Raw genomic sequence first — 56,469 nt, forward strand, 5'->3', positions numbered from 1 at the left:
GCAGGACGCCTGGGAGGGACGAACGGCCGACGCCGACGCACCGGACCGGGTCAGCACACGTCCGAGGACTCGGCCGGACCCGCCCCGATGGCGACCGGAGCCACCCGGTCGGCGCAGGTGACCGCGCCGGGCGGCCGAGCCGACGGGGTTCCCTGGAGGAACCGGGAGTCCCCCGTACGTCACCTCCCGCGTCGGCGTCGTTCCCGGCGCGACACGGCACCGGATCACCGCCCGGGGACAGGGGACGCGGCATGAACGTGCCCGGTGAAAAGCCCGCTCGGTCCAGCCGGCCCCCCACGCCTTCGCTTCCCGCACGGCTCGCCCTGCGCCCGCCGGCCTTCCCGCCCGGCCCCGGATACGGCGCCCGCCGGCCGCGCTCCGACGACCTCGCAGTCGAGCTCCCTGCGCTTGCCGAGGTCTTCGATACGAGGCGAGGTCGCGTCAGGCAGGTCACCGTCCCTTCGTCTCACCGCGAGCGCACTCCTGACCGCCGAGGAACGCCTTCCGGCCGAGGACGACGAACCGCGCCGACCCACTCGACAGGACGCCTCATGAACAACGGACTACGGCCCCCGCAACCAGCCCCGCCCCTCCTCCGCCTGTACCTCGCGCCCGAGAGCACCATGCCACGCCGTATCGACGGGGCCTGGTGGCCGCGCACCCTCGAACTCCCGGCGGAACTCCCGCAACTGCTCTCCGGCCTGCCGCGTGCCTGGGGCCAGATCGTCAGTGTCCTGGTGAACGGCGCACTGTGGACCGGGGCACCGGGCCGCATGCTCGTCTGCAACCAGGTCGTACGGCTGCGCAGGACCACCACGGCGCACGCGCCGACCACCATCGTCCTGATGGCCCCCGGCCATGGGCGCCGGGACCTGCTGGTCGTGCCACCGGAGGCGACCGAGCGGGCCACCGAATCACTCATGTCCGCCGCCGGGCTGACACCGGAGCAGGGCCACTTCGCGAGCTGACTGACGGCAGCGCCTTCCTCGGTGGCCGGCGACGACGGACGGCGAATCGCAGGGCTGTGCGCGGAGGGAAATCTGTCACGGCGAGGCCACATGTCCATGCCTGCCGGAGTTAGGGTTGTCGCGCAAGACAACGAGACAAATGGTGCTGCCTCCTGCGGAGCACGGCTGCCACGCGCACCCGGGTCCCTAGCCGCGCCCCCGAAACGAAGGTGCTATGCCCGCTGAGAACGCCCCTGTCCCCGGCAACCTCGACGATGACGACTATCCCGCCTACACCATGGGGCGGGCCGCCGACGTTCTCGGCACCAGCCCCGCCTTCCTCCGGGCCATAGGCGAAGCCGGGCTGATCACTCCCCTGCGTTCGGAAGGCGGCCACCGCCGGTACTCACGCCGCCAGTTGCGTATCGCCGCCCGCGCCCGTGAGCTGGTCGACCAGGGCACCCCCATCGAGGCCGCGTGCCGCATCATCTCTCTTGAGAACCAGCTCGACGACGCCCTCCACCTGAACCGGGAAATACGCCGGAAGCTGGACGAGCACGGCGCGGATACCTAGTCTCGCCGGTACAGAAATACGGACCACAGCGATACGATAATTACGGGACGATCCCGAAAATACGGTGCCGGTTCCGCGTGAGCTGTGTTAACGTGATAGCAGTTGCAGTTTTGGTTGCCAGAGATTTTTCTTTGCAGAGCTTTCCGGATCTTTCCGGAGGGGTGATCATCGCGGCGACTCGACTCCGCAAAGTGCGGAGTCCGGCACTGCCCCCAAAGGGAGATTCAATATGGCATCTGGCACCGTGAAGTGGTTCAACGCGGAAAAGGGCTTCGGCTTCATCGAGCAGGACGGCGGCGGCGCTGACGTGTTCGCCCACTACTCGAACATCGCCACCACCGGCTTCCGCGAGCTTCAGGAAGGCCAGAAGGTTACCTTCGACGTCACGCAGGGCCAGAAGGGCCCGCAGGCCGAGAACATCGTTCCCGCCTGACACTGACGCGAATCGTCGCGAGCCAGTGGTTCGCGCATCATGTGGCTGGGGCCCGCGCTCTTGGGGTGCGGGCCCCAGCTCATTGTTTTTCTCACTTTCCGGATTCCCGGACAGCCGGCCGCCCCGCCTCAGCGCCACGAGACCCGGCTCTTCTTATTTTTTCGGCTCATTCTTGCGAATCCTCTTGCGGTCGTCGCCACTGGACGGAATTCCTCGATACGCCGCATCGAGGAAGGTTCCTCCATGAACCGCACCCGTCGCACCGGCGGCATGCCTGGCAGCCGCCTGCGTACGCAGGGGACGGGCCGCCAGGCTCCCCGTCCGGGCACCGGGCGAAAGAGCGGCCCGGGCGCACGCCCCGCCCCGCGCCGACAGGAGTTCGCCCTGCCGGTCACCCACACCGAGCCTCTGCCGGCGGTCGAAGCGTTCGGCGAACTGGACATGCCCGCACGGCTGCTGGCCGCGCTCGGCGCCGAGGGCTTGACCGTGCCCTTCCCGATCCAGGCGGCCACGCTGCCGAACGCACTGGCCGGCCGGGACGTCCTGGGCCGGGGCCGTACGGGCTCGGGCAAGACGCTCGCCTTCGGTCTGCCGGTGCTGGCCCGCCTGGACGGGCAGCGGGCGCAGCCCCGGCAGCCGCTCGCCCTCGTGCTCGTACCAACCCGGGAACTGGCCCAGCAAGTCACCGACGCGCTCACCCCCTATGCCCGCGCCATGCGACTGCGACTCGCCACCGTGGTGGGCGGCATGTCGATGGGCCGTCAGGTGAGTGCGCTGCGCGGCGGCGCCGAGGTCGTCGTCGCGACGCCCGGGCGTCTCATGGACCTCATCGAGAGGCGGGGCTGCCGGCTGGAACAGGTCGCCGTCACCGTCCTGGACGAGGCCGACCAGATGGCCGACATGGGCTTCATGCCCCAGGTGACCGCGCTGCTCGACCAAGTCCCGTCCCGTGGCCAGCGGTTGCTGTTCTCGGCCACTTTGGACCGCAACATCGACCTCCTGGTGCGCCACTACCTCCACGACCCCGTCGTGCACTCGGTCGACCCGCCTGCGGGAGCGGTCACCACCATGGAGCACCATCTGCTGCACGTGCGCGACGCCGACAAAGACACCGCCGCGACCGAGATCGCCGCTCGCGACGGACGGGTGCTGATGTTCCGGGACACCAAGCACGCGGTGGACCGGCTGGCCGACCACCTGCTGTCCGTCGGGGTGCGTGCCTCGGCCCTGCACGGCGGCAAGTCCCAGACGGAGCGCAACCGGACGCTCACCCAGTTCAAGACCGGTCAGGTCACGGTCCTGGTGGCCACCAACGTCGCCGCCCGCGGAATCCACATCGCGGGCCTCGACCTCGTCGTGAACGTCGACCCTCCCGGCGACCACAAGGACTACCTCCACCGCGGCGGCCGTACGGCACGCGCCGGCGAGTCCGGCACCGTCGTCACCCTTGTCCTGCCGCACCAGCGGCGCGCGGTGGACCGCCTGATGGCCGATGCCGGCATCGCTCCGAGTACCGTCCGGATCCGCCCGGGCGAGGCGGAACTGCATCGCATCACCGGCGCCCGGACCCCGTCCGGCGTGCCTGTCACCCTCGCCGCATCGGTCGACGGACGACGCGAGGGCAAGGGATCTGCCGACCGGAAGCGCGGGGGCCGGGCCGTCGGCCGTGGCGAGAGCGGCCGGGCCGCCGACCGAGCCCGTCGGCCTGCCCCGAGGAACAACCCATAGCCCAAGCACGGGAATGCGCTCCCCGCGGTCGGGACGAGCCGTCGCCCGGGCCTGCCCGCCCCGACGAAGAGGAGAAGCCCTTGACGCCGATTCCGTCCCGAACACGGCAGACCAACAGCGCCGACGGCACCGGTCTGACGGCCCGCGACGCCATGCACGCCCCCGGGCCGCAGGTCGACGACCACATGGCCGTCGATGTGGCCCTGTCCGTGCTCATCGGTGCGCGCGTCCCGCACCTGCTCCTGCAGGACGCGGACGGGCGGTGCACGGGCCTGGTCACCCGGGCCCAGCTCGCCGCGCACCGCGGCGGCTCGTGGTACAGCGACCGGACCCGGCTGCGGGACATCCCGCTCGACCGCGGACCGTTCACCTCGTCCATGGCCGCACTCGGCGAGGCGGAAGCCGCCATGCGGGACCGGACCCTGGACGTGTCCCCCGTGATCGACGAACACGGCTACGCCCTGGGCGTCCTCGCTCTCATGCCCTGACCGCCGTCCGACCATCGTCCGGCCGCCGTCACGCGGTCGCCGCCTTCGGCGTTCTTCCCCACCCCTGTGGAGGCATCCATGCGCTGTGTCATCGCCCGTTACCCCTTCGACCTGACCAAGATCGAGGTCGAGCAGTCGATGAGTGGCACCACGCCCGAGCCCGTCACCGGCGTGTCCGTGACCATCGACCGCCGGGTCTACCCCGTGATGCAGGTCGGGGAAGTGATCACGAGGCAGAACCGCCGGGACTTCACGACGGGTGAGATGCGCCGGGCACTGACCCGCCTCGGCTTCACCTGCCACGACGCGCGCCCGGTCATGCCGGCCCGAGACGCGCGAGCCGACGAGGATGCGCTCGGTTGGTGACGCTATCCGGGGCAACGACAGGTCATGCGTCGTTTCGGTCGGAAGACCGAGGATGTGGCACCCGGCCGGTGAGAGGGCCGGCGCGAACTGGAAGGGATCGGGCCATGGCCTCGTCCTCGCCACGAAGAACGGGACCCCATCGAGCCGCGCGATCCGAACCGGTCCTTCGAGGCACTGTGCGCTCGCACCGGACTCCGAAAGGTCCGCTTCCATGACACAACACTCGCCGCCCCCACAGCCCGGACCCAATCAATCCGAATTGTCGACGATCTCGGCGATGTCCACGAACTCTATGGCCGGCTCCACGCCGTACAGGTCCGTTACTCGCCCGCGCAATTCCTCAGAGAAGAACCGCTCTGCCTCTTCTTTCGATTCCCAGACGTAGAAGTTTACCGCCTGCTGCCGCTTCTCATCGAAGGTGAAGAACTTGAACCGCAGGCCTGGCATTCCTTCGAACATGCCACGCGCATTTTCGGCAACCCTGACAATCCGTGAGCGATCGAAGTCGCCGGGGTAGGAGAAAGTAACCGTGACACCGATCATGAGTGCTCCCTCCGCCGTATGAGTAAGGACAAATTCACCTCAGCCTCAGATGCTGCGCAGCAACCCGCGAACGCCGCTCACGAAGCAGCGGGTGGGATGTTCTGGTTGGCGTGGAAGAAGTTGTCGGGGTCGTAAGTGTGCTTGATCGCGGCGAGCCGGTCGTAGTGGTCGCGGTACGTACCCCGGACCCGGTCGGCGCTCTCCTCCTCGCCGAGGAAGTTGATGTAGGCGCCGCCCATGGAGTAGGGGTGCAGGTCGCTCCAGTAGTCGACGCACCACTGGCGGATCAGGCCGGCGTTGGCGGGCTCGGGGTCGATGCCCGCGATGACGCCTGACCACGTGGCATGCCGGTAGGCCCAGGCCGTGTCGCCGGCGTCGACACGGCGGGTGGCCCCGTCGACCGGGTACAGGTGCATCGTGGACAGGCCGGTGGGGAGGTTCTGGCCGTACTGCTCGTGTACGGCGACGGCGTCGTCGGGGATGGCGTCGAAGAAGTCGCCGCGCCAGTACCACTGCAGTCCCTTCGGCAGCAGCTCGTCGAACATGCGCTGCAGGTCGGGGTAGGGCATGGGGGTGGTGAAGTGGAATGCCGGCGGCCCGGGCGTGTTCACGACGGTCAGCGTCTTCTCCAGGCGGTCCCCGTCCAGGTCGCCTGTGTAGCACCACACCACGCCGCACACCCTCCGGCCGTGGATCGGCTCGGGGAAGGGCGGCCCGGGCGGTACGGTCAGCAGGGCGAAGAAACCGGTGAGCTCCTGGGGCGCGGCGGGCAGGAACTCCCGATACCACTGGAGCACTTCGCGGGTGCGGTCGACAGGCCAGACGGTCACCGCGACGCCGACGGTGTCCACGGGGTGCAACCGGAACGTGAACGACGTGACCACGCCGAAGTTGCCGCCGCCACCCCGCAGAGCCCACAACAGGTCCGGGTGGTCGTTCTCCGACGCGGTGACGAACGTGCCGTCGGCGAGGACCACGTCGGCGGACAGCAGGTTGTCGATGGTCAGGCCGTACCTACGGGTCAGATGCCCGTGCCCGCCGCCGAGGGTGAGACCGCCGACTCCCGTGGTCGACACGATCCCGGCCGGTGTGGCCAGGCCGAAGGTGTGGGTCGCGTGGTCGAGGTCGCCCAACTGGCTTCCGCCGCCCACCCGCGCGGTCCTCGTCTCCCGGTCGACGTCCACCCAGCGCATCGGCGTCAGGTCAAGCGTCAGCGCGTCATCGACCAGGCACAACCCCGGACCGCTGTGTCCGCCGCCGCGCACCGCCAGCTCCGCTCCGGTGTCCTGGGAGAAGGAGAGCACGGTCCTCACGTCCGCCACGTCGACGCATCCGGCAATCGCCGCCGGACGCCGGTCGATCATGGCGTTGTAGATGCCGCGGGCCTCGTCGTAGCCAGGGTCTCCCGGAGCGAGGACGGGCCCCCGCAGCGCCCCACGCAGACTCTCAAGAGCCGGTCCGTTGATACCGCCCATAGTCGAACACCCCTGTTCACGCGCGCGGCGCGTAGACGGACGCGAGCGCGACATCCGGGCGGGCTGCGGGGCGTGAAACGCGGATCCGTGTGCGCCTGTGACGAAGACCGGCAGGGTAAGACCCCACCAATATTGTCCGCCTGCCCGCCACGTCCCGCACATTGACCGCCGGGGCCCGTACGACGCCTCGGTTCAGGCGCGACGGTCAGCGCAAGCCGAGCGGTCGGGGCCTCGGTGGGTCTGCTGTACCTGGTCATGGACGAAGCGGTCCGCTGACTGCTGGAGGAGTTCCCGTGGCCGCGCCTCGAAGGCCCGGGCTACGGGCTCTTGCCCGTGTGGGGCCAACTGCTCGTCGCACTCTCCGAGATGGCTCGGCACTCGCTTCCGAGGCCACCGCCGACGCAGGCTCCAGAGCGCCGCAGAGCATCCGGTGATCAGAGGTTCGGCAGTCGCTGCTTCGCCGAGCCGGCATGAGCGATGCCGCAGCACTCGGCCCGCCGCGTCCCCCCGCCACGTGAGCACGTGACCGCACTCCGTGCTCAGCGTGCCCAGCAGATCGCCGACCGGAAAAGGGCCGGCGCGAACTGGAAGGGGCGGGACAGGGCTCTTCGTCCGGCTCGACTCCCAGCTCCGCCTTCGACCGCGTCGGCGATGCGCTGAGGGGTGACGGCAACGGGCCGGACGATGACGACGGCCCGGACGGTGCCCTCGTAGCCATCCAAGGGCACTGTCCGGCGGATCATGGAAAGCGTGCTGGCGGCGCGTACTGCGAGTGGTTAGGGTCCCGCCATGGGGTCAGCGCCGTCGGATGAGCCTGCGGGCAGGCAGAGCTTGGGGAGCCGATTGGGCGCGGTCTGCGGCGGAGTGGTCAAACGGCCATGGTTGTTGTTCGGCTGGATCGCTCTCGCCGCTTTGGTGGTAGGAGCACAGCACTGGGTGCCTCAGCCGTGGTCGGCGGCCGCCTATCCGATTGCCTTGATCGTTGCACTGTGGCACTTCAACCGGGCAACGCCCAGGCACTGAGCCCACTCCCGAACGCGGTTGCCGTCAAAAACTGCCGTCAAGGCAAAGACCAGAGGCCCTGCGGATCACTCCACAGGGCCTCTGGCATGCTGCGCACTCGGCAGGATTCGAACCTGCAACCTTCTGATCCGTAGTCAGATGCTCTATCCGTTAAGCTACGAGTGCTTGTTTTTTGTTTTCCTGCCCCCGCTCCCGGCCCTTCCGGCCCGCTCGCGGCGACAGGAAGAACATTACATGACTGCCGCCGTCATGTGAAATCCGTTAGCCGCACCCCTTGTGACCTGCGAAAAAGCCAGAATCACCAGGAACGCCGAAGCCCCGGTCCGCAGGGACCGGGGCTTCGGTGATCGAGCGCGGAGGCGGAGGGATTTGAACCCTCGATGGGCTTTAAGGCCCAAACCGCATTAGCAGTGCGGCGCCATAGACCGGACTAGGCGACGCCTCCAGCACAACCTCCCACGCGAGCGCGTGAGTGGTGCGTGCAGATGATGACACAGTCGAGCGTGCTGTCACCAATCGCCCCCCACGGTACTAGGCACTCGGGCCACAGGGCAAAGCCCTTCTCCCCGGCGGGGCGGGTGCGCAACGTCCGGGGACCACGGGCGTTGATCAGGGCATGTTGCCGGTCTTCTCCCGAGCCGTCCTGGCGTCCATGACGTCCGCGGCCTCCGCCACCGCCGTCACCGCCGCCACCGCCGTCACCGCGCTCTGCGCCGCCGGCCCCGCCGCGGCCCTGTCCGCCGCGTCCGTCTCCGCGCCCCCGCCCATTCGGGCCGAGGACCGGACGGCCGGACCCGGCGACCATCTGACCGTCACCGTCCGGCACGCGGGCGCCGGCCGGAACGGGACGTACGTGCTGTCCTGCCATCCCGCCGTCGGCAGCCACCCGGACCTGGGCGGCGCGTGCCGGGCCGTGGACCGGAACACCCGGTGGGGCCGCGAGGCCTTCGCGCCGGTGGCACCGGGCAGCGTCTGCACGATGCTCTACGGCGGCCCGGCCACCGCCCATGTCACCGGGACCTGGGCCGGACGCCCGGTCGACGCGACGTACGACCGCAGCAACGGCTGCGAGATCGCGCGGTGGAACCGGATGGTGCCGCTCCTGCCGGACATTCGTTCGTAGGAGTCCCCCGGCGTTCAAAGTCGTTTCATGACGGAATCCCCGGTCCCGTAAAAGTCCCGCGAAGGTCTTATGCAGCCGAAGCACGTGGTCACACGTTCCCCCTCACTTCCTCGTGCGACCTCCCTCTCATCCGGCGTCGCTAACGCAATCGCTGCCCTTAGACTCCCTCGCGTGACACGTTGCGGGCCGGTTGGCAAGATGGCCCGAGCGGTCGGCTAGATGCGGTAACAGGGAGGAAGCGTCTCGTGAGCAGCAGGCCATCCCGAGGCGCTGCTCGCCTCGCAGCCATACTCGACGCGCTTCCCGACGCGTTGGTACTGGTCAACGCCAATGGGACGGTCGTCAACGCGAACACGATCGCCCTGGAGGCGTTCGAGACTCCGGGTACGGCGCTGGTCGGGCGCGGGCTGCTGGATCTGCTGCCCCAGTTCGACTCCAAGCTGATCCCGGGCTCGATGAGGCGGCCCGACCACATGGACCCGCGCGGGCGGACCAAGCCCACCCGGATGATCGCCCGGCGGACCGACGGCACCGAGTTCCCGGTCGAGGTCACCAGCGCGAACCTGGAGAACGGACAGCAGGCGTACGACGGTTACGGCTACACCGGCGACGAGCTGCTGATGCTCGTCGTACGCGACCTGTCCGGGACCGTCGACACCGAGGCCGAGCTCGCCCGTTCGCAGCGGCAGACCGAGATGATCCTGCGGGCCGCGTCCGAGGGCGTCGTCGGCACGGACACCGACGGGCGGATCGTCCTCGTCAACCCGGCCGCCGCCCAGATACTGGGTTACCGGGCCGGCGAACTCGGCGGCAAGGAACTGCACGCCCTCGTCCTGCACTCCCGCCCCGACGGCTCGCCCTTCCCGTACGAGGAGTCCCCGCTCGCCGACACCCTGCGCTCCGGACGCAAGCACCGGGTGCGCGGGCAGGTGCTGTACGCGAAGAGCGGCGACAAGGTGTCGGTCGACCTCACGACCGCGCCGGTGCGCGACGGCGACCAGCTCGTCGGCGCCGTGATGACCTTCGCCGACCGGCGGCCCTACGACACCCTGGTCACCGAGAAGGCGGCGCAGGAGAAGACGCACGCCGAGGAGCTGGAGCGGCTCTCCGAGGAGCACGCCTCCGACCTCACCGCGCTGCGCCAGAAGCATGTGACCGAGCTCGAGGGGCTGCGCGAGCAGCACGCGGAGGAGCTCGCGGCCGGCGAGGAGCGGTACGCCGCGCTGGCCGAGCGGGAGAAGGACCGCTTCGAGGCCCTGGCCGGGCGGCAGGAGCAGCTGCTGACGCTGCTCGCGCGCTCGCTGCGCGGGCCGCTGGACGAACTGCGCCGTGAGCTGGCCGCCCTGGCCGCGGACGACGCCGGCCAGCTGTGGCCCGAGGCCAACCAGGTGCTCCACCACCTGTCCGCCGGCTACTCGCGCATCACCCAGCTCATCGACAACGTCCTCGGCTACCAGCGGCTGGACGCGGGCACGGAGGACATCACCCGTACGAAGGTGATGCTCGACGCCGTCGTCGCCGCCGGTGTCGAAGGAGCCGTCGACCTGATCGGTCCGGGGCGGGTGCAGTTCGCCGTGCACGCGCCGCCCATCGAGGCGGAGGTCGACCCGCAGCGGCTCGCCACCGCGCTCGCGCATCTCGTCGCGGACGTGGCCGGTGTCGACGCGACCGGCAACGCACCCGTGTCGGCGGGCGGTTACATGGACAACACGGTCGTCGTGGCCGCCGCGCAGCGCGGCGAGGTCGTACGCATCGAAGTGCGCGGGCCGTACGCCGGGGGAGACCCGGTGCACGAGCCGATCGTGCGCGGGATCGTGCGGGCGCACGGGGGTGTGCTGCAGACGCACGAGGTACCGGGCATGAGCGGCAGCGCCTACGTCCTCGAGGTGCCGCTCGGCGGCGGCGCCGGGGCCGTCGCGGCTCCGGCTCCCGCCCTCACGGCTGCCGAGGACGGTGGCTCCGAGGCGGGCGCCCCGAGCGAGCAGACCTCCGGCGGAGGTAGGCGGCGGGCCCGGCGGTCCTCGGTGGACGCCTTCCTGGAGAGCGAGGTTCCCGACGGGTCCGGCGCCCCCACGGCGGATGCGCCCGCACCGACCGGGCGGCGCAGGAGGCGCGCGGCCGACGAGCCGGAGCAGATCGCGGCCGAGGCCGCGGAGGTCTCCGGCGGCACCGGGCGACGGCGCGGCCGGCCGGCCGGCGATGCCGCCGGTGACCAGGGCGAGGACGTGGCCGAGGGTGCCGTCGTGACGGCGGCCGAGCACGCGGCGGGAACGGCCGCCGTGGGCAGCGGACTCGGCGGCACCGTACCGCCGCAGGGCGTGCCCGTGCCCACCGGACGGCGCGCCCGGCGCGACGCCGGGGAGGCGCAGGCCCTGCCGCCCGCGCTGCCCGCGCCCTCCGCTGCCCCGGAGGCCGGAGCGGAACCGGTCCCGGCCGACGGTGCCCAGCCCACCGGGCGCCGCCGTCGTGCCCTGGCCGCCGCGGCGGAGCGTGCCGCCGCGCAGGAGGCGGGTGCCCGTACGGTCTTCGCACTGCCGCCGGCCGCGGCCGACCGTTCGCCCGGGTCCGAGCCCGCGCCCGTGCCCATGGCCGGCGGCGCGGACGGGCAGGCGCCCGTCCCGGTCCCGGTCCCGGCCCAGGGGCAGGCTCCGGTGCCGGGCGAGGGCGCCGCGGTCGCCGTTCCGGGCAGTGCCCCGGGCGACGACGGGCGGCACGACGCCGTACCGCACGACCAGGCCGAGGACCACACGCCGCCCCAGCCGCACCCCACCAGCGCACCGACGGGCCGCCGCCGACGGGCCGTGGCCCAGCCGGCCGACGCTTCCGGGACGCCCGCGCAGGGCGTGCCGGCCCAGGGTGTTCCGGCGCAGGGTGTTCCGGCGCAGGCGGTTCCGGCGCAGAGCACGGCCGGGGGTGCGACCACGGTCCAGGCCGGCCCCGCCGCCCAGGCCGTGCCGGTGGCCCCCGGGCAGCCGATTCCGCCGCAGGCGGCCGCGGTGGCGGACCAGGCGCCCGGGCAGCCCACCGGCGCCCAGCCGCTCCCCGCGGCGGCGGGCGGTACCCCGGCCGCCCCCGGACAGGCGGTTGCGCCCCAGGGCGTCACCGGTCAGACCCCCGCGGCACCCGTGGCCCCCGCCGCCCGGGCGACCCCGGCCCCGGGCACACCGATCAATACCGCCGCCTTGTCTCCGAACGGCACCGACACCCCCGGCGCGGGCACCCCGCTCCCGCCGGAGCACCCCGCCGCGCAGCAGCGTGCCGCCCAGCCGTTGCCCGCCGAGGCGGCCGCCCCCGTCGACCCGAACTCGACGCAGGGACGGGCGATCAGCGTGCGGACCCTGGGGCAGGGCGTGCCGTTCAGCCGGCAGGCGGCGCAGGTGCAGCAGCCGACGGCCACCCCGCCCCCGCAGACGCCGGGCGGCTCCGGCCGCCGCCGCAAACTGGGCACACCGCCCGACCCGGCCGCGCGCCAGGAGCAGCGCCAGGAGCAGCGCCAGGAGCAAGGAGCCCGTCCGCACCCGCCGGCCGAGCAGCCGCCCGTGCAGCCGTCCCTGGCCGGACAGTCCCTCGCCGGACAGTCCCGGCTCGCCCCGGCCACCGAGGGCGCCGGACGGTCGTACGCCATAGGCGCCCCGGACGAGAACGCCGCGGAGGGTCCCGAACCGCTGGACGGGCCGGGTGGCGCGATCGAGGTCGCGGATCCGCCGCGCCCGCAGCCGATGGACGACGAGCTACCGCCGGAGCCGCTGGACAACCCGAGGCGGTTGCTGGTGTGGCCCGCGCCGGACGTCACCACCCAGCAGGCGCTCAGCGACCGCGGCTACCGTCCCGTGATCGTGCACTCCCGCGAGGAGGTCGACGCGCAGATCGCCGCGTTCCCGGCCGCGCTGTTCGTGGACCCGCTGACCGGGCCGATCACGCGTACCGCGCTGCAGTCGCTGCGGCAGGCCGCCGTGGCGGCGCAGGTGCCGGTGCTGGTGACGGCCGGGCTCGGGCAGGCGACGCGCGAGGCGGCGTACGGCGCCGATCCCGCCGTGCTGCTGAAGGCGCTCGCCCCGCGGGACAGTGAGCAGCACCCGCCGCGGGTCCTGCTCATCGAGGAGCACGCGGAGATCGCGCTGGCGCTTACCTCGACGCTGGAGCGGCGCGGGATGCAGGTCGCGCGGGCGGCGAGCGATGCCGACGCGGTGACGCTGGCCGGGCAGCTCAGGCCGAACCTGGTCGTGATGGACCTGATGCAGGTGCACCGGCGCCAGGCCGGGATCGTGGACTGGCTGCGCGCGAACGGGCAGCTCGACCGCACCCCGCTCGTCGTCTACACCGCGGCCGTCGACCAGGCCGACCTGCCGCGGCTGGCCTCCGGTGAGACGGTGCTGTTCCTGGCGGAGCGGTCGACCAGCACCGAGGTGCAGAGCCGCATCGTCGACCTGCTCGCCCGCATCGGCACCAACTAGGACCCGCCCAGGACCCGTACTGAGCGGATCCGGCGAAGTGCGGTCCGGTTCGGCAGCGCCCCGAAGGGGCGCGGGGCTCCATCGACAAGCGGCTCTGCCGCGGGGCGGGACCAGCCACGACGGACCCGTTCGACGGACCCCCGGACGACCGGCGGCACATCGCGGCACTTCCAGCGGAGCGCTCAGCGGGCGACCAGCGGGATCAGCAGGTCGCCCGGCGGAGTCGCGTCGGTGATGACGCCCCGGGCCTGGCCGTCCGTGAGCGCGGCGACCGCGCGGTGGCGGGGGTGTGGCTGACGCTCGAGCGGGTGACGACGTCGGTACGGCGGTGACGCGGACCCGCGCCGGGTGGAGTGCCGTGGGGCATCCCGCCCGGAGCGGACCCGTGTCGCTCAGAGCCTGGTGATGTCCAGCTCCCCGTCCGCGTACCGACGGCGCAGCACCTTCTTGTCGAACTTGCCCACGCTCGTCTTCGGCACCGCCTCGATGACCGTCCAGCGCTCCGGGAGCTGCCACCTGGCGATCTTCGCCTCCTCGGCGAGGAAGGTGCGCAGGGTCGCGAAGTCGGTGCTGGAGCCCTCCCTCAGGACGACCGTGGCCAGCGGGCGCTCGCCCCACTTGTCGTCGGGGACGGCGACCACGGCCGCCTCGGCGACGTCCGGGTGGGACATCAGGGCGTTCTCCAGGTCGACCGAGGAGATCCACTCGCCGCCGGACTTGATGACGTCCTTGGCGCGGTCGGTGAGGGTGAGGAAGCCGTCGGGGCTGATGACGCCGACGTCGCCCGTCTTCAGCCAGCCGTCCTCGCTGAACTTGTCGGCGGGGCGCAGCGGTTCGGCGTCGGGGCCGTTGTAGTAGGCGCCCGCGATCCACGGGCCGCGCACCTCCAGCTCGCCGGCCGACTCGCCGTCCCAGGGCAGGCGCTCGCCGCCGGGGCCGGTGAGGCGGGCCTCGACGCCGGCCGGGAAGCGGCCCTGGGTGAGGCGGTAGGCGAACTCGTCCTCCGTGCCGACCGCGTGGGCCGGCGGGCGGGCCACGGTGCCCAGCGGGGAGGTCTCCGTCATGCCCCACGCGTGGCAGACCCGCATGCCGAGCTCGTCGAAGGCCTTCATCAGGGAGGGCGGACAGGCCGAGCCGCCGATGGTGACCTGGGTGAGCGAGGAGACGTCCCGGGGCTTGGCGTTCAGCTCGGCGAGCAGGCCCTGCCAGATGGTGGGGACGGCGGCCGCGTGGGTCGGCTTCTCGCTCTCGATCATCTCGGCGAGCGGGGCCGGCTGCAGGAAGCGGTCCGGCATCAGCATGTTGACGCCGGTCATGAAGGTGGCGTGCGGCAGGCCCCAGGCGTTGACGTGGAACTGGGGCACCACGACGAGCGAGGTGTCCTGGTCGGTCAGCCCCATGGACTCGGTCATGTTGACCTGCATGGAGTGCAGATAGATCGAACGGTGGCTGTAGACCACGCCCTTGGGGTCGCCGGTGGTGCCGGAGGTGTAGCACATCGCGGCGGCCTGGCGTTCGTCGAGCTCCGGCCAGTCGAACGTCTTCGGCTTGTCCGCGATCAGCTCCTCGTACTCGTGCACCTGAGCAGCGGCGCCGGCGAGCGGGGAGCGGTCGCCGGGGCCGGAGACGACGATGTGCTCGACGCTCGTCAGCCTCGGCAGCAGCGGGGCGAGCAGCGGGATCAGCGAGCCGTTGACGATGATCACGCGGTCGGCGGCGTGGTTGACGATCCAGGCCAGCTGCTCGGCGGGCAGACGGAGGTTGAGCGTGTGCAGCACCGCGCCCATGGAGGGGATCGCGAAGTACGCCTCGACGTGCTCGGCGTTGTTCCACATCAGCGTGGCGACCCGGTCGTCGCCCCGGATGCCGAGGTCGTCGCGCAGGGCGTTCGCGAGCTGCACCGCGCGGGTGCCCGCCTCGGCGAAGCTGCGCCGCTGCGGCTCGCCCTCCCCGGTCCAGGTGGTGATCTGGGACTGTCCGTGCACCAGCACACCGTGCACAAGGATGCGGGTGACGGTCAGCGGTACGTCCTGCATGGTGCTCAGCACGGCGTCCTCCCGGGGCGACATTGCCTACGCGGTGGTAAGGGCTGCGCTGATTCTGCGCACATACCGCGCGGTATGTCACTAGGGACAGGCAAACTCGCGAACTTCGGAGGGCCGCGCGCGCCTATCGCACCAGGTCGAGCTCCGGGTCCTCGCGCAGCTTTCCGAGCGCCCGCGACACCGCCGACTTCACGGTCCCCACCGACACCCCGAGCACCTCGGCCGTCTGGGCCTCGCTCAGGTCCTCGTAGTACCGCAGGACGACCATCGCCCGCTGCCGGGCCGGCAGCTTCCCGATCGCCCGCCACATCGCGTCGTGCAGCGCCTGCCGCTCCGCCGGGTCGTCCCCGCCGTGCACGGGCTCCGGCTCGGGCAGTTCCTCGCACACGAACTCGTCGACCTTGCGCTTGCGCCACTGCGAGGTCCGCGTGTTCAGCAGCGCCCGGCGTACATAGCCGTCGAGCGCCCGGTGGTCCTCGATCCGCTCCCAGGCGACATAGGTCTTGGTGAGCGCGGTCTGCAGCAGGTCCTCCGCGTCGCTCGGGTTCGCGGTCAGCGACCGCGCGGTACGCAGCAGCACCGGCTGGCGGGCCCTCACATACGACGCGAACGACGGGTACGCGGGGGTCCCCACGGTCGAGCGGAGCCGGGACGGGGGGAGGGTCTGCCTCACCGATGTGGCGGCGTCCGAAGCGCTGGTGCAGACGGGTGTGGTCATGGCTCCACGCTATGAGCGACCCCCCGCACGGCGGATCGGTCCCAGGTCCCGAAGCAGAGTCCCCCTCAGGTTGTAGGAGTGGGGTCGGCTACACCTCCTGAAGGTGGACTGCCGGGCGACCGCTACTACGGGATTACCCCTGAGGGCTCAGTCGTCCGCGGCGAGGATCAGCCCCGAGGTGGGCACCCCCGTCCCCGCTGTCACCAGGACCCGGTCCGCCCCCGGTATCCGGTTCACCGCCGTGCCCCGCAATTGGCGTACCCCCTCCGCCACCCCGTTCATACCGTGGAGGTAGGCCTCCCCGAGCTGTCCCCCATGCGTGTTGAGCGGCAGCCGCTCCCCGGCGACGAAGTCCGCCGCCTCGCCCCTGCCGCAGAACCCGAACTCCTCCAGCTGCATCAGCACGAACGGGGTGAAGTGGTCGTAGAGGATCCCCACGTCGATGTCGGCCGGGGCCAGCCCGGAGGTGCGCCACAGCTGCCGGGCCACCACCCCCATCTCCGGCAGACCGGTCAGGTCGTCGCGGTAGAAGCCGGTCATCTGCTCCTGGGCTCGGCCGGCCCCCTGCGCGGCGGCCGCGACGACCGCGGGCGGGCGGGGCAGGTCGCGGGCCCGCTCCACGGAGGTGACGACGAGCGCCTGCCCACCGTCCGTCTCCTGACAGCAGTCCAGCAGTCTGAGCGGCTCCACGATCCAGCGCGAGGCCGCGTGGTCGGCGAGCGTGATCGGACGGCCGTGGAAGTACGCCGCCGGATTGGTCGCCGCGTACTTGCGGTCCACGACGGCCACCTGCCCGAACGCCTCCGGGGTCAGCCCGTGGGTGTGCAGATAGCGCTGTGCCGCCATGGCCACCCAGGACGCCGGGGTGAGCAGTCCGAACGGCAGCGCCCAGCCGAGCGCCACGCCCTCCGCCGACGGCTCCCGCTGCTGCACGCCCGAGCCGAATCTCCGCCCCGACCGCTCGTTGAACGCGCGGTAGCAGACCACCACCTCCGCCACGCCCGTCGCCACCGCGAGAGCCGCCTGCTGGACGGTCGCGCAGGCCGCCCCACCGCCGTAGTGGACCCGGGAGAAGAAGGACAGCTCACCCATCCCGCAGGCCTGGGCCACGGTGATCTCCGGGCTGGTGTCCATCGTGAACGTCACGAGACCGTCCACGTCGCCGGGCGTCAGCCCCGCGTCGTCGAGCGCGGCCCGCACCGCCTCCACCGCCAGCCGCAGCTCGCTGCGCCCCGAGTTCTTGGAGAACTCGGTGGCGCCGATGCCCACGATCGCCGCGCGTCCGCCGAGCGCGTCCCGGTTGCGTACGCTCATCGGGCGCCACCGCCCACCGGTACGGTCACGGTCACCGTGCCCGTCACATGTCTGCCGATGCCATTGGAGCCGGTCACCCGGACGGTGGCGGTGTCGCCGTCCACCTCCTCGATCCGGCCGGTCAACACCATGGTGTCCCCCGGGTAGTTGGGCGCCCCCAGCCGGATGGCGACCTTGCGGAGCACGGCCGTCGGACCGAAGTGGTCCGTGATGTACCTGCCGACCAGGCCGTTCGTCGTCAGGATGTTCATGAAGACGTCCGGGGAGCCCTTCTGCCGGGCCAGCTCGGCGTCGTGGTGGACGTCCTGGTAGTCGCGGGACGCGATCGCGCCGGCCACGATCAGTGTCCGCGTGACCGGGATCTCCAGTGGCGGCAGCTCCGCGCCCGCCGTCAGCACCGTCATGCCCTCACTCCGCACTCGCGATCAACTCCCCCAGCTCCTGGAGCACTTCGCCCCCACATCCCAGATAGGCGTCCAGTTGCCGCCCCCACAGGAAGTGCCGGTGCACCGGATGACCTAGGTCGGCACCCGCACCGCCGTGCAGATGCTGGCCCGTGTGCACGACCCGCTGCCCCGCCTCGGAGGCCCACCAGGCGGCGGTCAGCGCGTGCGTGGCGTAGGGGAGCCCCATGTCGCGCCGCCAGGCGGCCTCGTACGCCGTCACCCGTATCGCCTCGGTGTCCATGTACGCGTCGGCGGCGCGCAGTTGGACCGCCTGTCGGGTGGCGAGCGGACGGCCGAACTGCTCCCGGCCGTTCACATGCGCCACGGCCCGCGCGAGCGAACCCGCGCACACCCCCGCCTGCAGCCCGGCGAAGGCGGTGCGGGCGGTGGCGAGGAGGTCGGCGTAGGCGTCATCGTCGCCGAGTCGTTCCGCGGGCGCGCCGTCGAGTGCGAGACGTCCTGCCGACCAGGGTGCGGTCAGCTCGACCGGAGTCACCGTGGTGCCCTCCGCGAGGGGGGTCAGCCACAGCCGCCGGGCGGCATCGGCGACGAGGACGTGCGTGGCGTCCCGCAGCCAGGGGACGACGGGGACGGTCCCGGTCAACTCGCCCCGAGCCGCGGCCCGTACCCCTCCCTGCGCCGGAAGCGCCCCGCTCACCACCACGGAACCGTCCCCGATGCCCGGCAGCAGCCGCTCCCGTTGCTCGGGGGTGCCGTGGGCGGTGATGGCGAGCAGCCCGTGGACACAGCTCGCCGCATACGGCACCTGGGCCGTCGTACGGCCCTGTTCCTCCAGGAGCAGCACCAGCCCGAGCAGGCCCAGTTCCGCCACCGCGCTCACCAGGCCCGCCCCGCACAGTGCCTTCCACAGCTCCGGGTCGCTGCCGGTGCCGGTGGCTTCGAGCCGTTCGTGCGTCGCGAGGTCGCCGAAGATCCGGGCGGCCAGGTCGCGGGCCTCGGCCTGTTCCTCCGTGGGTGTGAAGTCCATGTCAGGCCTCGCCCTCGGTGACCCGGAACACCGGCAGAACCAGTGCGCCCTCCTCGTCCTCGTAGGTCCGGAACTCCACCCGGACCGGCAGGCCGATGCGGACCTTGTCGTACGGCACCCCCACCACGTTGCTGATCATCCGCACGCCCTCCGCGAGCTCGATCAGCCCGACCGCATAGGGAGGGTCGAAGGCCGGGAACGGCGGGTGGTGCATCACGACGTACGAATGGACCGTGCCCTCGCCGCTCGCCTCGACCGTGTCCCAGTCCAGGCAGCCGCAGGTGTTGCAGCCCGGCAGCCAGGGGTGGCGCAGCGTGCCGCAGCCGGCGCAGCGCTGGATGAGCAGCCGGTGCCGCGCGACGCCCTCCCAGAAGCCGGCGTTGTCCCGGTTGACCACCGGGCGGGGGCGCCGGGCTCGCGGGGTCTGCTGTTTCCGGCGCGACGGGGCGTATTTGAGGACGCGGAAGCGGTGCGTGCCCGCGAGTTCCGCGCCGACCCGCACGTCCATGCGGGTCGTGATGAAGTACCCCGTGCCGAGCTTCGTCGTCTTCCGCTCCGACACCGTCTCGATCACCGTGTCGAACGTGACCTCGTCCCCGGGCCGCAGGGGCCGCAGATACTCCTGTTCGGAGTCGGTGGCGACGATCGAGACGCAGCCCGCGTCGTCGAGGAGGGTCATCAGCTCGTCGAACGCGGGCGTGCGCCCCTCGTGGCCGGAGAGTCCGCCCATCGTCCACGCCTGGAGCATGGTGGGCGGGGCGACGGCGTCCGGCCCCTCGTAGGCCGGGTTGGTGTCGCCCATCGCCTCGCACCAGTGCCGGATCATCGGCACGTTGACCGGGTCCTTGCCCCCGCAGGCGACCGCGGCCGCCCGCCCCTCGTACTCCTTGAGCCGTGCGTACAGCTCGTCCGGCCCGTCGCTCACCGCCGCCCCCTCGTCATCCCGAGCCGCATCGTCGCGACGATCTCCCGCTGCACCTCGCTCACCCCGCCCCCGAACGTGTTGATCTGCGCCGCCCTGTTCAGCCGCTCGATCCCGCCGCCCCCGAACGCGCCCGGCGAGCCCGAACGCACCAGACCCGCCAGCCCGTCCGTCCCGAGGACGTGCTGGCAGCTGCGGTACACCGCGATCGTCGATTCGGTGCCCGCGACCTTCACTCCGCTGGCGTCGCCTGGCGCCGGGCGTCCCGCGCCGACATCGCCCACCAGGCGCCAGTTGAGCAGGCGCGTGGCCGCCAGCCGGGCATGTGCCTCGGCCAGCTGCGCACGCACCCACGGCTCGTCGATCCGGCGCCTTCCGGTCACCGGATCCGGGCTGCGGGCGGCACGGAGCACGGCCGCGTGGAGGTCCTCGGCCTGCATACCGATGGCCGCGAGGGCGACCCGCTCGTGGTTGAGCTGGTTGGTGATGAGCGACCAGCCGTCGTTCTCGGTGCCGACGAGGTTCCCGGCGGGGACCCGGACCCCGTCGTAGTAGGTCGCCGCGGTCGTCTGCCCGCCCACCGTCTCGATCGGCGTCCAGGAGAACCCGGGGGCGTCGGTGGGGACGAGGAGGATCGAGATGCCGCGGTGCTTGGCCGCCTCGGGGTCGGTGCGGCAGGCGAGCCAGATCCAGTCGGCGTGCTGGGCGCCCGACGTGAAGATCTTCTGACCGTCCACCACCCAGCTATCGCCCTCGCGCACGGCCCGCGTCCGCAGCGACGCCAGGTCGGTGCCGGCGGACGGCTCGCTGTAGCCGATCGCGAAGACGAGCTCGCCGCGCAGGATCCCGGGCAGGAAACAGGCCTTCTGCTGCTCGCTCCCGTACTTCATCAGCGTGGGCCCGACCGTGTTCAGGGTGACCATCGAGACGGGGGCGCCCGCACGGTGGGCCTCGTCGAAGAACACGAACTGCTCGTCGGCGCCGCGGCCCTGACCGCCGTGCTCGACCGGCCAGCCGAGCCCGAGCAGGCCGTCGGCGCCGATGCGGCGCCGCAGCGCTCGCTGCTCGTCCACGTCAAGGGGCCCATCGGGCATCAGGTCCCGGAAGTACGCACGGAGTTCGGCGCGCAGCCGCTGCTGGCGCTCGGTGGGGGCGAGGTGCACGGCGGGGGCCTCCCGACCTCGTACGAATGACGGTTCCTGACTGTCCGTCAGATACCTTCGGGTGTCAAGGTCGGTCAGGAGCGCGAAAACGCCTGTGCGGCGGTACCGAAGCACCGCCGCACAGGCGCATGACGACCCCGAAAAGCACACCCCACAAGGGACTTCAGACGCGGCTCACCACAGCTTGGTGAAGTGGATCAGGACGTTCTCGTTGCCCTGGTTGATGGCTGTGAACGCGGAGCGGTTGACCTGCGCGGTATTGCTCTGGTTCGAGGCGCCGGTGCCGGCCGCGTTCTGCTGTGTGGTGGACGAGTTCCCGCTGTTGTTATGGCCGACCCCGCTGCCGACGATGCTCGCCACGCCCGCGTTCGATCCGTCGGCCGCGAAGCCGCCGTTGTCCGCGGCAGCGACGCCGGTGAAGAGGGCGGCTGCGAGCGGAAGCGCGGAGACGGCGGCGAGAACACGGGCGGTACGGATGCTTGCCATGTCTGTTCCTCCAGAACGGAGTACCCTCGACCACTGGCCGCGAGTACGTCAAGTACGGCTTCTACCAGGGAAGTTGGCCGACCGCCCCGGTGGTTGTGCACGACGTCGCGAGTCCAGAGTTGCCCAGCGGATCCCCGGCGAACCACCCTGGATGCCCTGATTCGCCCTCAAGCGTGATGACATGTCGATAAACCCCTTTCACCACCTTTAACGATCTCTTGCCCAGAGCGGCACCGGCACGGACCTCTCCACCCCAAGCGCCGCAGGCGAGGAAACGTTCCAGCACAGTTCCGGCCAACTTTGCCGCCCCGGCGAGTCACCCCGGACCCCCCTTCCCTTTTTCGAACGCACGTACGAACATGGAGCCATGGCCACCACCGACCGGCAGGCCACGACGCTGGCCCTCGCACACGCCCTGTCAGCCGCCGAACGCGGACTGGCCGTCATCCCGCTGACCCGGACGAAGCTCCCGGCCCTGCGCTCCCCCCACCACGACGACCCCGACCCGGCTCCCTGCCACGGCGAATGCGGCCGCTTCGGCCACGGCGTGTACGACGCCTCGTCCGACCCGGTCCGTATCCGCGAGCTGTTCGCCGCCGCGCCCTGGGCCACCGGCTACGGCATCGCCTGCGGGCTGCCCCCGCACCATCTGATCGGCATCGACCTCGACACCAAGTCCGGCACGGACTCCTCGGCCGCACTGCGCGAACTGGCCCTGCGGCATCTGTTCACGATTCCCGAGACCGTCGTCGTACTGACCCCGAGCGGCGGCCGCCATCTCTGGCTGACCGGTCCGCCCGACGTCGTCGTCCCCAACTCGGCGAGCCGGCTGGCCCCCGGCATCGACATCCGGGGCGCCGGCGGCTATCTCGTCGGCCCCGGCTCACGCACCGGCCACGGCGTCTACGGAGCCGCTCCCGGCACCGCGCATCTGGCCCCCGCACCCTGCCCGGCCGCGCTGCTCCGGCTGCTGCTCCCGCCGCCGCGCCCGGCCCACGCCGCGACGCACCCCTCGGTCGGCGACCGCGGCCAGGGCCTGGTCCAGTTCGTCCTCGCCGCCCACGAGGGCCAGCGCAACACCCGCCTGTTCTGGGCGGCCTGCCGCGCCTACGAGAACGGCATCGGCCGCGCCCTGATCGCCCCGCTGGTCGACGCGGCCCTCAACACCGGCCTGACCGAGCACGAGGCACGGGCGACGATCGCGTCGGCGGCCCGGATGACGGGCCACCGCCCGTGAAGCTCCCGCGCCGCCGCCTTGTGTTCAGCGGCGGACGAGCCAGAGGACTGCCGCGACCACGGGAACCATCGCGGCGAGCGCGCCCAGCACCATTGCGGTGTCCATCGTTCCGAACATGCGTGTTCCCCCCTGAATTCGCCGGCCCGGTCTCGGCCTTGCGAGCAATGCGCTGATCGTATTGAGCGGCCCGCCCGGCGGGGAGAGCCCGAGCCGAACGCTGAGCTACATCTGAGCTTCCGCGACCGGGAGGCGGGCAACGAGAAGAGCCGGGGTGCCGGATCGGGTCCGGCACCCCGGCTCTCGGGGTCCTACAGGGTCCTACACGTGCTGCGGAGGCGGTGGGATTTGAACCCACGGTGACATCGCTGCCACGACGGTTTTCAAGACCGTTCCCTTAGGCCGCTCGGGCACGCCTCCCCGCGCCGGCCAGGATCGGCGGCGCGGGGACAAGAGTAACCGGTTGGCCCGGACACGCGCGGGTCAGTTGTCGCCCGCGCGGGAGCCCAGGGTGAGTTGGACGGTGTGCTCCTGGCCGTCCCGCTTGTAGGTGACCGTGACCTTGTCGCCGGGCTTGTGCGTCCAGATCTCGCCGATCAGGGTCGGGCCGGAGTCGATCACCGAGTCGTCGAGCTTGGTGATGACGTCGCCGGGCTTGAGGCCCGCCTTGTCCGCGGGACCGCCCGACTCGACCGGCGCCGCGCCGCTGGTGCCCGTGTCGGTGATCTTCGCGCCCTCCGAGCCCTCCTCCAGGGAGACGGACGCGCCGATCTTCGCGTAGACCGGCTTGCCGGTCTTGATCAGCTGCTGGGCGACGTACTTGGCCTGGTTGATCGGGATGGCGAAGCCGAGGCCGATCGAACCGGACTGGCCGGAGCCGCCCAGACCGCCGCTGCTGCTGGACTGGATCGCTGAGTTGATGCCGATCACCGCGCCGGAGGCGTCCAGCAGCGGGCCGCCGGAGTTGCCCGGGTTGATCGAGGCGTCGGTCTGCAGGGCGCTCATGTAGGACGCCTTGCTGGTGGCGCTGCCGTCGCTGGAGGCGACCGGGCGGTTCTTGGCGCTGATGATGCCGGTCGTCACCGTGTTGGAGAGGCCGAAGGGCGCTCCGATGGCGATCGTCTCGTCGCCGACGGCCACCCTGTCGGAGTCGCCGAGGGCGAGCGGCTTGAGGTCGGACGGGGCGTTCTTGAGCTTGATGACCGCGACGTCGTAGCCCTGGGCGTGGCCGACGATCTCGGCGTCGTACTTCTTGCCGTTGGGGAAGGTCGCGGTCAGCTTGCCGCCGTCCACGGCGTCGGCCACCACGTGGTTGTTGGTGACGATGTGGCCCTGGGTGTCGAAGACGAACCCGGTGCCGGTGCCGCCCTCGCCGTTGGTGGACTCGGCCTCGATGGTGACTGTGCTCGGCAGGGACTTGGCGGCGACCGCCGCGATGGTGCCCGGCGAGCGCTTCACCTGCGCGGCGCTGCTGTCCGAGGCGGAGACGGTGGTCGAACCGGTGTCGTCGTTGTTCTTGGCCAGGGTGTACCCGAGACCGCCGCCCAGACCGCCGGCGACCAGCGCGGCCACCAGGACCGCGGCGACCAGCCCGCCGCGCCCGTTGCGGGGCTTCGGCACGGGCTGCTGGTACGACGAACCCCAGCCGGAGCCCGCTCCGGCGCCGCCGTCCGCGTAGGACGGGGTGGCGGGGGGCGGGGGCGGCCAGGAGCCGTCCGGGGCGGGGCCGGGGCCCTGAGGCCCGTCGGACGGGCCGGCGGAGGCGTGCGCCGCCGGCGCGACGCCCTGCTCCGGGGCGCCCGGAGGCGCCGTCGGAAGTGGAGTGGTGGGTGCGCCCCCGTCGGCTGCGGCTGCCTGCGGGGAAGCAGCGGGAGATGCCACCGGCACGGGAGGTGCGGACGGGGCCGGGGGTACCGCGGTGCCCTCGTTCTCGGTGCTCACAGCTCTTCTCCTAGGTCCACGGCTGTTGTTCTCGGTCGCACTCGGTCACGCTCGTTCACGCTTGTCGACAGTCCGGCGCGATGCAGCTGTGCATGTGCTTTTGTCTGTCGTCAGCTTTTCCCACGGGCCGTCAGAGCACCATAAGCGGTGGCTGTGGGTATGGCGTCAACCCTTATATAGGACTTTTACGACAAAAATTCCATTCCGTAGCGGGGTTCATGCCTCCGTTCGTCGCACGTACGCACCATGGCACCACGCATACCCCGCGGTGGTGGCACCATGACGCGGTGACCCACGCACGACAGCACCGCATTCAGGTCGTCGCCCACCGAGGAGCCTCCGAGGACGCCCCCGAGCACACCCTCGCCGCCTACCGGAAAGCGATCGAGGACGGTGCCGACGCCCTTGAATGCGACGTCCGGCTGACCGCGGACGGCCATCTCGTCTGTGTCCACGACCGCAGGGTCAACCGGACGTCCAACGGCCGCGGGGCGGTGTCCGCCCTGGAGCTGGCCGAACTCGCCGCCCTGGACTTCGGCTCCTGGAAGAAGCGCGAGACCTGGCGCGGCCGGGACGAGGAGCCCGACTGGGAGTACCGCCCGGAGGACCGCGCGGACACCTCCGTACTCACCCTGGAGCGGCTGCTGGAGCTGGTCGCGGACGCCGGACGCCGGGTGGAGCTGGCCATCGAGACCAAGCACCCCACGCGCTGGGCGGGGCAGGTCGAGGAGCGGCTGCTGCTGCTCCTGAAGCGGTTCGGGCTGGACGCCCCGGCCTCCGCGGCCGAGTCGCCGGTACGGGTCATGAGCTTCTCGGCCCGCTCACTGCACCGGGTGCGGGCGGCCTCGCCGACACTGCCGACCGTCTATCTGATGCAGTTCGTCTCGCCCCGGCTGCGCGACGGGCGGCTGCCGGCGGGCGTGCGGATCGCGGGTCCGTCCATCCGGATCGTGCGCAACCACCCGGCGTTCATCGAGCGGCTGAAGCGGGCCGGCCACCAGGTGCACGTGTGGACCGTGAACGAGCCCGAGGACGTCGATCTCTGTGTCGAACTCGGCATCGACGCCATCATCACCAACCGCCCGCGCGCGGTGCTGCGCCAGCTCCGCGGCTGACCCCGGGGCGCGCCCGGGGCGGGTGCGCGGAAGTAAAAGGGCCCGGCACAAGTAAAGAGCCCCGTAAGGACCGTTCCGCGGCTCTTGACCCGGCCGGCCCGCTGAAGCATCCTCCGTTGTCGGCCACACCAACGAAATCAAGTCACACCATTACAGGGAGTGCACCGGCGCGTTCGCTCCGTGTTCGGTCGTTGCGAATGCGTCACCGGACCTGGATTGGCCGGTTTCCGGTACAGGCCAATGGGGCATCCACACCGTGGCGTGGGGCAAAGGAGGTCTCGGGGGTGGCGTTGGTGGTGGCACAGGAGGTGCCCACGTCGTCGAGCATGGCCGTACCCCATGGCCCTGCGGGCGTGGGGGGAGCAAGACACCGGATGCGTGATCAACTGCGCATGGGTGGCGTATCGGAATCGGTCATCGACGATGCCGTACTGATCCTTTCGGAACTTTTGAGCAATGCGTGCAAACACGGGCGTCCGTTGGGCGACGCCTCGGCCGGGGACGGCGACGTCCGGGCGGCATGGCGTGTGGACCCGCGCGGCCGGCTCATCGTCGAGGTGACGGACGGCGGCGGCCCCACCCGTCCGGCTCCGGCCACTCCGTCGGTGACCGCGCACGGCGGCCGGGGGCTGAACATCATCACGGCGCTGGCCGACGACTGGGGCGTCAGGGACGACGCCCGGGGCGAGGTCACGGTGTGGGTCGTGGTCCACGAGGACGTGCACGACCCCGACGCGGGGCATCGCCGCGACGATTTCGCTACGCGCGTCACGGCTCCCGTGGTCTCCGCGATGCCCGGCCTGGACTTCACGGACGCCTTCGACGACCTGGACTGAACCCGGCGGCGGTTCTCGCCATTCCGGCGCCTTCCCCAGGTCCCCGTCGGTGATGGCGCAAACGGCTAGGCTCCCGCCCGTACGAGACGAGCCGTAACCGGGAGACACCCACGATGGCCAAGAAGCGACCCCAGACCAAGGCCGAGCGCCCTCAGCTCACGGACGGTGAGATCCCGGTCGTCGGCGCCCGCGAACCCTGCCCCTGCGGCAGCGGCCGACGCTACAAGGCGTGCCACGGCCGGGCCGCCGCACACGCCGCGACCGAGCTGGTGCACCGCCCCTTCGAGGGCCTGCCGGGCGAGGGCGACTGGGTGGCGCTGCGCGAGCTGGTCCCCGCCGCCACGGTCGAACTGCACCTGAAGGGCGGCCTCCCCGAGGGCGTCCCCTCGGTCACGCTCGCCACGGTGCTGCCGATGGCCTGGCCGGCGCTGCGCCGCGACGACGGCTCGGTCCTGCTGGGCCTGCAGAACGACACGGCGTCCGGTGACATCAGCCGCGATCTGGCCGACACCCTCCAGCGCGCCCTCACCGCCGAACCGGGCACGCCCGTCCAGGGCCGGCGTGCCCCGGCCGAAGGTCCGCGTCTGCAGGACCTGCTCGACCCCGAAGGCGCGTTCGAGCCAGTTGTGCACAGCGGCTTCGAGTTCTGGGTCCCGGACCCGGAGAACGCCACGCCGGAGGTGTCCGCCTCCCTGGAGCGGGCCAACGCCGCGGCCATCCCCACGGTGAAGCTGGCCGGTGTGGACGCCGCCTACTGGTGCGAGACCCCGGACAAGAACCACCTGCGCTGGGTCATGCCGCATCCGGAGGAGCAGCTTCTGGACGCTCTTGCCCGGCTGCACGCGGCGGGCCGCTCCAGCCTGGGCGAGGGCACCCGGCTGGTCGGTTCCTTCCGTGCCCACGGGCTCACCGTGCCGGTCTGGGACCTGCCGAGCGGTGTCACGGCGGACGACGTGGAGAAGCCGGCCGCCGAGTTCGCCGAGCGCCTCGCCGCCGCCCTGGCCTCGGACGCACCACTCACCGCCGACGAGCGCCGCGCGCGCGGCGGCCTGACCAACCGGCAGGTCACGCTCAGCTGACACCCGGATCCACCGGGGGCGGCGGCTGACCGACCGGTCAGCTGTCGCCGCCCGGTCGCATCAGGTGACTCCTGTCACAACTCCCCGCCGGGACAGGCAAATCGGTGTCCGAATAGCCGAGATCGAATTTGCTAACCGCCGATCTCTTGTTACCGTTCCAATAGCCCGGTTGCTGGTGCATCCCCCGTCGCCAGCAACCGGGCCTTTCCATGCCCGGCGCCGGTGTACGGAAGGCAGCCGTCCGTCAACTGCCGCCGGATTGCGCGTAGTTGCTCCCCGAGCGCAGCAGCAGCGGTCCGTCCGAGCCGCGCTCCGCGAACTCCGCGACGGCCGTGTACGCGTCCAGGCCGCCCCGGGTGCGTTCCCTGGGGGTCTCACAGGTGGCGGGCTCGTCGTCGGCGCCCGCGGCGCAGCGCATCTGCACGGTGCGGTCGCCGGGCCCCATGAGGCTCAGCAGGGAGTCCAGTGCCTTGCCGGTGGCGTTGCGGTAGTAGGTGCGCGCCCAGGTGTCCTCGCCCTGGGTGAGGACACAGGTCTGCGCCTCGACACCGTCGGGGGAGGAAACTTCCAGGCCACATCGGGTCGCGGTGGCCAGGCCCAGGCCGAGCAGCCGCGGGGAGCTGCCGGGGGCGGCGGAGGGGATCTTGGCGTCGTCGTCCGGAGAGGTCCGCACGGTTGCCCGAGCCCCGTCGGCCATCGGCCGCGCGGGGTCGCCCACCTGTCCCGCGGACGCCACGGTCAGCGGCAGTACGACCACGCAGGCCACAACGCCCGAGAGAGCGAGCAGACGAACATTCATGTACCGGAAGATAACGACCGAGGGCGGGCGGCCGGTCCCGCTCGCGCCCGACACCCCTACAACTCGGGTGCGCTCACACCCGTACGAGTGAGGGCGTCGACCACGGCATCCACCACGGCCTCCACATCGGGCACCCAGGGCGAGGCCGAGCCGGGCAGCGGAGCACGCTCCCAGCGGATGGCGCCCCGGCCGCTCTCGGACGGGGGCAGGGCGAGATAGCCGCCCTCTCCGTGGAAGCGCAGGGAGCCGGGGACGAAGTCCTTGGCGTAGAGCAGTTCGCCCAGCTGTTCCATGGAGTACGGCTTGACCAGCAGCGCCCAGCGCGTGGGCGCTGCGATCACCGGACCGAGGCGCATACCGCGCCGGTCGAGTGCGTCGAGGGCGCGGGAGGCCGCGAGGGCCGGCAGACTGACCGCGCAGGGGGCCTTGCCCCCGGTGGCGAGGACGATGGGGGCGTTCGGCCTGTTCGTCCACCACCAGCGCACCATGCGCTCGTCGGTGGTGGCCGCGAGGAGGCCGGGGTCGAAGGGGTGCGCGCCGGGCACCGTGCACTCCGGGTCGGGGCATGCGCAGCCGGCCCGCCCCTGCGGGTCCGGGGCCACGCCCGGGAGTACGGGCCACTGCCATTCCGTCGCGAAGGTCAGGGCTGGCTTGAGCATCTCAGGCCTCCCGTCGTTCCGCTGGGACAGGAGCCTGCGTCGCCTTCCGAGGATCTCGCGCATGAGCGCTCGTTCCTTTCCGTTGCACCGCTGGCAACACCGTGGACCACATCACATCATGTGTCGATCACTTCACTGTGCGTACCTAATGGCGCATCACGCCCCCGCCCAGAGCGAGGGGAACCCCAAGGGGTCGAGCGTTGGCCGCGTTCACGTCCATACTGCGTGTATCAAAAGCACGGCCGCGGCGTGGGGTGGCGAAGTCTGGCGTTTTGCCGTTCCGCGTATTTCTCTCCGCCTCCGCCACGGGAGGATGGGGCACGGTCGTCGGTGGCTAAGACGCCCGGGTCCGCCGCCAGGTTCCGGGTGGGTCCCCAACCACCCCTGGCCTTCTCCGAGTACGTACCCATCTCGACCGTCGTGACGCTCTGTGGAGCAAACCCAGTCGACCGCAATGAACCGATACCCGAGGCAGTTTTAAGCCAACTTTGCTTTTCCGCAAGGGGTCCGGAAGAAACCCACAAGAGGCCCACGGACACCAGGAATCCCGGCAGGACAATGCTGGACATCCCCTCACGAGTGCGTGTACATGTGGAGACACCGCCGGCGGCGCAGAATGACATGGGGGTTTGCGATGCTTTTGAGCAATACGCACCGGTCTGAAGGCCGGACACCATGAACGCCCCTCACCATTCGAAAGTGGCTGGAATCGATTCAACGGTTCCCACGCCCGCACACACTGTCGCGCCCGCACCTCCCGTCCCGGGCACCGCTCCCGTTCCCGCGCCGAACTCCCCTGCACCGAGCACCCTTCTCCAGGACCGGCTGGCCGGCTGGGTCTCGGACCTCACGACCCTCCACGAACTCACCGAGCGCCTGGCCCGTACGGACTCACTCGACGGAGCACTCCAGGAACTGCTGCGCGCCGGAGCCGCCCTCGTGGGCGCCCGGCGCGGTCTCGTCGTACTGGAACCGGCCGACGGCCTCGGCCCCGAGACCACCCTCGGTCTGGGCCTCGGCCGCGCCGATCTCGGCCACATCGAGACCGTGCCGCGCGACGCGATGTCGTACGGCGAGCTTCTCGACACGGCCGCCGGACTCCCCGGCGGCGGCGGTGAGATCGTCCACCCCGATCTGTTCGCCGAGGACGGCCTCGACCCCCGCCACCGCGAGGTGGCCGCCCGGCTCGGCTACGCCGCCAGCTACGCCCTGACCCTGTCCACCGAGGCGGCCGACCGCCTGGGCGCCGCCGTGTGGCTGTACGACGAGCCCGCCGAACCGAACGAGCGCCAGCGCCACCTCGCCGGCCTGTACGTCCGCTGTGGCACCGAACACCTGGCGCGGTTGCTGGAGGTGGCGCGCACGCGCGCGTGCATGGCCACCATCTCCGAGGAACTGCTGCCGTCCCGGCTGCCCCGCGTGGCCGGCGTCCAGCTCGCCGCCCGGCACCGCACCGGCCCGCGCGGCGGCGGCGACTGGTACGACGCGCTGCCGCTGCCCGACGCCGCGCTCGGCCTCGCGGTCGGCTCGGTGACCGGGTCGGGGCCCAGCGCGGTCGCCGCCATGGGCCGGCTGCGGGCGTCCCTGCGGGCGTACGCCGTGATGGAGGGCGAGGACCCGGTCGCGGTCCTGTCCGATCTGGAGCTGCTGCTGCGCCTGACCGAGCCGGCCCGCTCCGCCACCGCCCTGTTCGCCTACTGCGAACCCGCGCTGCGCAAGGTCACCCTGGCCGGCGCCGGCCACAGCCCGCCGCTGCTGATCGGCGAGCGGCGCACCGAGTTCGCGGAGACCTCCGTCTCCGCGCCCCTGGGGATGCTCGCCTGCTGGGAGGCGCCCAGCGTGGAGTTCCAGGCCGAAGCAGGAGAGACGGTTCTGCTCTACACCGACGGGCTGCTGCACCGCACCGGAGACCCTACGGACCGCGCCTTCGCACGGCTGCACGCGGCCGCCGCGAGCGTGCCGCGCGCCATGCGCCGCGACCCAGGGGCCATCGCCGACCACGTGCTGCGCACGGTGCTGCCGGACGGCCTGGAGGCGGCGGACAGCGAGGAGGACGTCGTCCTGCTGGCGGCACGCTTCGACTGAGGGAACGGCACGCTTCGACTGAGCGGGCGGCACGGTTCGCTTCGGCCGGGGGCGGGGCGGCGCGGTTCGCATGAGTGGGCATAACAGCTCTTCCTGCCCAGAGCCTCCCCGGTACGACCGTACGATGATGGGGGTCCCCCTGCTCGAGCGGAACCGAGATCGCCGAGGGCTCGGGGGGACCGTGCCGTATCGAGGAGGATGACCGTGGCCGACGAGCTCACTCCGGAGACCCCGGAAACTGAGTCCGAGGAGCCCATCAAGCAGCGGAAGAACGGCCTGTACCCGGGCGTCTCCGACGAGCTGGCCGAGAACATGAAGTCCGGCTGGGCCGACACCGAGCTGCGTGACCTCAAGCCGATCGCGCAGGCCGCGCACACCGCGCGCCGCCGCGCCGACCTGTCCGCCCGCTTCCCGGGTGAGCGCCTGGTGATCCCGGCGGGCCACCTGAAAACCCGGTCGAACGACACCGAGTACGCCTTCCGGTCCTCGGTCGAGTACGCCTACCTCACCGGCAACCAGACCGAGGACGGCGTCCTGGTGCTGGAGCCCACCGCGGACGGCCACGAGGAGACGATCTACCTCCTGCCGCGCTCCGACCGTGAGAACGGTGAGTTCTGGCTCTCCGGCCAGGGCGAGCTGTGGGTCGGCCGCCGGCACTCGCTCACCGAGTCCGAGGCGCTCTACGGCATCCCCGCCGCGGACGTGCGCGAACTGGCCGGGCAACTGAAGGAGGCCACCGGCCCGGTACGCGTGGTGCGCGGCTACGACGCCGGGATCGAGGCGGCCCTCACCGACAAGGTCACCGCCGAGCGCGACGACGAGCTGCGCGTCTTCCTCTCCGAGGCCCGGCTGGTCAAGGACGAGTTCGAGATCGGCGAGCTGCAGAAGGCGGTCGACTCGACCGTGCGCGGCTTCGAGGACGTGGTGAAGGTCCTCGACAAGGCCGAGGCCACCTCCGAGCGCTACATCGAGGGCACCTTCTTCCTCCGCGCGCGCGCGGAGGGCAACGACGTCGGCTACGGCTCCATCTGCGCGGCCGGCCCGCACGCCTGCACCCTGCACTGGGTCCGCAACGACGGCCCGGTCCGCTCCGGCGACCTGCTCCTGCTGGACGCGGGCGTGGAGACGCACACCCTTTACACCGCGGACGTCACGCGCACGCTGCCGATCAACGGCACCTACAGCGAGATCCAGAAGAAGATCTACGACGCCGTGTACGAGGCGCAGGAAGCCGGTATCGCGGCCGTGAAGCCCGGCGCCAAGTACCGCGACTTCCACGACGCCTCCCAGCGCGTGCTCGCCGAGAAGCTCGTCGAGTGGGGCCTGGTCGAGGGCCCGGTCGAGCGCGTCCTGGAACTCGGCCTGCAGCGCCGCTGGACCCTGCACGGCACCGGGCACATGCTCGGCATGGACGTCCACGACTGCGCGGCCGCACGGACGGAGACGTACGTCGAGGGCGTGCTCGAGCCCGGCATGGTGCTCACGGTCGAGCCCGGTCTGTACTTCCAGGCCGACGACCTGACCGTGCCGGAGGAGTACCGCGGCATCGGCGTCCGCATCGAGGACGACATCCTGGTCACCGAGGACGGCAACCGGAACCTCTCGGACGGACTGCCACGCCGGTCCGACGAGGTCGAGGCGTGGATGGCATCGCTGAAGGGCTGAGCGAGGGGCTGAGCGAAGCCCTATAGTGCGGATCAACGACTGATACGACACTGATGGCCGGGTACCTGTGCGGTGCCCGGCCATTCACGTGCCTAGGGGGAGGCTTCTCGTGGACGACTTCTGGTCCGGTGTCGGTGTGGATCTGCATGTGGAGCCCGACTCGGCGGACGGACGCCGGGTGGGGCTGGAGCGGGCGTTGCGCGACGCCGTGCGCGACGGGCGGCTGGCGCCCGGCACCCGGCTGCCGGCCACGCGGCGGCTCGCGTCCGAGCTCGGGATCTCGCGCGGCACGGCCAAGGCGGCGTACGACCAGCTGGTCGCCGAGGGATATCTGACGGCACGGCAGGGCTCGGGCACCCAGGTCGCCTCGCTGCCCTCCGTCGACGCGGACACGCCGGAGGCGGCCGCACGCGCGCGTGCGCCCCGTTTCGATCTGCGGCCCGGCAGCCCGGACGTCGGGGCGTTCCCGGCGGCGGCCTGGCTGCGGGCGCTGCGCCGTGCCATCGCGACGGCACCCTCACTGGCGTACGACTACGGCGATCCGCGCGGCCGGATCGAACTGCGCACGGCGCTCTCGGGCTACCTGGGGCGGGCGCGCGGGGTGATCGCGCCGCCGGAGCGGATCGTGATCACCTCCGGGTACGTACAGGGCCTCGCGCTCCTCACGCGCGTGCTCGACGGCGCCGCCGTCGCCATGGAGGACCCGGGGCTGCCCTTCCACCGGGAGGTGGTGCGGCGCAACGGCGGGCAGGTGGTGCCCGTACCCGTCGACGAACGCGGGGCCCGCGCGCAGGAGCTGGGCGATGCGGCCGCCGTGGTCGTCACGCCCGCCCATCAGTATCCGACCGGCGTTACCCAGCACCCGGAGCGGCGGCGGGCGCTCAGCGACTGGGCACGCGCGCGCGGGGGCCTGATCGTCGAGGACGACTACGACGGGGAGTTCCGCTACGACCGTCAGCCCGTCGGCGCGCTCCAGGGCATGGCGCCGGGCCAGGTGGTGTACCTGGGCACCGCCTCCAAGACCCTGGGCCCCGCGCTGCGGCTGGGCTGGATGGTGCTGCCGCCCCATCTGGTCGACGCGGTCGCGGACGCCAAGCTGCACAGCGACCACCACACCGAGTCCATCGGCCAGTTGGCGCTCGCCGAGCTCATCGACAGCCACGCCTACGACCGCCATGTGCGCGCGTGCCGCCTCAGATACCGGCGCCGCCGGGACCAGCTCCTTGACCGGCTGGGCGCGCGCCGGAAGGTGCGCGGGATCGCGGCCGGGCTGCACGCCCTGGTGGAGGTCACGGACGAGACGGAGGTGCTCGCGCGCGCGGAGGCGGAGGGGCTCGCCCTCGGCCGCCTGGGGGACCACTGGCACACGCCCGGCGCACCCGGCGAGGGACGGCAGCAGGGCTTGGTCGTCGGGTACGGCACTCCTCGGGAGCGGGTGTATCCGGAGGCGCTGGAGGTGCTGGCGAAGGTGCTGGTCGGGACCTGAATCGGACCCCTGAAAGGCGTTGGTATCGGGCCGGTTGACAAGTCCGGTGCGCTTCCAGTGCCGCCCGTACGACGAACCGCCCGCAGCGCGTCCTGGCACTGGCCCAGCTGACCGACTCCATCGGCGACGGCGCCTACTACGTGACGTCCGCGCTGCATTTCACCCGTGTCGTGGGGCTCGCCCCGCGCGCGTGGGGCTCGGGCTCACCGTCGGCTGGGCAGTCGGCTCGCTGGTGGGGGTGCCGCGGGGACGGCTCGGTGGCCCGCACTCTCGGCCCACTGGTGCTGGCCTCCGTGCTGGTGGAGTGGGGCGCCCCGGGCTGGCTGCTGCTGGGCGGCGCGACGCCGGCGGCGTCGTACGCGATGGGACCGGCGGCACAACGGGCCGCCGGCCGTGCCTCCGCGGAGATCAAGCGGCCCGCCCTCGTGGGCCGACCGGCAGCGAGTCCGGGAACAGCGCCGCCGCGCCCGCCTCCGTCGCCGTACCGCCCGCCTCCAGGATCCCGCGGGCGCCCGCCCGGACCGTGCCCCCCGTCACCGCGAGGGCGCGGCGCCGGGTGAGGGATGTGTTGCGGTGATTGCCCGTCATGGCGGAGCAAGCCAGGAACGCCGCTTGTCCAGCACATGGGCAAGAGCTTTCAAAGAGCTGTGCAAGCCCGGGAATCCGGTCGGCCGGAACACCTCGATCAGATGGCCGGATCCGCATCGTGCAGGATCCGCTGGAAAAGATGACAGTCCCGCCATTCCCCATTGATATGCAAATAACTCGGAGCCATGCCGATCGATTCGAATCCGCATTTCTTCAGGACGCGCTGTGAACCCGTGTTCTCGATAAGCGTGGACGCCTCGATCCGGTGGAGTCCGACCGTGTCCCGCGCAATGCGGCACACCCGCTCCACGGCGCGGCTGGCCAGCCCCCGGTTCTGCTGGTCGGCGGCGACCCAGTAACCCAGATAGGCGCTGCAGAAGGGGCCCATCGAGATGCCGGACAGGGTGATCGCCCCCGCGATCCGCCCATCGTCCGACTGGAGGACCCAGGGCACCAGATTGCCCTCCGCGAACTGCCGCAGCAGCCCCTCCAGACGCTCCGTCTGACCCTCGACCGTGAAGAAGGAGTCCGGTCTGCACGGCTCCCACGGCTCGAGATGTTTCCGGTTCTCGACGTATGCGGAACAAAGCGCCGAAGCATCGTCCTGAGCGAGCGGCCGGAGCCGTACTCCCTCGAATATTTCCTCGGTTTCGAGATTCATGCGCGCACCCTAGCGCGGCCGTTATGCGTGCGCAGCAGTCATGCCGTAAGCAGAGAAGGATCTTTCTTCCACTTGAGCATCTTGTCGAAGCTCACCACCATCCCTCCCCGGCCCGGCTTGTCGCCGATGTGAACGTGATCGGCGAGTTCCCTGATCAAGAACAGGCCGCGACCGTGGTCGGCGTCCACGCGCGGCGGGCGCGGAGCATGGGCGGGGGCGAACCCCGGCCCGGAGTCGGCCACTTCGATCCGGCACTTCTCGCCGTCCAGGTAGGCGGTCACCCGGTACGCCTCCGACGAGCCGCCGCGCGTCGCGTCCCCGCCGTGCTCGACGGCGTTCGCGCAGGCCTCGCTGAGGGCGACGGACAGGTCGTAGGACACATCGGGGTCGACGCCCGCGGTCTCCATCGTGCCGAGCAGCAACCGGCGGGCGAGCGGCACGCTCGCGGCCTCGCGGCGCAGATGGAGTGACCACCAGATGCTCATGCTCCAGCCTCCTGGCCGCGGCTCGACATACCGTTACGTATTGCCGCCAATACCCGGGTGTAAGCACCCCGTCTGCGTGACACCGCCCATACGGACGATGCGCGCGGGCAGGAATCGGTGTATGAGTGGACGGCTCACGCCAGAGCATGACGTTCCGGTCGAACGGAACCTTGTGGACCTGCCGTCGGGCACCGGCGGGTCCAGTGCGATGATGAGGCCGCCATGACTGCCCCCCACCAGCGCACGGCGCGCTCCGGAAACCGACTCCGGATCCTGCGGGCCGCGGTGTTCGCCGCGGTCTGCGTCGTGCTGGCCGCGGCCGGGCACACCTTGGCCTCCTGCGCCACGGTTCCGCTGTGGACGCTGGGCGCGGGATTCCTCGGCGCCCTCGCGCTCGTGGCGCCGCTCACCGGTCGCGAGCGCTCGCTGCCGGGAATCGTCGCGCTGCTCGCGCTCGGCCAGACCGTGCTGCACACGCTGTTCGGGCTGGGCCAGCACGGTACGGCCACCATGTCCTCCGGCGCGATGTCGATGGGCTCCATGGCCCCGATGAGCGACGCCACGCTGGTCGAGCGGGCCGCGCGGCTCGTGTGCGGTACCGGCGCCGCGGCCATCACCCCGGCCCACGCCTACCGGATCCTCTCCCAGGCGCACCTGCTCACCGGCTCCGGCACGGACATGAGCGCCATGCACCACGCCACGGACGCCACCGGCTCCTCGGAGCCGCTGCTGCCGTCCCTGCCGATGCTGCTCGGTCACGCGCTCGCCGCGGTCGCCGTCGGCTGGCTGCTGCGCCGCGGCGACCTGGCCGTACTGCGTCTGACGGAGCTGTCGGCGCATGGAGTCGCCGAGGGGGCGCTCGTACGTTCCCTGCGCGGGGCGCTCGCCCTGGTGCGTGCCCTGTGCGCCGGGCTTCCGGACGCTCCCGAGGCGGGCCCGCGACAGTGGCGCACCCTCGGGGACGAACCACCCGCACCACACGCCACCGCACTCCAGCACTCGGTGATCCGGCGCGGCCCGCCCGCGGCCGCCGCACTCGTCCTCGCTGCCTGACGCGACGCGACCACACCGCTCCACCCGCACCGGGACGGAGGGGCCGGCCGCCGTCGTGCGGCACGCGCGCGTGCACATCGTGCGCGCCCCCTTTCTTTCACCGGAACTCACACAGAGTGGAGTGCTCCACGCCATGAAGGCTTCTCGTATCGCCGCCGCCGCTGCTGTCGCGGGCTCGGCCGTCCTCGCCCTGTCCGCGCCCGCCTTCGCGCACGTCTCCGTGCAGCCCGAGGGCACCGCGGCCAAGGGCGGCTACGCGGTCGTCGACTTCAAGGTCCCCAACGAGCGCGACAACGCCTCGACCACCAAGCTCGAGGTCAACTTCCCGGCGGATCACCCGCTGGCCTCCGTGATGCCGCAGCCGGTCGACGGCTGGACGGTGGAAGTCACCAAGTCCAAGCTGGACAAGCCGCTGGAGATGCACGGCAAGAAGATCGACGAGGCCGTCACCAAGGTCACCTGGACCGCCGTCGGCAAGGGGATCGAGCCCGGCTACTTCCAGAAGTTCCCGCTCTCCCTGGGCACGCTGCCCGAGGACACCGACGAACTCGTCTTCAAGGCGGTCCAGACGTACTCCAACAAGGAGGTCGTGCGCTGGATCGAGGTGCAGCAGGACGGCCAGGAGGAGCCCGAGAACCCGGCCCCCGTCCTTGCCCTGTCCGCCGCCTCCGCCGATGAGCACGGGCACGGCGCCACGACCGCTGAGGACGCCTCCGACAAGAAGGCCGAGAAGGAGGCCGCGGCGGACTCCGGCTCCTCCGGCGGCAGCGACACCACCGCACGCGTACTCGGCGTGGTGGGCATCGTCGTCGGCGCGGCGGGAGTCGCGTACGGCGTGCTCGCCGGACGCCGGCGGTCCGCGGCCTGAGCCCCGCCGCCCGCACCGCGCACCGGGGGTCGTGCGACTCTTGCGTACGACCCCCGGTGCGCTCCGGAGCACTCACATCTGGGACATTTTTCTATGCGCAAGAAGACGTTCGCCGCGGCCGCGCTGCTCGCCGCCGCCACCCTGACCCTCTCCGCCTGCGGCAGCGGTGACGACGGCAAGTCGCCCATCGCCGTGGTCTCCGAGGAGTCCGGATCGGCCAAGGCCGCCACCCTCCTCGACAAACCGTTCGAGAAGCCGGACCTGGTCCTGACCGACACGCACGGCAAGAAGTACGACCTCCGCAAGGAGACCGAGGGCCGGCCGACACTGGTCTACTTCGGCTACACGCACTGCCCGGACATCTGCCCACTGACCATGAACAACATCGCGGTCGCCAAGAAGTCGCTGCCCAAGGCGGAGCAGGCCGAGCTGCGGGTCGTGTTCGTCACCACCGACCCGGCCCGCGACACGCCGTCCGAACTCGGCAAGTGGCTCAAGGGCATCGACCCCCAGTTCATCGGCCTGACCGGCGACTTCGCCACCATCCAGGCCGGCGCCCGCTCCCTCGGCATCTCCATCGAGCCGACGAAGAAGGACAAGAACGGCAAGATCGTCTCCGTCCACGGCACCCAGGTCGTCGCCTTCTCGCCGAAGACCGACGGGGGTTACCTCCTCTACGGCGAGGACGCCACCGTCGACGACTACACCAAGGACCTGCCCAAGATCATCAAGGGAGCGAAGCCGTGAGGCGTCTCGCCGTACCCGCCGCCGCGATAGCGGGCGCACTCGCCCTCGCGGGCTGCGGCGGATCCGACGACACGGCTGCCGAGCTGTCGGTCGGTGCCTCCTACATGCCCCAGCCGGTCTCCGCAGACATGGCCGCCGGCTTTCTGACGATAACGAACAAGGGCGCCGCGAAGGACGAGCTGACGTCCGTCACCAGCGACGTCGCGGGCCAGGTCACCATGCACGACACGGTGGGCGGCAGCATGCAGGAGGTCACCTCCTTCGCCGTCCCGGCACACGGTCAACTCGTGTTCAAAAGCGGTGGCAACCATCTGATGTTCGAGAAGCTGAACCGCAAGCCGAAGCAGGGCGACACGATCACGCTGAAGCTGAAGTTCGCCAAGTCCGGACCCCTCACCATCGAGATGCCGGTGAAGTCCGCCACGTACAACCCGTCGACCGGACACTGAGGGAGGGACCACCTTGACGCGGACCATCACCCCCCGCCTGCGGATCCTGGTGCTGCTGTTCCTGGCCGTCACCGGCGCGCTCCTCGCCGGTGCCGGTCCGGCCTCCGCGCACGCCGCGCTGACCGGCAGCGACCCCGCGCAGGGGGTGGTGGTCGACAAGGCCCCCGACCAGGTGTCGCTCACCTTCTCCGAGAAGGTGGCGATGAACGACGACTCGCTGCGCGTCCTCGACCCCAAGGGCAAGCGGGTCGACGCCGGCAAGCCGTCCAACGTGAGCGGGACGACGTACGCCGTGCAGCTCAAGAGCGGTCTGGGCAACGGCACGTACACCGTCACCTACCAGGTCGTCTCCGCGGACAGCCACCCCGTCGCCGGCGCCTACACCTTCTCCGTCGGCGCCCCGTCCCTGACCACCGTCTCCGTCTCCGACCAGACGGTGGGCGGCGGGGTCGTGGGCCGGCTGTACGGGTTCGGGCGGTACGTGTCGTACGCCGGCTACATCGTGCTGGTGGGCGGCGGCGCCTTCGTGCTCGCCTGCTGGCAGCGCGGCTCCGGGGTGCGGGCCCTGCAGCGGCTCGTCGTGGGCGGCTGGCTCGCGCTCACCTCGGCCACCCTGTGGCTGCTGCTCCTGCGTGGCTCCTACACCACCTCGGGGAAGTTCGGCGACGTCTTCGACCTGAACCTGCTCGGCCAGGTGCTGCAGACCAAGACCGGCGCCGCGCTGGTCTCCCGGCTACTGCTGCTCGCCGCGGCCGCGCTGTTCATCGCCGTGCTCTTCGGAACCTATGACAAGCGCGAGGACGAGGAGAAGCGCGACCTGACCTTCGGGCTCGCCATCGGCGGGGCCGTGGTCGCCGCCGGCCTGGCGGCGAGCTGGGCGATGGCCGAGCACGCCTCGACCGGGCTCCAGCCGGGCATCGCCATGCCCGTCGACGTGATCCATCTGCTGGCCGTCGCCACCTGGCTGGGCGGACTCGTCGCCCTGCTCGTCGCACTCCACCGGGTTCCCGCCGACACCCCCGTCGAGGCCGCCGCCGTACACCGCTTCTCCCGCCTCGCCTTCGGGTCCGTGGCTGCGCTGGTCGCGACCGGTATCTACCAGTCCTGGCGCCAGCTCGGCTCGTGGTCCGCGTTCACCGACACCCGCTACGGGCAGCTGCTGCTCGTCAAGATCGGGCTCGTGCTGCTGCTCGTCGGCATCGCGTGGATCTCACGGCGCTGGACGGCACGGCTCACGGACACGGCGGCCACCACGGAGAAGGCCGAGGTGAAGGTGCCCGCCAAGGAGCATGTCACGGCACCGGCCGCGGCCGGTGACTCCGAGCGTGCCACCCAGCTCTCCCGGCAGCAGGCCGCCATGGACGCCACCCGCAAGAAGCGACTGCGGGACGCCGACCCCAACCGCTTCGGCCTGCGCCGCTCGGTGTTCGCGGAGGCGGGCGTGGCGGTCGTCCTGCTCGCCGTCACCACCGTGCTGACCCAGACCGAGCCGGGACGCACCGAGCAGGAGGCCGAGGCCGCCACGTCGTCGGCCTCGTCCTCCTCGGCGTCCTCGACCTCCGGGGCGCTGACCCTGGACATGCCGTTCGACACCGGCAGCAAGGACGGCAAGGGCCTCGTACGACTCGATCTCGACCCCGCGCGCGTGGGCGGCAACGAGATGCACGTCTACGTGCAGCGGCCCAATGGCCGGGCCTTCGACATCCCCGAGGTGAAGGTCGCCTTCACCCTGGACGCCAAGAAGATCGGGCCCCTTCCCGTGACGCCGGACCACATCACCACCGGGCACTGGGCGGCCGACGGAGTGCAGATCCCCATGGCCGGCGAATGGAAGATCGCCGTGACCGTGCGGACCTCCGACATCGACCAGACGACCGTCTCCAAGAACGCGCAGATCGGCTGAACCGCACCATGGCTGACCAGTCCACCCCTTCCCGAGCACTCGCCCCCGAAGCGGCCGTCCCGGAAAGCGGCGCCCCCCAGGACGGGATATCCCGGCGGAAGCTGCTCGGCACCGCCGGTGCGACCGGGCTCGTGCTCGGTGCGGCGGGCGGAGCCGTGGGGTACGGGGCCGCGCCCGCCCAGGCCACCCCGCTGACCTCGGTGGGCTCCGGCCGGGCGATGTTTCACGGGAAACATCAGCCCGGCATCACCGAGGGCCTCCAGGCCCGTGGCCACCTCGTCGCCTTCGACCTCGCGGCGGGCGCGGGCCGCAAGGAGGCGGCCGCACTGCTGCGCCGCTGGTCGGCGACGACCGAGCGGCTGATGGCCGGCGAGGCGGCCGCACACGACGACACGGACGTGGCCCGGGACGCCGGCCCGTCGTCGCTGACGATCACCTTCGGCTTCGGCAACAGCTTCTTCGCCAGGACCGGACTGGACAAGCAGCGCCCGGTCTCCCTCGACCCGCTGCCCGACTTCTCCTCCGACCACCTCGACAAGACCCGCAGCAACGGCGACCTGTGGGTGCAGATCGGCGCCGACGACGCCCTGGTCGCCTTCCACGCCCTGCGCGCGATCCAGCAGGAGGCGGGCGGCGCGGCCCGCATCCGCTGGCAGATGAACGGCTTCAACCGCACCCCGGGCGCCACTGCCCACCCCATGACGGCCCGCAATCTGATGGGTCAGATCGACGGCACCCGCAATCCGAAGCCGGCGGACGCCGACTTCGACAAGCGGATCTTCGTCCCGGCCTCCGGCTCGAACGACCCGGCCTGGATGGCGAACGGCTCCTACGCGGTCGTACGCCGTATCCGCATGCTCCTCGACGACTGGGAGAAGCTCTCGGCCAAGGCCCAGGAGGACGTCATCGGGCGCCGCAAGTCCGACGGGGCGCCGCTGTCCGGGGGCACCGAGACGACCGCGATGGACCTGGAGAAGGCCGACGCCCACGGCAACTACGTCGTTCCGGGCAATGCGCACGCCCGGATCACCCGGCCCGACCAGAACGGGGGCGCGGCCATGCTGCGGCGCCCCTTCTCGTACCACGACGGCTTCGACGCGGACGGGGTGCCCGACGCGGGGCTGCTCTTCGTGTGCTGGCAGGCCGATCCGCTGCGCGGCTTCGTTCCGGTGCAGCGCAAGCTCGACCGGGGCGACGCACTGTCGAAGTACATCCGCCACGAGGCCAGCGGCCTGTTCGCCGTGCCGGGCGGCGCGGCGCGCGGAGAGTACGTGGGCCAGCGGCTGCTGGAGGGCTGAGCGCGCCCCGGTTCACTCCCGGGAGGGGCAGCCGTGAGACACGTGAGCCCCATTTCCCCGAGGCCATTAGGGTGAGGACATGCCAGCGAGCTATGCGTATCTCGGCCCCGAGGGCACCTTCACCGAAGTGGCCCTGCGCACGCTTCCGGAGGCGGCGACCCGGGAGCTGATCCCGTACGTTTCGGTGCAGTCCGCTCTCGACGCCGTGCGCGCCGGTGACGCCGAGGCCGCGTTCGTGCCGATCGAGAACTCGGTCGAGGGCGGCATCACGACCACCCTCGACGAGCTGGTCGCGGGCGCGCCCCTGATGATCTACCGCGAGGTGCTGCTGTCGATCACCTTCGCGCTGCTGGTCCGGCCCGGCACCAAGCTGTCCGACATCAAGACGGTCACCGCCCATCCGGCCGCCCAGCCGCAGGTCCGCAACTGGCTCAAGACCAATCTCCCTGACGCCACCTGGGAGTCGGCCGCGTCGAACGCCGACGGCGCCCGGCTGGTCCAGGAGGGCCGGTACGACGCCGCCTTCGCCGGTGAGTTCGCGGCCGCCCGGTACGGTCTGGTGCCCCTGGAGACCGGGATCCACGACGCGGAGAACGCGCAGACCAGGTTCGTCCTGGTGGGCCGGCCGGCCCGGCCCGCGGCGCCGACCGGCGCGGACAAGACCTCCGTCGTGCTGTGGCAGCGGGACGACCACCCCGGTGGGCTGCGTGACCTCCTCGGCGAGTTCGCCACCCGGGGCATCAACCTGATGCTGCTGCAGTCCCGGCCCACCGGCGCCGGCATCGGCAATTACTGCTTCTGCATCGACGCCGAGGGCCATATCTCCGACCGCAGGATGGCCGAGGCCCTGATGGGGCTGAAGCGGATCTGTCTGCAGGTACGGTTCCTCGGCTCGTACCCGCGCGCCGACATCAAGCCCGATGATGTCCGGCCCACGCTGCCGGGCACGTCGGACGAGGAGTTCGTGGCGGCGGCGGACTGGGTCGCGCGGTGCCAGGACGGCCGTTTCTAGCCAGTCCTACCTGCATACCTTCGTTATCCACAGGAGTTATCCACAGGCGCGCTTCTCGACCTGGGGACAAGTCGACAACGAAGTGCCGTTCAGTCGACAAATCGCCCTGTGACCCCCAGATGCGGTCACCGCCACACAGGTCACCCTTCGTCCACTCGTTTCCTTTGGTTCATCTTTTGGAGCGACCCCTTTCCACCCGAAAGTGGGTGTCAGGGCGGTTTGGGCCGGGAATTCTTCGGCCCGCCGAACGCTACCGGAGTGATCAATTCCGAAATCCACAGACCTTCCGCACAGCCTGTGGATAACTCTTCCCGGAGTGTGGACCCCTGTGGACAACCGGGCTGCCAAATCCCGTTCTCCACAAGGGAATCGAGTCAACACGACGCCCGCCGCTTGCCCCGTCCCAGGGAGTGAGACACTTTTCCTTGACACGCTCGGCAATTCACTCATAACTGAACGTATGCCACGAATCGGAACGCGTTGGAATAGTGATTCGTGAGCGGCAACCCCACACCGGTAGCCTTGAGCCCGTGATTGACCTTCGCCTGCTCCGTGAGGACCCCGACCGTGTGCGCGCGTCCCAGCGCGCCCGTGGAGAGGACGTCGCGCTCGTCGACGCCCTCCTGTCTGCCGACGAGCGGCGCAGGTCGTCCGGCGTCCGCTTCGACGAACTGCGCGCCGAGCAGAAGCAGCTCGGCAAGCTCATCCCCAAGGCCCCCGCGGACGAGAAGGCCGAGCTGCTCAAGCGCGCCGAGCAGCTGAAGGCCGACGTCAAGGCCGCCGACGCCGAGCGCGACGCGGCCGACACCGAGACCCAGGAGCTTCTGCTCAGGCTCGGCAACCTCGTCCACCCCGACGTGCCCGTCGGCGGCGAGGAGGACTTCGCCACGCTGGAGACGCACGGCACGATCCGCGACTTCGGCGCCGAGGGCTTCGAGCCCAAGGACCACCTCGAGCTCGGCCAGCTGCTCGGCGCGATCGACGTCGAGCGCGGCGCCAAGGTCTCCGGCTCGCGTTTCTACTTCCTCACCGGTGTCGGCGCCCTGCTGGAGCTGGCCCTGGTGAACGCGGCGATCGCCCAGGCGACGGCCGCCGGCTTCACGCCGATGCTGACCCCGGCCCTCGTCCGCCCCCAGTCGATGGCGGGCACCGGCTTCCTCGGCCAGGCGGCCCAGGACGTCTACCACCTCGACAAGGACGACCTCTACCTGGTCGGCACGTCCGAGGTGCCGCTGGCGGCCTACCACATGGACGAGATCATCGAGGCGGACCGCCTGCCGCTGCGCTACGCGGGCTTCTCGCCCTGCTTCCGCCGCGAGGCCGGCTCGCACGGCAAGGACACCAAGGGCATCTTCCGGGTCCACCAGTTCGACAAGGTCGAGATGTTCTCCTACGTCACTCCCGAGGAGTCGCAGGAGGAGCACAAGCGCCTGCTGGAGTGGGAGAAGCAGTGGCTGACCTCGCTGGAGCTGCCGTTCCGCGTCATCGACGTCGCCACGGGTGACCTCGGCGCCTCGGCCTCCCGCAAGTTCGACTGCGAGGCGTGGATCCCGACCCAGGGCAAGTACCGCGAGCTGACGTCCACCTCGGACTGCACCGAGTTCCAGTCCCGCCGCCTGTCGATCCGCGTCCGCGAGGGCAAGCAGGTCCGCCCGCTGGCGACGCTGAACGGCACGCTGTGCGCCGTACCGCGCACCATCGTGGCGATCCTCGAGAACCACCAGCAGGCCGACGGCTCCGTCCGGGTCCCCGAAGTGCTGCGCCCGTACCTGGGCGGCCGGGAGGTCCTGGAGCCGGTGGCCAAGTGAGCGACGGCTTCCCGTACGGGCTGGTCGCCACCGATCTCGACGGAACGCTCCTGCGCTCCGACGAATCGATCTCACAGCGCACCCGTGACGCGCTCGCCGCGGCCACCGCGGCGGGCGCGGCGCACATCGTGGTCACGGGCCGCTCGGTCCCCTGGACCCGGCACATCCTCGATGACCTCGGATACCAGGGCCTCGCCGTCTGCGGGCAGGGCGCGCAGGTGTACGACGCCGGCGAGCACCGGCTGCTGACCTCCGTCACCCTGGACCGCCGGCTGGCGGGGGTGGCCCTGGCCAAGATCGAGGCCGAGGTGGGCCCGCTGTTCCTCGCGGCGAGCCGGGACGGCCTAGACGGCGAGGTGCTGGTCGGCCCCGGGTACGCGGTCACCGGAAAGCTCCCGGCGACGCCGTTCACCGACGTGTCCGACCTCTGGACCGCGCCGCTGAACAAGATCTACATACAGCACCCCACCCTCTCGGACGACGAGCTGGCCGAGGCGTCCCGCCAGGCCGCGGGCGGCTTCGTCACGGTCGCCCTGGCGGGCGAGGGCATCGTGGAACTGCTGCCCCTGGGCCTGTCCAAGGCGACGGGCCTCTCCCTGGCGGCCCGCCGCCTGGGCCTGAAGGCCACCGACACGATCGCCTTCGGCGACATGCCCAACGACATCCCGATGTTCACCTGGGCGTCCCGGGGCGTGGCCATGGCCAACGCCCACGAGGAACTGAGGGCGGTGGCGGACGAGGTGACGTCGTCCAACGAGGAGGACGGCATCGCGGTGGTGCTGGAGCGGTTGCTGAGCTGACGTCCGCTGTACCTGCTCAGCACACTCCCGGCCCGGTGACTCGGCCAGGTCCCAGTGACAACGTCTCGCGGAGGATGCACGGATCGAACGTGCGCGGGCTTCTCAACCCGACCATGGCTTAGCAAGCCAGTGCCTTACCACTCGGCCAATCCTCCGGGTGGGCGGCCCACGCGAGAGCGACATCGCGTGCTCGAAGCGGCCGCCCCGGGCAGTCCGCGGCTCCACGGAGAGGTAATGGCTACTCCGGAGTCCGCTGAAGACTGCCCTGTCGGGAGCTGGGCGTACTGCCGTGCATGGGCATCGCCCGGCTCCTCTCCCAGATCGTGACGCCGGGTCCGTCCCGGCGGGTGGGGCACAACCACTCTGCCCCGCCCCCGAGTTGGGCGCCACTGAATTAACCGGTGCGCAGAACCGCCTTACCGGCGGCGCCACCTGCGCCGACGTGCCCTGCTGAAGAACCACCCCGCGGGCGGCTCGTCGGAGCGCCACGGCTGCGGCTCGGGCGACTCGGCACGCCAGCGGGCGGCGAGCATCCGGGCACGGGCGGACGGCTCGGACGTCTCGGCGGACCGTATGAAGTCCTCGTCCAGGACGACCCCGTCCCACTCGTCGTACGGCAGCGCCTCGTCAGCCATTCCCGTGCCTCCCAGCGGCATCCCCCGGACCCAGTGTGCCCGGACGGGGGTGAAGCCCCCGTCAAGGCCGACGTCCCTGCTCCTCGCCGACGCCTACTCCTCGCCCGCCAGCGTCAGCGACCGCAGCTTCTGTCCCGCGTACCAGGTGGCCAGTACGGTGACCGAGACCAACAGCACCGTGCCCGTCGTCAGGCTGACGTCCGAGGTGACCAGGTCACCGCCGGTGACCTTGTGGGCGACCGCCAGCGACCACTGCTGGACGCTGAGCGTGCGGGCGCCCGAGACGAGGGAGCCGAACAGCGCCTCCCAGACGAGGGCGTAGACCAGCCCGAAAATCACCGCGTGCCGCGACACCGTGCCCAGGAGCAGGAAGAGGGCCGCGTAGGCGATGGAGGCGACCAGGGCCGCGACCGTGTAGGCGACGGCGATCTGCTGGCCGTTGCCGTTGAGGATGAAGCCCGCGATCAGGGTCGGCACCGCGGAGAACACCATCGTCACCGCGATCGCCACGATCAGCTTGGTGAAGATGATCGCGGGCCGCTTGATCGGCTTGGACAGCAGATACACCACCGAGCCGTCGTCGATCTCCGGGCCGATCGCGCCGGTGCCCGCGATGACGCCGATGATCGGCACCATCGTGGCGAGCGCCAGCCCGCCCAGCAGGTCGGCCGCGGTCTGGTCGTCGGCGCCGGCCAGGCCGCGCACCACCACGGAGATCGCGATCAGCAGCATCGGCAGCGCGCCGAGGATGAGAGCCCGGCGACGGCCGAGCAGGGCCCGGTAGGTGAGCCGGGCGACTGTGGGGTCGTACATCTTCGGCCTCCTACGCCGCGACCAGATACGAGAAGACGGACTCGAGGGACTCGTCGGACGGCGAGACCGTGAGCAGCCGGATGCCGTGGTCCCGGGCGACCTTCGGCAGCAGGGTCGTGAAACGGCCGAAGTCGACGGCCTGGATGCGCAGCGCTCCTTCGGCCAGGTCGACCTCGATGCCGGACGTCGACGGGTCGGCGATCAGCGCGGCCGCGAGGGCGCGGTCGTCGCTGGAGCGGACCAGGTAGCGGTGCGGGCGGTCGGTCATCAGGCGGCGGATCCTGCGGAAGTCGCCGCTGGCCGCGTGCCGTCCCGCGACGACGACCTCGATGTGCCAGGCGAGCTGCTCGACCTCTTCGAGGATGTGGGACGAGAACAGCACCGTGCGGCCCTCGTCGCCCATCCGCCGGAGCAGCTCCATGAGCTGCATGCGCTGGCGCGGGTCCATGCCGTTGAACGGCTCGTCGAGCAGCAGCAGGGACGGGTCGTGGACCAGCGCGGAGGCCATCTTCACGCGCTGCCGCATGCCCTTGGAGTACGTGGCGATCTTCCGGTCCTGTGCGTACTCCATCTCGACCGTGGCCAGGGCGCGTTGGGCCGCCTTGGCGCCCAGGCCGTGCAACTCGGCGTTGGCGACGACGAATTCGCGGCCGGTGAGGAAGTCGTACATCGCCTCGCGCTCGGGGACGACGCCGATGTGCTGATAGATCTGCTCGTTGCGCCACACCGGCTGCCCGTCGAGCGTGACCGAGCCGGTGGAGGGGGCCAGGAAGCCGCCCATCATGTTGATCAGGGTGGACTTTCCGGCGCCGTTGGGGCCGAGCAGGCCGGTGACGCCGGGGCCGATGGTCATGGTGATGTCATTGACGGCGACCACATTGCCGAACCAGCGGGATACGTGGTCGATGGAGAGCGTGGTCACAGTCCCACCTTCCGGTAGCGGCGCATCAGGAGGCCGTAGCTGGCGGCGATGAGGCCCAGGACGACGAGGACGTACACCGCGCCCTCCCCGTTGGACGGGCCGGCCCCTCCGGGGAAGGCGGAGGAGGCGCCCAGGAAGGCCGACTGCACTCCGTCGATGAGCGTGACCGGCGAGAAGAGGCCGATCCACGGAACCGCGCCGGTGCTGCCCTGGGCGTCGGCGATGGCCTGGAGGGTGGAAACCGCGCCGTAGGAGATGGTCAGGACGGCGATCACGGCCGCGATACCGAAGCCGCGGCGCGGGGTCACGGCCGCGATGACCAGGCCGATCCCGGCGAAGAGCAGCGAGAGCAGCGTCACGGAGACCAGTCCCTGGCCGAATTCCTTGGTCTGGTGGGCGAAGCCCATCTTGGCGAGCAGCGAGCCCACGTACATCACGAGCAGCGGGGCGGCGGTCAGGACGAACATCGCCGAGGCCAGTGCCGCGAACTTGGCGAGGACGTAGTCGGCGGTCTCGATGGGCCGCGAGAAGTACAGCGGCACGGTCTTGAAGCGCAGGTCGCGGGAGACGGACTGGGGCGCCTGCGAGGCGATGTACAGGCTGATGACGGCCTGCATGACGATCGCGTAGCGGGTGTAGGACACCGGCAGTTCGTGCGCCTTGGTGGCGACGGCGACCGCGACCATGATGGCCGCCGGCACGCACATCACCACGAACAGCAGCATCGGCAGCACCTTGGTCTTCACCGAGCGGCCGAGGCCGTAGGCGCCGCGCAGGGACTGCGAGTACAGGGACCGGCGGGCGTAGGCGCGGCCCAGTCGGGGGCCGTCGTAGCTGCGATAGCCGATGTTGTGGATGCGGGTCTGGTCACCCGTCGGTGTCGTCACGGTGGGCTCAACCGCCATGGCCGACCGCCTCCTTCCGCTCCGCGTCGCTGTCCGCGTCGCTCTTGAAGACCTCCGAGATGTGATGCCTGCGCTGCTCCATGCGCACCAGGCCGAGGCCCAGGTCGGCGACGACGTCGCGCACCAGGTCGTAGGTCTCCTCGCCCGTGGCGGTGAGCAGCAGGATGTGTCCGGCGCCGGGCAGTCCGCCGCCTTCGTCGAGGGTGGTCACGCCGCGCGTGTGCAGCGCGTCGCGCACCGCGCGGGTGCCGTCGGGGTGCTCGTCCGTGTCGGTGACCTCGATCGCCAGTGTGGCCGTGGTCTGGGTGAAGTCCCGGGTGGAGCTGGAGCGCAGGAGCTTGCCGCCGTCGATGACGACGACGTGGTCGCAGGTGCGCTCCAGTTCGCCGAGCAGGTGCGAGGTGACCAGGACCGAGATGCCGAAGTCGGTGTGGATGCGGCGGATCAGGCCGAGCATCTCGTCGCGGCCGACCGGGTCGAGGCCGTTGGTCGGCTCGTCCAGGAACACCAGTTGCGGGTCGTGGACCAGCGCCTGGGCGAGCTTCACTCGCTGCTTCATGCCGGTCGAGTAGCCGCCGATGGGCCGGTAGCGTTCCTCGTACAGACCGACGTGGCGCAGGGTGTCCGCGGTGCGCTCACGGGCGGCGGCCGGGGGCAGGCCCGACATGCGGGCCATGTGGACGACGAACTCGGTGGCCGAGACGTCGGGTGGCAGGCAGTCGTGCTCCGGCATGTAGCCGACCCGCTCGCGGATGGCGGCGCCCTTGGTGGCGACGTCGAGGCCGAGCACTTCGGCGCGGCCCTCGGTGGCGGGGGACAGACCCAGCAGGATCTTGATCAGTGTGGACTTGCCGGCTCCATTGGCACCCACGAGCCCCGTCACACCGGGTCCCACGTCCACGGAGAGCCGGTCAAGCGCGGTCACCCGGGGGAACCGCTTGCTCAGGCTTTCGGTCGCGATCACAGTCACGTCCTCGACGGTAGTGACGCGCGCCACGCCGGTCGTCAGACCGCAGAGCCGTCTTGACGTCAGACTCCAGTCGTACGGGGCCCTAGGGGATCCCCTTCCTGAGAGTTATCCACAGCCATGATCCCGCCTATTGACGCTGCCTCTAACAACTGTCACATTCACCAGTGTCAAGTTACGGACGCGTACCGCAGTCGACGGGACGGGGCGGCATGACGACGGCAGTGAACAGCGAACTCCCCTTGGAACTGCGGGGATTCAGACGGGTCCAGCGCCTTGCGTACGAGTGCGCCGAGGCGGTGGCGGCACAGCTGAAGCCCGGGGTGACCGAGCGCGAGGCGGCGCGGATGCAGCACGAGTGGCTGCGCGAGCGGGGCGTGCGGGACTGGTTCCACCTGCCCTTCGCCTGGTTCGGGGACCGGACGGCGTTCGTGAACTTCCGCGTGCCGCTCCAGTTCTTCCCGACCAACCGGCGCCTGGAGCCCGGGATGCCGTTCATCCTGGACATGGCTCCGGTGTACGAGGGATACACGGCGGACATCGGCTACTCGGGCTCGCTCGGCCTCAACCCGGTGCAGGACCGGCTGATGGCCGACCTGGAAGCGCACCGTGCGCTGATCCTGCGCGAGGTGCGCGAGCGGCGTCCGCTGCGCGAGATCTACGAGGACGTGGACCGCCTCATGGTCCGCCAGGGCTACGCGAACCGGCATCGCGCTTACCCCTTCGGTGTGATCGCGCACAAGGTGGGCCGGGTGAGGCAGCGCCGCTGGTCGCCGTACCTCTTCGGATTCGCCACCCAGTCCCTGAAGGGCCTGGCGTCCGACGCGCTGCACGGCCACCGCGAGGGCTGGTCGCCCCTGTGGTCGCCGTATCGCTTCTCCGACCACCCGCCGCAGCCGGGCCTGTGGGCGGTCGAACCCCACCTCGGCTTCCGGGGTACGGGCGCCAAGTTCGAGGAGCTCCTGGTCGTCACCGACTCCGGGGACCCCGAGCAGAGCGCCTTCTGGCTGGACGACGATCTGCCATGGGGGTCCCCCCGCGCGAGGTCGTTCGAGCGTGGGGGAGTGCGGCGCTGGGCGGAGGACGAGTGACGACGCTGAAGGGCGCGCGGGAGCGCCGGGTGCGGACCGGCGGGGTCGAGCTGTGCGTGACGGAGCTCGGGGACCCGGCACAGCCGACGCTGGTCCTGGTGCACGGCTATCCGGACAGCAAGGAGGTCTGGTCGGAGGTCGCCGTCCGCCTCGCCGACCGCTGCGGATTTCATGTCGTGCTGTACGACGTCCGGGGCCACGGCCGCTCGACGGCACCGAAGCCGCTGCGCGGCGGCTTCACGCTGGCGAAGCTCACCGACGACTTCCTGGCGGTCGTGGACGCGGTCAGCCCGGACCGGCCGGTGCACCTGGTGGGCCACGACTGGGGTTCGGTGCAGGCGTGGGAGTTCGTCACCGTCAAGCGCACCGAGGGGCGCATCGCCTCCTTCACCTCGATGTCCGGCCCGTCCCTCGACCACTTCGGTCACTGGATCAACGCGCGGGTGAAGCGCCCGACGCCCCGCCGGGTGGGCCAGCTCCTCGGCCAGGGAGCCAAGTCCTGGTACGTGTACCTCCTGCACACGCCGGCTCTGCCCGAACTGGCCTGGCGCGGCCCCCTCGGCAAGCGCTGGCCGAAGATCCTGGAGCGGGTCGAGAAGGTCCCCGGCGGCGACTACCCGACCTCCTCGCTGCCCACGGACGCCGCACACGGCGCGTGGCTGTACCGGGACAACGTACGGTCCCGCCTGCTCAGGCCACGCCCGGACGCGTATGCGCACGCGCCCGTGCAGCTCATCACGCCCCTGGAGGACGCGTTCCTCTCCGAGAAGCTGTACGACGAACTGGAGCGGTGGGCTCCGCAGTTGACCCGGCGGACGCTGCCGGCCAAGCACTGGGTACCGCGCACCCGTCCCGATCAACTGGCCGCTTGGATCGACGAGTTCGTCACCAGGGTCGAGGGCGGCCGCCCTGAGGTGAAGCCCTCCGGGCGCCACTCCGATCGTTTCGGCGGCCGGCTCGTGCTGGTCACCGGCGCCGGCAGCGGCATCGGGCGGGCGACGGCGTTCGCGTTCGCGGAGGCGGGCGCGCGTGTGGTGGCCGTCGACCGGGACGCGGAGTCCGCCGCCCGCACCGCGGAGCTGTCCCGGCTGCTGGGCGCGCCGAAGGCCTGGGCGCAGACCGTCGACGTCTCCGACGAGCAGGCCATGGAGAAGCTCGCCGAGAAGGTCGCCGACGAGTACGGCGTGGTGGACGTGCTGGTCAACAACGCCGGGATCGGGCTGTCGGGCTCCTTCTTCACCACGACGCCGGACGACTGGCGCAAGGTCCTGGACGTCAACCTGTGGGGTGTCATCCACGGCTGCCGCCTCTTCGGCGGTCAGATGGCCGAGCGGGGCCAGGGCGGCCACATCGTCAACATCGCGTCGGCCGCCGCGTACCAGCCCTCCAAGGCACTGCCCGCCTACAGCACCTCCAAGGCGGCCGTCCTGATGCTCTCCGAGTGCCTGCGCGCCGAACTCGCCGGTCAGGACATCGGCGTGACGGCGATCTGCCCCGGCTTCGTCAACACCAACATCACCTCCACCGCACGCTTCACAGGAGTGGACGCGCAGGAGGAACGCCGCCGCCAGAAGCGGACGGCCCGCCTGTACGGGATGCGCAATTACCCACCGGAGAAGGTCGCGGAGGCGATCCTGCGAGCGGTGACCCGCAACGAGGCGGTGGTACCGGTGACTCCGGAGGCCCGCGGCGCGCATCTCATGTCCCGTTTCATGCCGGGCGCGTTGAGGGCGATCGCAAGGGTGGAGCCGCGATTGTGAGACGGCAGCCCGCATAGCTGCGGGCAGTCGTGCCGCAGGGCGGCACGGGTGGGTGCGCTCACCCACAGCGGCACCCGCCGGCGCGGGAGAGCGCACCCACCTCAGCCCCGGCACCAGCACCGGGCGACCCACCAAGGACCCCACATGACCGACCCCCCGGCCCCCACGCCCTACCGCATCGAAGACCTGGCCCACCACACCGGCACCACGGTGCGCACCATCCGCGCCTACCAGGACCGCGGCCTCCTCCCCCGCCCCGAACGCCGGGGCAGGGCCAACGTCTACTCGTGCACCCACGTCACACGCCTGCGCCAGATCGCCGGCCTCCTCGAGCGCGGCTACACCCTGGCCTCCATCAAGGAACTCCTGGAGGCCTGGGACACCGGCCGGGGCCTGGGCGGCGTCCTCGGCCTGGTCGACGAGGTCGAGGGCCCGTGGACGGACGAGGAGCCCTCCCGGGTGTCCCGCGCGGAGCTGGACGCCCGCTTCGGCGGCGCTCCCGACGACGCCGTGGCCGAGGCGGTCGAACTCGGCGTGCTCGAACCCGTACCCGAAGACCCCGACTCGTTCCTCGTTCCCAGCCCCCAAGAGCTGGCCGTCGCAGTGGAGTTGCACACAGCCGGAGTCCCGCTGTCCGCGATCACCGGCCATCTGCGGGAGTTGAGGATCCACGTCGAGCACATAGCCACCCGTTTCCTGGAGTTCACGACCGAGCACGTCTTCGCCCGCTACCTGGACGACCCGCACCACCTCACCGACGCCGGGGCAGCGGAAGCGGCCTCGCTCGTACGGCGCCTGCGCCCCCTCGCGCAGCAGACCGTGGACGCCGAACTCGCCCGTGCGATGCGCCTGTTCGCCACCCGTCATCTGCGCCGACAGCTGGGCGGGGGAGATCCACGAAAACCGGTCGAAGAGAGCCGTTACGTACCGATCCCGTCGGAGACGATCCGGGCCGTGGAGCGGCTGGTTGGCGTCGAGCGGACTGCCGAGTTCGTCGCGTTGGCCGCCGAAAGCGAGGTGCGCGCACGGCTCTTGGACGAGCTGACAACAAGTCACAGCGGCGTGAGCGACCTTGACGAAACTCCCTGAAGCGCCCACTACTTGTCCACAACTTCGCCAATTCCCCTGTGGATAACCGGACTTGGTTGTGGATCAAACCTCCCAGCGAAAATAACCTGCGTGATCCGCGTCTCTCCCGCACGCTGGTGGAGTGAACGAAAGAGAGATGGACGAGAGGCGCACCGTGAAGGTGTCGAAGTACCTCTCGAAGCACCTGCGGCACCAGCCCGAACGGATCGGGCTCACGCTCGACGAGGGCGGCTGGGTCGAGATCGACACCCTGATCGCCGCGGCGGCCGCACACGGATTCCGGTTCAGCCGCACCGAGCTCGACCATGTGGTGGCCGCCAACGACAAGAAGCGGTTCGCCGTCGAGGGCACCCGGATCCGCGCAAGCCAGGGCCACAGCATCGAGGTCGACCTCGGACTGCCCCCGGCGACCCCTCCGCAGTACCTGTACCACGGGACCGTCGCCCGCAACCTGGAGTCGATCCGTGCAGCAGGCCTCAGGCCGATGAACAGGCACGACGTACACCTCTCGGCGGATCGCGAGACCGCGACCCGGGTCGGCGCCCGCCGCGGCCGCCCCGTCGTACTGACCGTCGACGCGGCCGCCATGCACCGCGCCGGCCACGTCTTCCACGTCAGCGCGAACGGTGTGTGGCTGACCCAGGCCGTACCGTCCGAATACCTCCGGTTCTCCGAGCCGCACTGACCCCCCTCCGGCGTGATCAGTGGCATGGACCACTTCCCGGCCACCGAGGCCGCCGTCACCGCGCTCCGTGCGATCGCCGCCGAGTACGGGCGCGAGATCGGGGGACCCACGACATGGGCGCCGACCGGACCTCGCGCCGCAGCGCCGCGGGCGTCGGCGTCACCACCGACCCGGACGGCTCACTGCCGCACGAGGCGTACGCAGAGTTCGGCGGCCTGCCCCGGGTGAGCGTGCGGCTCCGTCCCGAGGACGACGCGCTGATCACCGTCGAGGGCGTCGAGTGCCCCGACGTGCCGCGCGACGACGTGCCCGCTTTCCTCCGCTCGGTCTTCGACGGCCTCGCCCACGTCAAGGCCCGCCGCTTTCCGCCGGGCCGCTTCCTGATCGTTCCGCTGCCCGGCGACCGCACGGCCAAGGAGTACGTGCCGATGCTCGGCCTCACCCCGTGGCTGAGCTGCCGCGTACGGTGACGGTTTCGTCCCTGGTCGGCGGGTCCCCTTAGTCTCGGACGCATGAGTCTGCGTCTGAGCACCGTGATCCTCCCGTACCGCCGCTGGCACGAAGGCGGCCGTTCGGCCTGGACGCGTGCCGAGCAGCTCGGCTTCCACACCGCCTACACCTATGACCACCTGTCCTGGCGCAGCTTCCGCGACGGACCGTGGTTCGGCGCGATACCGACGCTGACCGCCGCCGCGGCCGTCACCGACCAGCTCCGCCTGGGCACGCTGGTGACCTCGCCGAACTTCCGGCACCCGGTGACCCTCGCCAAGGAGCTGATCTCGCTCGACGACATCTCCGGCGGCCGGGTCACGCTGGGCGTCGGCGCAGGCGGCACCGGCTTCGACGCCACGGCGCTCGGCCAGGACCCGTGGAGCCCGCGCGAGCGCGCGGACCGCTTGGCCGAGTTCGTGCCGCTGCTGGACCGACTGCTCACCGAGGACTCGGTGTCGCACGAGGGCGAGTTCTACTCGGCGCACGAGGCGCGCAACATTCCGGGCTGCGTGCAGCGGCCCCGGCTGCCCTTCGCGGTGGCCGCCACCGGCCCCCGCGGGCTGAAGCTCGCCGCGCGGTACGGCCAGGCGTGGGTGACCACCGGCGATCCCAAGCTGTACGAGAACGGCACGTCGCAGGAGTCGGTCCGGGCGCTGCGCGGACAGACCGAGAAGCTGGCCGACGCCTGCGCCGCGCTCGGACGGGACGTGGCCGGCCTCGACAAGATCCTGCTCACCGGCTTCACCCCGGACCGCAGCCGGCCGCTGGAGTCCCTGGACGCGTTCGTGGACTTCGCGGGCCGGCACCGGGAGCTGGGCTTCACCGAGATCGTGATCCACTGGCCCGTCCCCGACTCGGACTTCGCCGTGAACGAGAAGGTCTTCGAGCAGATCGCCATGGAGGCCCTGGCACAGCTGGACTGACCCGGCCCGGTGCCACCCCGGCCACCTCGGCGTCGGCCAGGCGTCATCTATGTCTCATCTGTGCGGGCTCGCGCACGGCCGTGCTGGCATATGCGCGAGAATGGCCCGGTGACCTCAGCCACCGGAACGCCCGAGACCCCGGCCGCCCCCAAGCTCTCGACCGCGCTCGAGCAGGGAGGCATCCCTTTCGTCCCGCCGCGGCTGATCGCCACCGACCTCGACGGCACCCTGCTGCGTGACGACAAGTCGGTGTCCCCGCGTACGGTCGCCGCGCTGGCCGCCGCCGAGGAAGCGGGCATCGAGGTCTTCTTCGTGACCGGCCGCCCCGCCCGCTGGATGGACGTGGTCAGCGACCACGTCCACGGCCACGGCCTGGCGAT

General features: G+C 71.1%; 52 protein-coding genes, 4 tRNA genes and 3 pseudogenes (2 of these 59 cut by a window edge). 34 read left to right on the forward strand and 25 right to left on the reverse strand.

What is annotated here, in order from left to right; all coding sequences use genetic code 11:
• From Q8A52_RS29335 to Q8A52_RS29370, 8 genes and pseudogenes are all read left to right on the forward strand, one after another.
• Positions 1-121, forward strand: the 3' portion of a protein-coding gene (locus tag Q8A52_RS29335) for an STAS domain-containing protein (protein ID WP_316756832.1). It extends 323 nt beyond the left edge of the window; the window shows 121 of its 444 coding nt (coding positions 324-444); its start codon lies off the left edge, out of view; the stop codon is at positions 119-121.
• Positions 122-251: 130 nt separating this feature from the next.
• Positions 252-485, forward strand: a pseudogene (locus Q8A52_RS29340) (DUF5994 family protein); the annotation flags it as partial.
• Positions 486-551: 66 nt separating this feature from the next.
• On the forward strand, positions 552-968 hold the full coding sequence (locus tag Q8A52_RS29345) for a DUF5994 family protein (RefSeq protein WP_316757227.1): 417 nt from the start codon (positions 552-554) through the stop codon (positions 966-968).
• 214 nt (positions 969-1,182) lie between these two features.
• Complete coding sequence (locus Q8A52_RS29350; RefSeq protein ID WP_316756834.1) at positions 1,183-1,521, forward strand: MerR family transcriptional regulator; 339 nt, start codon at positions 1,183-1,185, stop codon at positions 1,519-1,521.
• A 229-nt stretch (positions 1,522-1,750) separates the two neighbouring features.
• Positions 1,751-1,954 carry a cold-shock protein gene (locus Q8A52_RS29355; RefSeq protein WP_030736617.1) on the forward strand — a complete coding sequence of 68 codons (204 nt, stop codon included), beginning with the start codon at positions 1,751-1,753 and terminating at the stop codon, positions 1,952-1,954.
• A 243-nt stretch (positions 1,955-2,197) separates the two neighbouring features.
• The gene (locus Q8A52_RS29360) at positions 2,198-3,682 is read left to right on the forward strand and encodes a DEAD/DEAH box helicase (protein WP_316756837.1); all 1,485 of its coding nucleotides are present in this window, start codon (positions 2,198-2,200) and stop codon (positions 3,680-3,682) included.
• Positions 3,683-3,762: 80 nt separating this feature from the next.
• Complete coding sequence (locus tag Q8A52_RS29365; RefSeq protein ID WP_316756839.1) at positions 3,763-4,170, forward strand: CBS domain-containing protein; 408 nt, start codon at positions 3,763-3,765, stop codon at positions 4,168-4,170.
• 78 nt (positions 4,171-4,248) lie between these two features.
• Positions 4,249-4,536 carry an SCO5918 family protein gene (locus tag Q8A52_RS29370; RefSeq protein WP_316756840.1) on the forward strand — a complete coding sequence of 96 codons (288 nt, stop codon included), beginning with the start codon at positions 4,249-4,251 and terminating at the stop codon, positions 4,534-4,536.
• Between the two features lie 249 nt (positions 4,537-4,785).
• Here Q8A52_RS29370 and Q8A52_RS29375 read toward each other — a convergent pair whose 3' ends face one another.
• The 4 genes from Q8A52_RS29375 to Q8A52_RS29390 all read right to left on the reverse strand — a co-directional run bounded on the left by Q8A52_RS29375 (position 4,786) and on the right by Q8A52_RS29390 (position 8,022).
• Complete coding sequence (locus tag Q8A52_RS29375; protein WP_316756841.1) at positions 4,786-5,079, reverse strand: DUF4865 family protein; 294 nt, start codon at positions 5,077-5,079, stop codon at positions 4,786-4,788.
• 77 nt (positions 5,080-5,156) lie between these two features.
• On the reverse strand, positions 5,157-6,554 hold the full coding sequence (locus Q8A52_RS29380) for an FAD-binding oxidoreductase (RefSeq protein ID WP_316756842.1): 1,398 nt from the start codon (positions 6,552-6,554) through the stop codon (positions 5,157-5,159).
• A 1,115-nt stretch (positions 6,555-7,669) separates the two neighbouring features.
• Positions 7,670-7,742: transfer RNA gene (locus Q8A52_RS29385), tRNA-Arg, on the reverse strand.
• 189 nt (positions 7,743-7,931) lie between these two features.
• Positions 7,932-8,022: transfer RNA gene (locus tag Q8A52_RS29390), tRNA-Ser, on the reverse strand.
• Positions 8,023-8,229: 207 nt separating this feature from the next.
• On the opposite strand from Q8A52_RS29390, the gene Q8A52_RS29395 reads away from it, so the two are divergent.
• Together Q8A52_RS29395 and Q8A52_RS29400 are read left to right on the forward strand one after the other, a co-directional pair.
• Entirely contained in the window at positions 8,230-8,700 is a 471-nt protein-coding gene (locus tag Q8A52_RS29395) for an SSI family serine proteinase inhibitor (protein WP_316756843.1), read from the forward strand.
• A gap of 245 nt (positions 8,701-8,945) precedes the next feature.
• Entirely contained in the window at positions 8,946-13,154 is a 4,209-nt protein-coding gene (locus Q8A52_RS29400) for a hybrid sensor histidine kinase/response regulator (protein ID WP_316756844.1), read from the forward strand.
• 392 nt (positions 13,155-13,546) lie between these two features.
• On the opposite strand, the gene Q8A52_RS29410 is transcribed toward Q8A52_RS29400, so the two are convergent.
• The 8 genes from Q8A52_RS29410 to Q8A52_RS29445 form a co-directional block, all read right to left on the reverse strand.
• Positions 13,547-15,223, reverse strand: coding sequence for a long-chain fatty acid--CoA ligase (locus Q8A52_RS29410; RefSeq protein WP_316756845.1), 1,677 nt, complete (start codon positions 15,221-15,223; stop codon positions 13,547-13,549).
• A 100-nt stretch (positions 15,224-15,323) separates the two neighbouring features.
• Entirely contained in the window at positions 15,324-15,917 is a 594-nt protein-coding gene (locus tag Q8A52_RS29415) for a SigE family RNA polymerase sigma factor (protein WP_316756846.1), read from the reverse strand.
• Positions 15,918-16,064: 147 nt separating this feature from the next.
• Complete coding sequence (locus tag Q8A52_RS29420) at positions 16,065-17,231, reverse strand: lipid-transfer protein (RefSeq protein ID WP_316756847.1); 1,167 nt, start codon at positions 17,229-17,231, stop codon at positions 16,065-16,067.
• Positions 17,228-17,626 (reverse strand): MaoC family dehydratase, encoded by a 399-nt coding sequence (locus Q8A52_RS29425; RefSeq protein WP_316757228.1) that lies wholly within the window; start codon positions 17,624-17,626, stop codon positions 17,228-17,230. The genes Q8A52_RS29420 and Q8A52_RS29425 overlap by 4 nt, the downstream gene beginning before the upstream one ends.
• Before the next feature lie 13 nt (positions 17,627-17,639).
• Positions 17,640-18,665 (reverse strand): acyl-CoA dehydrogenase family protein, encoded by a 1,026-nt coding sequence (locus Q8A52_RS29430; RefSeq protein WP_316756848.1) that lies wholly within the window; start codon positions 18,663-18,665, stop codon positions 17,640-17,642.
• Between the two features lies 1 nt (position 18,666).
• Entirely contained in the window at positions 18,667-19,590 is a 924-nt protein-coding gene (locus tag Q8A52_RS29435; RefSeq protein ID WP_316756849.1) for a bifunctional MaoC family dehydratase N-terminal/OB-fold nucleic acid binding domain-containing protein, read from the reverse strand.
• Positions 19,587-20,750 carry an acyl-CoA dehydrogenase family protein gene (locus tag Q8A52_RS29440; RefSeq protein ID WP_316756850.1) on the reverse strand — a complete coding sequence of 388 codons (1,164 nt, stop codon included), beginning with the start codon at positions 20,748-20,750 and terminating at the stop codon, positions 19,587-19,589. The genes Q8A52_RS29435 and Q8A52_RS29440 overlap by 4 nt, the downstream gene beginning before the upstream one ends.
• Before the next feature lie 174 nt (positions 20,751-20,924).
• Entirely contained in the window at positions 20,925-21,236 is a 312-nt protein-coding gene (locus Q8A52_RS29445) for a hypothetical protein (protein WP_316756851.1), read from the reverse strand.
• Positions 21,237-21,603: 367 nt separating this feature from the next.
• On the opposite strand from Q8A52_RS29445, the gene Q8A52_RS29450 reads away from it, so the two are divergent.
• The gene (locus Q8A52_RS29450; RefSeq protein WP_316756852.1) at positions 21,604-22,473 is read left to right on the forward strand and encodes a bifunctional DNA primase/polymerase; all 870 of its coding nucleotides are present in this window, start codon (positions 21,604-21,606) and stop codon (positions 22,471-22,473) included.
• Positions 22,474-22,803: 330 nt separating this feature from the next.
• Here the strand turns inward: Q8A52_RS29450 and Q8A52_RS29455 are convergent.
• A tRNA-Ser gene (locus Q8A52_RS29455) sits at positions 22,804-22,890 on the reverse strand.
• Between the two features lie 63 nt (positions 22,891-22,953).
• The gene (locus Q8A52_RS29460) at positions 22,954-24,411 is read right to left on the reverse strand and encodes a S1C family serine protease (RefSeq protein WP_316756853.1); all 1,458 of its coding nucleotides are present in this window, start codon (positions 24,409-24,411) and stop codon (positions 22,954-22,956) included.
• Positions 24,412-24,698: 287 nt separating this feature from the next.
• Between Q8A52_RS29460 and Q8A52_RS29465 the strand changes: the two genes are divergently transcribed.
• From Q8A52_RS29465 to Q8A52_RS29475, 3 genes are all read left to right on the forward strand, one after another.
• Positions 24,699-25,526 (forward strand): glycerophosphodiester phosphodiesterase, encoded by an 828-nt coding sequence (locus Q8A52_RS29465; RefSeq protein WP_316756854.1) that lies wholly within the window; start codon positions 24,699-24,701, stop codon positions 25,524-25,526.
• A 197-nt stretch (positions 25,527-25,723) separates the two neighbouring features.
• Positions 25,724-26,362 (forward strand): ATP-binding protein, encoded by a 639-nt coding sequence (locus Q8A52_RS29470; protein WP_316756856.1) that lies wholly within the window; start codon positions 25,724-25,726, stop codon positions 26,360-26,362.
• Positions 26,363-26,475: 113 nt separating this feature from the next.
• The gene (locus tag Q8A52_RS29475; RefSeq protein ID WP_316756858.1) at positions 26,476-27,441 is read left to right on the forward strand and encodes a DUF5926 family protein; all 966 of its coding nucleotides are present in this window, start codon (positions 26,476-26,478) and stop codon (positions 27,439-27,441) included.
• Positions 27,442-27,685: 244 nt separating this feature from the next.
• Here Q8A52_RS29475 and Q8A52_RS29480 read toward each other — a convergent pair whose 3' ends face one another.
• A complete protein-coding gene (locus Q8A52_RS29480; RefSeq protein ID WP_316756860.1) occupies positions 27,686-28,240 on the reverse strand; it encodes a hypothetical protein in 555 nt (184 codons plus the stop codon).
• A 56-nt stretch (positions 28,241-28,296) separates the two neighbouring features.
• Entirely contained in the window at positions 28,297-28,962 is a 666-nt protein-coding gene (locus Q8A52_RS29485; RefSeq protein WP_316756862.1) for a bifunctional DNA primase/polymerase, read from the reverse strand.
• 612 nt (positions 28,963-29,574) lie between these two features.
• Between Q8A52_RS29485 and Q8A52_RS29490 the strand changes: the two genes are divergently transcribed.
• From Q8A52_RS29490 to Q8A52_RS49160, 4 genes and pseudogenes are all read left to right on the forward strand, one after another.
• On the forward strand, positions 29,575-30,984 hold the full coding sequence (locus Q8A52_RS29490; RefSeq protein ID WP_316756864.1) for a PP2C family protein-serine/threonine phosphatase: 1,410 nt from the start codon (positions 29,575-29,577) through the stop codon (positions 30,982-30,984).
• Between the two features lie 198 nt (positions 30,985-31,182).
• A complete protein-coding gene (locus tag Q8A52_RS29495) occupies positions 31,183-32,649 on the forward strand; it encodes an aminopeptidase P family protein (RefSeq protein ID WP_316756866.1) in 1,467 nt (488 codons plus the stop codon).
• Positions 32,650-32,758: 109 nt separating this feature from the next.
• A complete protein-coding gene (gene pdxR, locus Q8A52_RS29500) occupies positions 32,759-34,135 on the forward strand; it encodes a MocR-like pyridoxine biosynthesis transcription factor PdxR (protein ID WP_316756867.1) in 1,377 nt (458 codons plus the stop codon).
• Between the two features lie 92 nt (positions 34,136-34,227).
• Positions 34,228-34,391: pseudogene (locus Q8A52_RS49160) on the forward strand (MFS transporter); the annotation flags it as partial.
• Positions 34,392-34,543: 152 nt separating this feature from the next.
• Here the strand turns inward: Q8A52_RS49160 and Q8A52_RS29505 are convergent.
• The 3 genes from Q8A52_RS29505 to Q8A52_RS29515 form a co-directional block, all read right to left on the reverse strand.
• Complete coding sequence (locus Q8A52_RS29505; protein ID WP_316756869.1) at positions 34,544-34,723, reverse strand: hypothetical protein; 180 nt, start codon at positions 34,721-34,723, stop codon at positions 34,544-34,546.
• A gap of 97 nt (positions 34,724-34,820) precedes the next feature.
• Entirely contained in the window at positions 34,821-35,384 is a 564-nt protein-coding gene (locus Q8A52_RS29510; protein ID WP_316756871.1) for a GNAT family N-acetyltransferase, read from the reverse strand.
• 38 nt (positions 35,385-35,422) lie between these two features.
• On the reverse strand, positions 35,423-35,869 hold the full coding sequence (locus Q8A52_RS29515; RefSeq protein WP_316756873.1) for an ATP-binding protein: 447 nt from the start codon (positions 35,867-35,869) through the stop codon (positions 35,423-35,425).
• 222 nt (positions 35,870-36,091) lie between these two features.
• Between Q8A52_RS29515 and Q8A52_RS29520 the strand changes: the two genes are divergently transcribed.
• The 9 genes from Q8A52_RS29520 (at position 36,092) to Q8A52_RS29560 (ending at position 45,807) form a co-directional block, all read left to right on the forward strand.
• Positions 36,092-36,922: a hypothetical protein gene (locus Q8A52_RS29520; protein ID WP_316756875.1), complete on the forward strand. Its 831-nt coding sequence runs from the start codon at positions 36,092-36,094 to the stop codon at positions 36,920-36,922.
• 133 nt (positions 36,923-37,055) lie between these two features.
• Positions 37,056-37,790, forward strand: coding sequence for a YcnI family copper-binding membrane protein (locus Q8A52_RS29525; RefSeq protein ID WP_316756877.1), 735 nt, complete (start codon positions 37,056-37,058; stop codon positions 37,788-37,790).
• Positions 37,791-37,883: 93 nt separating this feature from the next.
• Positions 37,884-38,537: an SCO family protein gene (locus tag Q8A52_RS29530; protein WP_316756879.1), complete on the forward strand. Its 654-nt coding sequence runs from the start codon at positions 37,884-37,886 to the stop codon at positions 38,535-38,537.
• Entirely contained in the window at positions 38,534-38,986 is a 453-nt protein-coding gene (locus Q8A52_RS29535; protein ID WP_316756881.1) for a copper chaperone PCu(A)C, read from the forward strand. The genes Q8A52_RS29530 and Q8A52_RS29535 overlap by 4 nt, the downstream gene beginning before the upstream one ends.
• Before the next feature lie 13 nt (positions 38,987-38,999).
• The gene (locus Q8A52_RS29540; RefSeq protein ID WP_316756882.1) at positions 39,000-40,889 is read left to right on the forward strand and encodes a copper resistance CopC/CopD family protein; all 1,890 of its coding nucleotides are present in this window, start codon (positions 39,000-39,002) and stop codon (positions 40,887-40,889) included.
• Positions 40,890-40,897: 8 nt separating this feature from the next.
• Positions 40,898-42,187 (forward strand): iron uptake transporter deferrochelatase/peroxidase subunit, encoded by a 1,290-nt coding sequence (gene efeB, locus Q8A52_RS29545; RefSeq protein WP_316756884.1) that lies wholly within the window; start codon positions 40,898-40,900, stop codon positions 42,185-42,187.
• A gap of 79 nt (positions 42,188-42,266) precedes the next feature.
• Positions 42,267-43,199 carry a prephenate dehydratase gene (pheA, locus tag Q8A52_RS29550; RefSeq protein ID WP_316756886.1) on the forward strand — a complete coding sequence of 311 codons (933 nt, stop codon included), beginning with the start codon at positions 42,267-42,269 and terminating at the stop codon, positions 43,197-43,199.
• Positions 43,200-43,729: 530 nt separating this feature from the next.
• Positions 43,730-45,007, forward strand: a complete 1,278-nt coding sequence (serS, locus tag Q8A52_RS29555; RefSeq protein WP_316756888.1) for a serine--tRNA ligase — start codon at positions 43,730-43,732, stop codon at positions 45,005-45,007.
• Positions 45,004-45,807 carry an HAD family hydrolase gene (locus tag Q8A52_RS29560; RefSeq protein ID WP_316756890.1) on the forward strand — a complete coding sequence of 268 codons (804 nt, stop codon included), beginning with the start codon at positions 45,004-45,006 and terminating at the stop codon, positions 45,805-45,807. Before serS ends, Q8A52_RS29560 begins: the two co-directional genes overlap by 4 nt.
• 68 nt (positions 45,808-45,875) lie before the next feature.
• Here Q8A52_RS29560 and Q8A52_RS29565 read toward each other — a convergent pair.
• From Q8A52_RS29565 to Q8A52_RS29590, 6 genes are all read right to left on the reverse strand, one after another.
• Positions 45,876-45,962: transfer RNA gene (locus Q8A52_RS29565), tRNA-Ser, on the reverse strand.
• A gap of 261 nt (positions 45,963-46,223) precedes the next feature.
• Entirely contained in the window at positions 46,224-46,442 is a 219-nt protein-coding gene (locus Q8A52_RS29570) for an SGM_3592 family protein (RefSeq protein WP_316756892.1), read from the reverse strand.
• 93 nt (positions 46,443-46,535) lie between these two features.
• Positions 46,536-47,255 (reverse strand): ABC transporter permease, encoded by a 720-nt coding sequence (locus Q8A52_RS29575; protein ID WP_316756894.1) that lies wholly within the window; start codon positions 47,253-47,255, stop codon positions 46,536-46,538.
• A gap of 10 nt (positions 47,256-47,265) precedes the next feature.
• Positions 47,266-48,177 (reverse strand): ABC transporter ATP-binding protein, encoded by a 912-nt coding sequence (locus tag Q8A52_RS29580; RefSeq protein WP_316756895.1) that lies wholly within the window; start codon positions 48,175-48,177, stop codon positions 47,266-47,268.
• Entirely contained in the window at positions 48,174-49,082 is a 909-nt protein-coding gene (locus Q8A52_RS29585) for an ABC transporter permease subunit (RefSeq protein ID WP_316756897.1), read from the reverse strand. Before Q8A52_RS29585 ends, Q8A52_RS29580 begins: the two co-directional genes overlap by 4 nt.
• Entirely contained in the window at positions 49,072-50,046 is a 975-nt protein-coding gene (locus tag Q8A52_RS29590; protein WP_316757230.1) for an ABC transporter ATP-binding protein, read from the reverse strand. The genes Q8A52_RS29585 and Q8A52_RS29590 overlap by 11 nt, the downstream gene beginning before the upstream one ends.
• A 215-nt stretch (positions 50,047-50,261) precedes the next feature.
• On the opposite strand from Q8A52_RS29590, the gene Q8A52_RS29595 reads away from it, so the two are divergent.
• The 7 genes and pseudogenes from Q8A52_RS29595 to Q8A52_RS29625 form a co-directional block, all read left to right on the forward strand.
• Entirely contained in the window at positions 50,262-51,140 is an 879-nt protein-coding gene (locus Q8A52_RS29595; RefSeq protein WP_316756900.1) for a M24 family metallopeptidase, read from the forward strand.
• Positions 51,137-52,900: an SDR family oxidoreductase gene (locus Q8A52_RS29600; RefSeq protein ID WP_316756902.1), complete on the forward strand. Its 1,764-nt coding sequence runs from the start codon at positions 51,137-51,139 to the stop codon at positions 52,898-52,900. Before Q8A52_RS29595 ends, Q8A52_RS29600 begins: the two co-directional genes overlap by 4 nt.
• Before the next feature lie 144 nt (positions 52,901-53,044).
• On the forward strand, positions 53,045-53,989 hold the full coding sequence (locus Q8A52_RS29605; protein ID WP_316756904.1) for a MerR family transcriptional regulator: 945 nt from the start codon (positions 53,045-53,047) through the stop codon (positions 53,987-53,989).
• A 136-nt stretch (positions 53,990-54,125) separates the two neighbouring features.
• Positions 54,126-54,674: an RNA 2'-phosphotransferase gene (locus Q8A52_RS29610; RefSeq protein WP_316757232.1), complete on the forward strand. Its 549-nt coding sequence runs from the start codon at positions 54,126-54,128 to the stop codon at positions 54,672-54,674.
• A gap of 12 nt (positions 54,675-54,686) precedes the next feature.
• Positions 54,687-55,144: pseudogene (locus tag Q8A52_RS29615) on the forward strand (hypothetical protein).
• Positions 55,145-55,186: 42 nt separating this feature from the next.
• Complete coding sequence (locus tag Q8A52_RS29620) at positions 55,187-56,089, forward strand: LLM class flavin-dependent oxidoreductase (RefSeq protein WP_316756906.1); 903 nt, start codon at positions 55,187-55,189, stop codon at positions 56,087-56,089.
• 90 nt (positions 56,090-56,179) lie between these two features.
• A protein-coding gene (locus tag Q8A52_RS29625; RefSeq protein WP_316756908.1) for an HAD-IIB family hydrolase crosses the window boundary here: on the forward strand, positions 56,180-56,469 show its beginning. Its footprint extends 637 nt past the window's final position; the window shows 290 of its 927 coding nt (coding positions 1-290); the start codon lies at positions 56,180-56,182; its stop codon lies off the right edge, out of view.

Source organism: Streptomyces herbicida (genome assembly GCF_032656585.1).
GTDB classification, from domain to species: domain Bacteria; phylum Actinomycetota; class Actinomycetes; order Streptomycetales; family Streptomycetaceae; genus Streptomyces; species Streptomyces herbicida.

Coding starts and splice junctions, on each gene's coding strand:
- Q8A52_RS29345 (WP_316757227.1), top strand. CDS start 552: ATGAACAACGGACTACGGCCCCCGCAACCAGCCCCGCCCCTCCTCCGC.
- Q8A52_RS29350 (WP_316756834.1), top strand. CDS start 1,183: ATGCCCGCTGAGAACGCCCCTGTCCCCGGCAACCTCGACGATGACGAC.
- Q8A52_RS29355 (WP_030736617.1), top strand. CDS start 1,751: ATGGCATCTGGCACCGTGAAGTGGTTCAACGCGGAAAAGGGCTTCGGC.
- Q8A52_RS29360 (WP_316756837.1), top strand. CDS start 2,198: ATGAACCGCACCCGTCGCACCGGCGGCATGCCTGGCAGCCGCCTGCGT.
- Q8A52_RS29370 (WP_316756840.1), top strand. CDS start 4,249: ATGCGCTGTGTCATCGCCCGTTACCCCTTCGACCTGACCAAGATCGAG.
- Q8A52_RS29375 (WP_316756841.1), bottom strand. CDS start 5,079: ATGATCGGTGTCACGGTTACTTTCTCCTACCCCGGCGACTTCGATCGC.
- Q8A52_RS29380 (WP_316756842.1), bottom strand. CDS start 6,554: ATGGGCGGTATCAACGGACCGGCTCTTGAGAGTCTGCGTGGGGCGCTG.
- Q8A52_RS29395 (WP_316756843.1), top strand. CDS start 8,230: ATGACGTCCGCGGCCTCCGCCACCGCCGTCACCGCCGCCACCGCCGTC.
- Q8A52_RS29410 (WP_316756845.1), bottom strand. CDS start 15,223: ATGTCGCCCCGGGAGGACGCCGTGCTGAGCACCATGCAGGACGTACCG.
- Q8A52_RS29415 (WP_316756846.1), bottom strand. CDS start 15,917: ATGACCACACCCGTCTGCACCAGCGCTTCGGACGCCGCCACATCGGTG.
- Q8A52_RS29420 (WP_316756847.1), bottom strand. CDS start 17,231: ATGAGCGTACGCAACCGGGACGCGCTCGGCGGACGCGCGGCGATCGTG.
- Q8A52_RS29430 (WP_316756848.1), bottom strand. CDS start 18,665: ATGGACTTCACACCCACGGAGGAACAGGCCGAGGCCCGCGACCTGGCC.
- Q8A52_RS29445 (WP_316756851.1), bottom strand. CDS start 21,236: ATGGCAAGCATCCGTACCGCCCGTGTTCTCGCCGCCGTCTCCGCGCTT.
- Q8A52_RS29450 (WP_316756852.1), top strand. CDS start 21,604: ATGGCCACCACCGACCGGCAGGCCACGACGCTGGCCCTCGCACACGCC.
- Q8A52_RS29470 (WP_316756856.1), top strand. CDS start 25,724: ATGCGTCACCGGACCTGGATTGGCCGGTTTCCGGTACAGGCCAATGGG.
- Q8A52_RS29475 (WP_316756858.1), top strand. CDS start 26,476: ATGGCCAAGAAGCGACCCCAGACCAAGGCCGAGCGCCCTCAGCTCACG.
- Q8A52_RS29480 (WP_316756860.1), bottom strand. CDS start 28,240: ATGAATGTTCGTCTGCTCGCTCTCTCGGGCGTTGTGGCCTGCGTGGTC.
- Q8A52_RS29485 (WP_316756862.1), bottom strand. CDS start 28,962: ATGCGCGAGATCCTCGGAAGGCGACGCAGGCTCCTGTCCCAGCGGAAC.
- Q8A52_RS29490 (WP_316756864.1), top strand. CDS start 29,575: ATGAACGCCCCTCACCATTCGAAAGTGGCTGGAATCGATTCAACGGTT.
- Q8A52_RS29495 (WP_316756866.1), top strand. CDS start 31,183: ATGACCGTGGCCGACGAGCTCACTCCGGAGACCCCGGAAACTGAGTCC.
- Q8A52_RS29505 (WP_316756869.1), bottom strand. CDS start 34,723: ATGACGGGCAATCACCGCAACACATCCCTCACCCGGCGCCGCGCCCTC.
- Q8A52_RS29510 (WP_316756871.1), bottom strand. CDS start 35,384: ATGAATCTCGAAACCGAGGAAATATTCGAGGGAGTACGGCTCCGGCCG.
- Q8A52_RS29515 (WP_316756873.1), bottom strand. CDS start 35,869: ATGAGCATCTGGTGGTCACTCCATCTGCGCCGCGAGGCCGCGAGCGTG.
- Q8A52_RS29520 (WP_316756875.1), top strand. CDS start 36,092: ATGACTGCCCCCCACCAGCGCACGGCGCGCTCCGGAAACCGACTCCGG.
- Q8A52_RS29525 (WP_316756877.1), top strand. CDS start 37,056: ATGAAGGCTTCTCGTATCGCCGCCGCCGCTGCTGTCGCGGGCTCGGCC.
- Q8A52_RS29530 (WP_316756879.1), top strand. CDS start 37,884: ATGCGCAAGAAGACGTTCGCCGCGGCCGCGCTGCTCGCCGCCGCCACC.
- efeB (WP_316756884.1), top strand. CDS start 40,898: ATGGCTGACCAGTCCACCCCTTCCCGAGCACTCGCCCCCGAAGCGGCC.
- pheA (WP_316756886.1), top strand. CDS start 42,267: ATGCCAGCGAGCTATGCGTATCTCGGCCCCGAGGGCACCTTCACCGAA.
- Q8A52_RS29570 (WP_316756892.1), bottom strand. CDS start 46,442: ATGGCTGACGAGGCGCTGCCGTACGACGAGTGGGACGGGGTCGTCCTG.
- Q8A52_RS29575 (WP_316756894.1), bottom strand. CDS start 47,255: ATGTACGACCCCACAGTCGCCCGGCTCACCTACCGGGCCCTGCTCGGC.
- Q8A52_RS29585 (WP_316756897.1), bottom strand. CDS start 49,082: ATGGCGGTTGAGCCCACCGTGACGACACCGACGGGTGACCAGACCCGC.
- Q8A52_RS29595 (WP_316756900.1), top strand. CDS start 50,262: ATGACGACGGCAGTGAACAGCGAACTCCCCTTGGAACTGCGGGGATTC.
- Q8A52_RS29605 (WP_316756904.1), top strand. CDS start 53,045: ATGACCGACCCCCCGGCCCCCACGCCCTACCGCATCGAAGACCTGGCC.
- Q8A52_RS29610 (WP_316757232.1), top strand. CDS start 54,126: ATGGACGAGAGGCGCACCGTGAAGGTGTCGAAGTACCTCTCGAAGCAC.
- Q8A52_RS29620 (WP_316756906.1), top strand. CDS start 55,187: ATGAGTCTGCGTCTGAGCACCGTGATCCTCCCGTACCGCCGCTGGCAC.